The sequence below is a fragment of the Stenotrophomonas maltophilia genome (genome assembly GCF_004920835.1).
GTDB classification, from domain to species: domain Bacteria; phylum Pseudomonadota; class Gammaproteobacteria; order Xanthomonadales; family Xanthomonadaceae; genus Stenotrophomonas; species Stenotrophomonas maltophilia_AQ.
Map to the genome: position 1 here is coordinate 1 of NZ_QFHO01000016.1, position 54,112 is coordinate 54,112.

Consider the following 54,112-nt stretch of genomic DNA (forward strand, 5'->3'; position numbering starts at 1 on the left):
GCCCCGCCCTCCCACATAAGCCCGGCTTTTGACGTTGCCGTTGCCGTTGCGGGTGCCGGGTGCAACCCGACCGGAAGTCCCCCTTACCCCCGCAACAGCACGAACGGCAGCAGCACCAGCGCCGCCGCACCGGCCATCGCCAGCAGCACCAGCACCACATATGCCGGTCGGCGCCGGAACAGGCTGCCGAAGGTCTCCGCCGTGCCCTCGCGCAACGCCTGCTCGCGCTCGGCACGGATGCGCGGCCCGCGTTCGGCCTGGTATTCGGCCATCAACGCCTTGGCGCGCGGATGATCGGCATCCTCGCGCAGCCACAGGCCGCCATTGGAGATGCCCCACGGGCTGGGTTCGGTGCGATACCAGGCGATGCCGTGCTGGTCGAGCAGCGTGCAGACATCGGCATATTCGTCGTTGCCGACATTGCGCAGATTGAGCAGGAGTTTTGCCATGCGCCCATGATACCCGGCGCCGATGCGCTACCCTTGCCGCCCTCGCCCTGCGCCCTTCCGGAGACGCCCGATGCGCCGCCTGCTGCTTCCCCTGCTGCTGTCCCTCGCCGCCGTTGGCTGTTCGAGCGAACCCGCCGGCCCGCCGCCGGGCGGCACCCTGACCACCTTCGAGCGCATCGATACCGTGCCTGGCACCGGCACCGAAGCCGTTGCCGGCAACAAGGTCACCGTGCACTACACCGGCTGGATCTACGACAACCGCACCGAAACCAAGCACGGCAAGACCTTCGACAGCTCGGTCAGCCGTGGCGAACCGTTCACCTTCGCGCTCGGCGCCGGCCAGGTCATCCGCGGCTGGGATGAAGGCGTGGCCGGCATGAAGGTCGGTGGCAAGCGCACCCTGATGATTCCGCCGGACTACGGCTACGGCGACCGTCGCGTCGGCCCGATCCCGGCTGGCTCGTCGCTGGTGTTCGATGTCGAGCTGCTCGATGTCAAACCGTAATACCGCAACGCCACACCGGGTCGCCGTCGTCGGCGGTGGTCCGGCCGGCCTGTTCGCCGCGGAGCGCCTGCGCGCGGCCGGGCTGGAGGTCGACCTGTACGAGGCCAAGGGTTCGCCCGGCCGCAAGTTCCTGATCGCCGGCAAGGGTGGGCTCAACCTCACCCACTCCGAGCCGCGCCCGTTGTTCGACAGCCGCTACCGCGAGCAGGTCGCCACGGTCGGCCGATGGCTGGATGGCTTCGACGCGCAGGCGCTGCGCGATTGGGCCGCCGGTTTCGGCGTGGAAACCTACGTCGGCAGCTCCGGCCGCGTGTTCCCGGTCGACCGCAAGGCGGCACCGCTGCTGCGCGGCTGGGTGCGCCGATTGAGGGAACAGGGCGTGCGCCTGCATGCCAACCATCGCTGGATCGGATGGAGTGACGACGGCGCCCTGCGCTTCACCACGGAAGAGGGTGAGATCGCGGTCCACGCCGATGCCACCGTGCTGGCAGTAGGTGGTGGCAGCTGGCCGCAGCTCGGCAGTGACGGCGCCTGGGTCACACTATTGCAGGCACATGGCGTGGACATTGCCCCTCTGCAATCAGCCAACTGCGGCTTCGACGTCGACTGGACGCGGTTCTTTGCCCAGCGCAACGCCGGCGCGCCGCTGAAGCCGGTGGTTGCTCACTGGATCGACCTGGACGGCCAGCCGCGGTCGCTGCAGGGCGAATGCGTGGCCAGCGAGTACGGCATCGAAGGCAGCTTGGTCTATGCGCTGGCGGCCGATCTGCGCGAGACCATCAACCGCGATGGCCACGCCATGTTGTGGTTGGACCTGGTGCCGGGCCGCGACGAGGCACGCCTGCTGGCCGACCTGTCGCGCCCGCGCAAGGGCCGTAGTTTTGGCGAGCATCTGCGCCGCCAGGCCGGCCTGGATGCAGTGAAGGCCGCGCTGGTGTTCGAGCTCCTCGGCAAGGAAGCGGGCAACGATCTGAGCGCCGTGGTGGCCACGCTCAAGCGCCTGCCGCTTCGGCTGCTGCGCCCGCGGCCGATGGCCGAAGTGATCAGCACCGCCGGTGGCGTGCGCCTGGATGCGATGGATGAGGGCTTGATGCTACAGGCGCTGCCCGGCGTGTTCTGTGCCGGCGAGATGCTGGACTGGGAAGCCCCCACCGGGGGCTATCTGCTGACCGCGTGCTACGCCAGTGGCCTGCGTGCTGCGGAAGGCGTGATCGGGTGGTTGGCCGAGCGTTGAGGCCTACCACGTAGAGTCAAGCTTGCTCGGCTGCGTTGCGTTGTAGAGCCGAGCTTGGGCTCGGCTCTACACGCTGGTCACCACGGCCTGCGCATGCTCACCGAGGCCAGCGAAACACCACTGGGATGCGGGTAAGCCTCTTCGCGCACGCTGACGAAGCCCTGCCGCTGGTAGAACGGCACGGCATTGAGCGAGGCCGACAGCACGACCTCGCGCTCCTGGTCGGCCATCGCCAACAGGCGCTGCATCAGGGCCTGGCCGATGCCCCTGCCACCCTGATCCGGGTCGACAAACAACGCATCCACTTCGTTGGCCTCGAGATCAAACACGCCGAAACCCAGCAGGTCTCCCTGCGTGTCCTCGGCCACCACGCAACCGCCCTGCCCCAGCAACCGCGCGTACTGCACCGGCGGTGGTGAAGCCGACCAGGGGGCGATCACCTCCGGCGGGTAGTGGCTGCTGCAGGTTTCGCGCACGCAGCGCGTACGCAGCGCCCACAACGTGGCCACATCGGCCATGGTGCCGGTCCTGAACTGCATGACACCTCCTTGTAGAGCCGAGCCCATGCTCGGCTGTTCTTCGTTCCAACGTCGCCATGCCTGATTGAAAGGCAGTCGGGCATGGCTCGACTCTACAGAAGCGTCATCGCGATTTGCTGGCGCGCAACGCCTGGATCTTCGGCGGTGGCTGGAACGAGTCGCTGCGTGCATCGGCCCAGAACGCATGGAACACCGCGTGGTCCGGCACCTTGTGCAGCAGCTCGCCCGGTTCCAGATAACGGTACAGCGACGCCAGCGAACGGATCTCAACCGGCGAAACACGACGCAGGATGTGCTCCGGACCCAGCTCCGCCGGGTCATTCAAACCTGCAGCGCAGAGCAGCTCCTTCAAGGCGTGCAGCGTGTGCTCGTGGTAGCTGTACACACGCGTTGCCTTGTCCGGCGCATCGAGGTGCTTCCAGCGTGCCGGATCCTGGGTGGCGATGCCGGTCGGGCACTTGTCGGTGTGGCAGCTCAGCGACTGGATGCAGCCCAGCGCGAACATGAAGCCACGGCCGGCATTGCACCAGTCGGCCCCCAGCGCGACGGTCCGCGCGATGTCGAACGCACTGGTGATCTTGCCCGCCGCACCGATACGGATGCGGTCACGCAGGTCCAGGCCGACCAGTGTGTTGTGTACCAGCAGCAGCGCCTCGTGCATCGGCACGCCGACATGGTCGACGAACTCGGCCGGGGCTGCACCGGTGCCGCCCTCGGCACCATCGACCACGATGAAATCTGGCAACAGGCCAGTCTCCTGCATGGCCTTGGCGATACCGAACCACTCCCACGGGTGACCGATCGCCAGCTTGAATCCGACCGGCTTGCCGCCCGACAACTCGCGCAGGCGGGCAACGAACTGCAGCAGCTCGACCGGCGTGGAGAACGCCGAGTGACGCGACGGCGACACGCAGTCCACGCCCATCGGCACGCCACGGGTCACCGAAATCTCGGCGGTCACCTTCGGCGCTGGCAGCACGCCGCCGTGGCCGGGCTTGGCACCCTGCGACAGCTTGATCTCGATCATCTTGACCTGGTCATGGGTGGCATTGGCAACGAAGCGCTCCTCGCTGAAACCGCCCTTCTCGTCACGGCACCCGAAGTAGCCCGAGCCGATCTCCCACACCAGGTCACCCCCCATTTCGCGGTGATAGGGTGAAATCGAGCCTTCGCCGGTGTCGTGGTAGAAGCCGCCGCGCCGCGCGCCTTCGTTCAGCGCACGGATCGCATTGGCCGACAGCGAGCCAAAGCTCATCGCCGAGATATTGAACACGCTGGCCGAATAGGGCTTGGCGCAGTTGGCACCGATCAGCACGCGGAAGTCATGCTTGGCGATGGCCGTCGGCGCCAGCGAATGGTTGATCCACTCGTAGTCCACAGCGTACGTACTGCGCAGGGTGCCGAACGGCACCGTGTCCATTTCGTTCTTGGCGCGCTGGTAGATCAGCGCGCGCTGCTGGCGCGAGAACGGCACGTCCTCCAGGTCGCTCTGCACGAAGTACTGGCGGATCTCCGGGCCGATCGATTCCAGGCCGTAGCGGAAGTGCGCCATCACCGGATAATTGCGGCGCAGCGTGCTGCGCTTCTGCAGCAGGTCCCAGGTCCCCAGCGCCACCATCGCGGCAGTCAGGCCGACGCCCCAGTACCAGGCCGGCCATATCACGGCCAGCCACAGGCAGATCGGGAACATCAGGATGGCGAGCAGGTAGACGATATACCGGTGCATGGCTTTCCTTGGTTGCAACTGCCCCCGAGTCTACCGCGCCGACTGCCGCCGGGGTTTACAGTCGATCGTCAACCACGTTGCGCGGCCAGGCCGACTTCACGTCGTAGACCAGGCCACCGGGCGCCAGCAGGCTGCGGATCCGTGTTTCATCCATCGCCTTGAAGTGGGCGTGTGCCACGGCCAGCACCACCGCGTCGTAGCAGCCTGCCGCTGGCTCGGCAAGCCACTGCACACCTTCGTCGGCCAATGTGGCGGGGCCGACCCATGGATCGCTGACCTCGACCTGGGCACCGGCATCGCGCAGGCGTTGCGCCAGTTCCAGCGCGCGGCTGTTGCGCAGGTCCGGGCAGTCTTCCTTGAAGGTCACGCCCAGTACCAGGATGCGCGCCTGCGCCGGTGCGCGGCCGCGTTCGGCCAGCATTGCCAGCACCCGCGTCGCCACATGCTCACCCACGCGGTTGTTGACCTGCCGCGCGGTATGGATCAGGTCCGGGTGGAAACCCACGCTCTCTGACTTGTGCAGCAGGTAGTACGGATCCACGCCGATGCAGTGGCCGCCAACCAGGCCCGGCCGGAACGGTAGGAAGTTCCACTTGCTGCCCGCCGCGTCGAGCACGTCCTGGGTATCGATGCCGAGCCGGTCGAAGATCAGTGCCAGCTCGTTGACCAGCGCGATGTTGACATCACGCTGGATGTTCTCGACCACCTTGGCCGCTTCGGCCACGCGCATCGACGGCGCCGGGAACGTACCGGCAGCGATGATGCGCTGGTACAGGCCGTCGATCACCGCAGCAACTTCCGGTGTCGAGCCGGAGGTGATCTTGCGGATGTCGGCCAGGCGTCGCTGGCGATCACCGGGGCTGACCCGCTCCGGGCTGTAGCCGCAGTAGAAGTCTTCGTTGAAGCGCAGGCCGGAGCCCTGTTCCAGCAGCGGCACGCACACTTCTTCGGTGGTGCCGGGATACACCGTGGATTCGTAGATCACCAGGTCGCCAGCACGCAGGTGGCTGGCGATCAGCCGCGTGGCCGAGCGCAGCGGCTCCAGGTCGGGCTGCTCGTAGGCATCGATCGGCGTCGGCACGGTCACGATATAGACGTTGCACGCGTCAAGCAGATCCGGATCGCTGCCGTACTCCAGCAGCTGCGCACTGGCCAGCTCGTCGGCTTCCATTTCCAGCGTGTGATCCACGTCGTTGCGCAGCTCGGCGATGCGCCCGGCGTCAATGTCGAAACCCAGCGTCGGCCAGTGCCGGCCGAAGGCCACCGCCAGCGGCAGCCCGACATAGCCCAGGCCGATCACCGCAAAACGGGGTGCGTCGGCCGCTGCAACAGGCACATTCATCGGCACGCCCAGTGCAACAGGCAAGGCTTCACGTTCGCAGCCATCGCTTCGGCCAATACGCTCATTCGCTGTACCACTCGGAGGAACCCACGCCGGAAAGGCTACAGCGTAACGGCCTCGCCCCCCGCCGCCAAGGCAGTTCAGGACCCCAGTGCGACCGCTGCCGGTTCGAGTTCGCCATCGGCACCGGTCCAGGCCTGGCGCAGGCGTTCGAAGCCACCGCTGCCCTGCAGGAAGCCTGGCCAGGCGGCATCGACGATCTGCGCCAGCAGGTCCGCTTCGATCCGTCGCGTGCCCATCGACCAGCGCGGGAATGCACGCTGCGCTACCGGCGCACGGCACAACACCTTCAGCTGCCCATGGCTGCGCGCGTTGAGGATGCGCGGGAACACCGAATCGATGCCATCTTCCGGACCTTCCAGGTATTGCAGGAAGCGCGTGCCGTCGAACATCAGCACGCCGGTGACGCCGGCTACACGATTGAATGCCGAGGCATCGGCCAGCAGGCGGTCAAGATCGGTTGTCTGCAGATCGGCGCGGGCCTCACTGGCATAGGCAATCGCGTGCAGCGACATCAGGTGGCTCCCCCCCTGGGAACGATGGTTGGGACTATGACATGAACAGGCACAACAGTTAAGCACGTCCCCGCAGGTCACTGCTCCGGTGCAATCCAGCCGTCGTGCGGCAGGTGGGCTACAATCGGCGCCGCGCTGCAGGCCCGGATGGCGAAACTGGTAGACGCATCGGACTTAAAATCCGCCGGGGGCAACCCCATGCCGGTTCGATTCCGGCTCCGGGCACCACACGCGCACAGCGCAGCACGCCGTCAGATCGCCCGCGAATAACGCGGCTGCTCATGCGCCGCACGCAGGTACGGATCGAAGCACATCGCCAGCAGCCGCAGCAGCGGTCGTCCCGGTTCACTGGCGCGTACCACACCCTCACGGTATTCGGCCAGACCGTCGTCCTGCAGACGTCGCACCGAACGCAGGTCTTCGGCGAAGTACTGCTCGAAGTCGACACCATGGCGCTGGCCCAGCACGGCACCATCCACCTCGCCCTGGCACATCAGCTGCTGGATCAGTTCCGCGCGCAGCTGGTCGTCGGTACTCAGTGCCACGCCACGCCAGACTGGCAGTTGGCCGTGGTCCACCGCATCCTCCCAGGACGGCAGGTCACGCGGATTCTGGCTGTAGGTCGCGCCGATGTGGCTGATCGCACTCACGCCCAGGCCGAGCAGATCGGTATCGGCGTGGGTGGTGTAGCCCATGAAGTTGCGATGCAGCTGGCCGGCACGCTGCGCACGCGACAGGTCCTCTTCCGGCAACGCGAAGTGATCCATGCCGATGTACTGGTAACCGGCGGCCGACAGCCTCTCCACCGCCAGCCCCAGCAGCGCCAGCTTGTCTTCCGGCGACGGCAACCGGCTTTCGTCGATCTGCTTCTGCGCGCGGAAAAGATGCGGCAGGTGCGCATATCCGTAGACCGCCAAGCGGTCCGGGCGCAGCGCCAGCACCAGTTCCAGTGTGCGCCCGAAGCCCTCCAGACTCTGCCCCGGCAGGCCATAGATCAGGTCGACGTTGACCGAGCGCATGCCGCTGTCGCGGCAGGCGCGCAGGATGTCCAGCGTCTGCTGCACGCCCTGCACGCGGTTGATCGATTCCTGCACCTGCGGGTCGAAATCCTGCACGCCCAGGCTTGCGCGGTTGAACCCCAGCCGGGCCAGCATCGCTACGTCTCGGGTATCGATGAAGCGCGGATCGAGTTCGATGGAGAAATCGCGGTGTGATGAATCGCTGAAGTCGAAACGTCGGCGCAACCCTTCGATCAGTGTGGTCATCGCCTCGGCATCGAGGAAATTCGGCGTGCCGCCGCCCAGGTGCAGCTGGATGACTTCGCGACCATCCTCGAACTGCGGCGCCAGCAGGTCGGCCTCGGCCAGCACGCGCGAGACGTAGCTGTGGCCACGGCTGCGATCGCGGCTGATCACCCGGTTGCAGCCGCAGTAGAAGCAAGGGCTGGAACAGAACGGCACGTGCACGTACAGCGACAGCGCGCGGGCCAGTTGGTTGCTGTCGGCAATTGCCTGGCGCAACGCCGGCGCGTCGAAGCCATCATGGAAATGCGGCGCGGTCGGATACGAGGTGTAGCGCGGCCCCGGACGGTCGTGCCGACGCAGCAGGTCGGGGTCGAAGTTCCAGGCCAGGCCGCCAGCGGCGGGAGAGAACGTGTCCATGGCGCCAGCATCGCGCCGGGCGGCCTGCGCCGCCTTGACCCAGATCAATCCTTGGCGGGGATCCCCAGCACCGGCAGGCCGACCTGAGGCCAGCGCAGCATCTGGTAGCGCTTCCAGAAAGTGTCACCGATGCGTGCGGCCACATCGTTGGCCAGTTCCTGCATCGGCGGGTTGTTGCATTCGGCAGTGGTGATCCGGAACAGCACCAGCCAGCGGTCGAACAGATCCTTGTCCAGTTCAATGGCCATGTGCTTGGACATCGGCGAGCCTTTGAAGCGGCGCGTGCCGCGAAGCATCGCCGACCAGAAGTCGACCAGCTGCGCAAGATGCTCCGGCCAATCGTGGACGTGCGCGCCGAACACCGGCCCCAGCCGTTCTTCCTCGCGCACGCGGGCATAGAAGTCGTGGACCAGGCGGGTCACTTCCTGCTCGGTACACAGCTCCGGCGAGGCGACGGGAAGGACTGGCGGAGGTATTGCGGTCATCGGGGCACCCAAAGCTTGCCGGCAGTGTGCCGCAGCCGGCCATCACCACCGTTGATCCAGATCAATGTCGGCGCAGTCCGCTGCACCTAGGCTGGCACGCTTGCAGGAAGCATGCCCTGCGGATGCTGCGCCAGCCGGCGGAGTATACGCGCCGCCCACTTTTCGAACCGGGACAGCATGAACAGACCTTCTCCCAGCCGCCGCCAGCGGCTGATCCAGCATTGGGGCGCCATCCTCTGGCCCAGCTTCATTGCCGCCGGCGTGGCCAGCGTGGTGTTCTTCGCCTTCGTCGATCCATTGCGCCTGCAGGCGATCAGCTTTCCGGACACGGCGATCAGCCGCGAGCTGGGCTATAGCGCTGGCTTCTTCATGTTCTGGGCAGTGACAGCACTGTCCAGTGCAGTCACCTGGTACCTGCAACGACCGATGCCGAGCGACGACGACGACGAGCTGCCGCTGGGATGAGCACGACCTGCACCACAACCCCCAGACCGTGGCACTGGCGCGGCCCGCTCAGCGCCGCCCTGCTGGTGCTGTTCTATGCGCTGCCGTGGCTGCGCTGGGACGGCCGCCAAGCCCTGCTGCTGGACATCAACACTCGACGCTTCGACCTGTTCGGCTGGACGCTGTGGCCTGGCGACGCCGGCGTATTGATCGGACTATTGTCGGCGCTGGCGGTGGGCTTTGCGCTGCTCACCCATCTCGCCGGGCGCATCTGGTGCGGCCACGCCTGTCCGCAGACGCTGTGGCGCCGTGCCTTCGACTGGATCGCACGCGCCGTGGCCCGCGTGCTGCCAGCATCAATGGCGCGCCCCGCCACGCAGGTGGCCTGGGGACTGTTGTCGCTATGGACCGGGATCACCTTCGTCGGCCTGTTCAGCCCCGTGGCCGAACTGGTGGCCGCTGCGCCCCACGCCGACTGGAGCCGTTGGGAAACCTTTTGGGTGCTGTTCTATGCGGCCGCTACCTGGGGCAATGCCGGCTTCCTGCGCGAGCAGGTCTGCCGCTCGCTGTGCCCGTTCGCACGCATGCAGCCGCTGCTGACCGATCCACACACGCCGCGCATGCTGTACGACGCGCGTCGGGGTGAACCACGCGGGCCGCGTCCATCCGGCCTGGGCGGCGTTCTCGGCCGCGGTCGTGGCCTGCTCGATCCAACAACTGCGCAGGACTACGTGTTCCGTGCTGCGCATCCGTTGCTGGCCGGGCCCATGCCCGTCTTCAGTGCCGACCGCCTGGGCGACTGCACCAACTGCGCTGCCTGTGTCAGCGCCTGTCCGATGCAACTGGACATACGCCACGGGCCGCAGGCCGATTGCCTGGCCTGCGGCGCCTGCCTGGAAGCCTGCGCACAGCAACAGCACCAGGCCGGCTTCGGTCCGGGACTGGTGCGTTACTGCAGTCCACAGGCGATGGTCGGGCAACCGCGGCGCTGGTGGCGACCGCGGACCCTGGGCCTGATTTCAATGCTGCTGGCGCTGCTTGCCTGCGGCGCCTGGCGCCTGCTCTGAATCAACGCGGCCCGCTGGCGTTAGGCGGGACCAGCTGTGCACGTCGGACGATGCCCAGCTGCTCGATGATCAGCGCCATTTCATTGGTGACTTCGGTACGCTCGGTCCCCTGCGGGACCAGGCGGTCCAGCACCTGCTGGTAGGTATCCCAGAACGCCGGACCGCATCCGTGTTTGTGATAGCTGGCTTCCAGTTCGCGGCGTACCCGTTCAGCCAAGCCATGCATGCCGTATTCCATACGACCTCCGTTGGACTTGTTCTGCATTGTTGACGGTCTACCGACTCACTTGCGTGCTACTGAAAGACTCCCGGGCTTCACGCCCAGTTGATGCCAATTAGTCATAGATTTCACGACAGGTCAATTACATGCAGCGACATTCGTGATCGAAATTATTAATCGTTCACGAAACTGCATACGGGCCCACGGGGTCGCCGGATGGTCCGAAGCCGACACGCGACCTGTCTTGACCGCCCCGCCCGCCAGTAGACGTCACTGATCGGCAATCCCGAATTGATCGAATTTGCCTATGTTGCTAAGCATACTTAACAAAAAGTGCTTAGAGTGCTAGATGCGACAGAATGCGGCGCAGATCAGATGGATTTACCTTCCGCCGCCTCAGTTACGGGGAACAGATTCGGATAGCGCTTGTGCAGGATGTATTGCCTCAACGCCGGAATTGGAAAGTCCTTGGGCCATTGCGACACTGCGGATCGGCTTATGCCGAAGAAGCGCGCCAGTTCGGCATCGGTCCGGAAGCCCAACCGGTTACGCACCTGTCTCTTGCTCCAGAATTCGGTCATGGCCGGTCCTTCTGTTAACCAGCCTTATTCTTGCGGCAAGGATTCTTCGCATTCCACGCGTTAAGCTGGCTTGCATAGATGAATACTCTCGGCCAACGACTCGCCACCGCCATGAAGAAAGCCGGGCATCCACGCCCGGCCGACCTGGCCCGCGCCGCGCACTCGACGACGGCAACCATCAGTAACTGGCTCAACGACCATGTCAGCCCCTCGCATGTGAAGGCCGAACAGCTGTTCCGCATCGCCGATGCGGCCAAGCTGGACGCGCGTGAACTGCTGTACGGCATCAGCGGGCTCGGCGTCGGTGAGCCCGGCAATGCCTACATCCCCAGCCAGGCCCACCTGGACGTCTGGCAGGACGCCTACGAACTGGTCAGTCACCTGGTTGCCGAGAACGGGCTGGAGATCGATCACCGCCGTCACGCGGCGCTGGACCTGCTCGCGTTCGAGCTGTTGATGGACGGCTTCAGCCGCAGCAAGGTCGCCCGCGTGCTGATGACCTCGATGACGTGAGCGCACCGCCGCTGGTAGCATGGGCGGCGATGGGGATGGGGCTCCCCCGATAACCGCCCGAGAAGGCTGATGGCTCCTGCCAGGACGAACCCGGCGTTCGTCGACGGCAGTCGTGCCTGCCCTCGCCGTTCGCCGTCGAACCAGCGAATCCGCACGCGAGGCACGCCATGCAAGCTCTGAACAATTACTTCCTGGTCTTCATTGGCGGCGGTCTCGGCGCCTGCCTGCGCCATGCCTGCAACCTGATCGGCGCGCGGGTGGCGGTCGGCAGCCCCTGGCCGTGGTCGACCTTCCTCATCAACATCAGCGGCGCACTGCTGATGGGCGTGGTGGTCGAGGTCTTCGCGATGCGCAATGGCGCCTCGCCGCAGCTTCGCCTGCTGCTGGCCACCGGCATCCTCGGCGGCTACACCACGTTTTCCACCTACGCGCTGGAAATCGGCCTGCTGCTGCAGCGCGGCCAGCACGGACTGGCGGCGTTGTATGCCGGCGGCTCGGTGGCACTGGGCCTGGCCGGCCTGTTCGGCGGGATGAAGCTGGCCCGGCTGGTGCTGGGCTGAGGCTCAGGCCGCAGTGGCACGGGCACGGGCCTGCCCGCGCCACTGCCGTGGCGACTGCCCGGTGTGCGCCTTGAAGGCGCGCGACAACGCCGCTTCGCTGCCATAGCCCACGTCGTCGGCAATCCGCTTCAGCGGCCTACCCTGGCGTAGTGCCTGCTGCGCCAGGCCCACCCGCCAGCCCTGCAGGTACTGGCCCGGAGTGGTTCCCATGGCCTCGCGGAAGCTGGCCGCGAACACACTGCGCGACATGCCGGCGACATCGGCCAGATCTTCCAGCGTCCACGCCTGTGCCGGTGATTCGTGCATGGCCACCAGCGCCAGCCGCAGTCGCGGATGACCGAGCCCGGCAAACAGGCCACCGCGCATCTCGCCACCTTCCATCAGCTGGCGCAGCACCTGGATCATCACCACCTCGAACAAGCGGTTGACCATGGCCGCACGGCCACAACGCTGCTCGAAGGCCTCTTCGAACAGCAGTTCCAGCGCCGCGTGGCCGCCATACAGATCCGCCAGCGGCAGGCAGATGAAATCCGGCAGTGCCGCGCTGATCGGATTGAGCCGGCCCCCTTCGAAATACAGGTTGGCGCAGGCCATGTCGGCGCCGAGCTGCGGGTCGGTGCTGAAGCGGTGCGGCATCGGTCGCGGATACAACAACAGGCTGGGCACCTCGACCTGCACGGCCTGCTGGCCGTGCCTGACCTGCACCGGCCCGCGCCGCACCAGGTGCAGCTGGCCGGCCTCATCTTCACTCTCCAGGGTGTTGATACCGCACAGCGCACCCGCATGGAACACCGAGGCGGTGACCGAAAAGCGCTCAAGCAGAATGGCGAGACGGTCGACCATAACGAGACTCCGGATCAAGCGGAAATGGTTCAATACGTCAGATCGTATCGGAATCGCCACTGTGATGGACGATTGAACGCTGTCCGCCCCGGACTCTCACCGATCCTGCAAATGGCGGATCGCCACGAAGCCCTCCGCCGCCGCAGGCGCCACGAAGTGGCGGGTGATCTGCTCGAACGCTTCATCGCTGGCCTGGAACGGGTGCTCACCGCGTGCGTTGCGGGCACGCAGCCGCGCCTTGCAGATGGGGTCGGGAACATCAAGAAAATGGAGCTGATGGGCAACGCCGGCCGACGCGAACAGTTCGCGGCCCCGTGCACGGGTGCCTTGTCCACGGCTGCCAGGCAATCCCCTGCGGCAGTGCAGCGCGCGCAGGATCTCGCCGGGTTCTATGCTCGGCGCGATTCCCGGATGGAATGACCGTGATGCGTCCCTTGCTTCGATGCACCCTCGCCCTCGGCCTGCTGCTGTCTTCGACACCATTGCTGGCCGCACTACCCACTGCACCGCGCACCCTGAGCGGAGAGCTGCAGAGGGCACCGTGGCGGCTGGATGTGCCAGCGAACTGGAATGGCGACCTGGTGATGCTGGCCCACGGCTATGAGCCGGTAGGCATGCCACACACTACGCCGATGACCGCCAATGACAGCACCGCACCATTGCTGGCCGCTGGCTACGCCGTCGCACAGAGTGCCTATGCCAGCCAGGGCTGGGCAGTGTCCGATGCGATCAGCGATATGGAACGGCTGCGCCAGCACGTACTGGCTGAACTCGGGCACGTGCGCCAGACATGGATGCTGGGATTCTCGATGGGTGGCGCCGTGACGATCGGCAGCCTCGAGCGCTTCCCGCAGCATTACGCGGGTGGGGTCTCGTTGTGCGGCGCCAATCTCAGTGGTGAACGGATCGCGGCCGACCTGCTGACCACGCTGGTCGCGTTCGACTATTTCTTCCCAAAGGCCGAAGGCCTGCCAAGGACCGGCCTTGTATCGCGCGAAACCGCCACCCTGCCGCAGGGCGAGTTGTACCAGGGTATCGCCAACGCGCTGCAGCGCGCACCGTCACATGCGGCCTTGCTGGCGCGGCGGCTGCAGGTCTCCACTGAAGACCTGGCCGGCACGATCAGCCTGCACGCACTGGTCCTGCATGAGCTGGCCACCCGCAGCGGCGGAATGCCGACCGGCAATGTCGGCATTGTCTACAGCGGCTTCGGTGATGACGCCGCATTCAATGCCGGCGTGCAGCGCATCGATGCCGTGCCTTCCGCACAGGCCCATGCGCGCGGAAATCCTGCACTGACCGGTGCGTTGAAGCGACCGCTGGTGATCCAGTTCAACCACAACGACCCGACCATCGTGCCGCACATGCAGGCGGTGTATCCGCAACTGGCCGCACAGGCTGGTGCCCATCCGCTGCCGCAGGTGCTGCCGGCCGTGGGCGAAGGGCATTGTGGCTTCTCTGGAGCGCAGGTGGTCGAAGCATTGAAGGCGGTGCAGCGCTGAGGCCGGCGCATGCCGCAGCGCATCAGGACCGTGCCGGTCGGGCTGCTATGGTAGCCCGGCCCATTGAAGGGCAGACAAAGGACTGACGTGATGATCAAGACGACCTTGAAGACCGTGATGCTCCTTGGCATGGCCGTGACCGGCCTGGCCTTCGCCGCCGGAACCTGCGAGTTCTGCACGCTGAAGTACGAGCAGTGCCTGCGCACTTCGCACGGACCGTTGGGCAAGACCGCGGAGCAGTGCCTGGCCGAGTACAGGATGTGCCGTGAAATGGACTGCCCGTCTCCCTGATTGGCGTCCAGCCGGCTCCTGCGGGAGCCGGCTCAGCCCACAGCGATACCGATCACTTACGTTGCAGGAACTGGTGGCTTTCCCAATCTCGACTGACCGCGCACCTGTCCGGCATGCACGAAGGCGAGTGGCTGGGCTTCGACACCTCGATGTCGTTCGGCCACAAGGGCCTGGGCCTGACCCGCACGGCGCTGCATGATGCGCGCGACCCGATCGGGGCGTCGTCAACCGCCCAGCGTTCCCATGGTGAAGGTGTAACCGGAAGTCATCAGGAACTCGCGCATGCGCATCTCCGCGCGCCGCGGTGAGGCCAGGTTTGCCGGGGCGTACAGGGCATAGACCAGGCCCGATCCTTCGATATGCTCGCGGCGGACCTCGCAGCGGGCGGTTTCCGAGGCAATCACCCATCCGTCTTTCAGCCGATCCGGCCCGATGGATTGCCCGTTCTTCAAACGGAAGGTCAACCAGCGCACATCTGCCATGATTTTGCTCATTTCCGATTCGCTCTGTGCCCGAAGCGATCCGAGGTGTCCTTGCTCGCCATTGCAGCTCCCTAAGACGTGGAACTCGACCATAACGCCTTTCCATGTCGCAGGTGGCTGAGACTGACCCCGCGGCTCAGGTCGCCAGGGTGAACAGTCGCCACAATGCCTCGCGCCCCGGCGGAGTCAGGCGTAGTTCGCGCCGGCCCTCGACGCGTCGGAGCCAGTCGTTGCTCACGAAGCTGTCCAGCATCGCCTCGCCGACCAGCCCCGCCAGATGTGGACGCCGCTCGGTGCAGTCCAGGCACCCCCGGCAGTAGCGCGCGGGCTTGGCCGTGACCGGCTGCCGAAGTACATCGGCCAGTGGCTGGCCCAGTCCTCGCAGGAAGTCAGCGCCGTGCTCACTCACCCGCCAATGTCCCTCACCCGGCAGCACATGACCCGCCCTCAGCAGATGCTCGGTGATGGCCACCGCGTGCACGCCGGCCAGGTGTCGATAGCAGGAACGTGCCTGGCGCAGCGCCGGCAGGGTGCGCGATGCTGCAGCCGTGCACGAGGGCGTACGATCGGCCACGCGCAGGATGCCTTCGAGCATGTCGGCCACCTCGCTTGAGGCCAGCCGATGGTAGCGATGGCGCCCTTGCGCGACGGCAACGAGAAGGTCGCCCTCGACCAGCCTGCGCAGGTGTGAGCTTGCCGTCTGCGGCGTCACCCCTGCCACGCGCGCCAGTTCCATCGCGGTGTAGGCACGCCCATCCATCAATTGCAGCAGCATGGCGGCGCGCGCTTGGTCACCGACCAGGGCACCAACGCTGACAAGGGAACCGGAGGTGTGGACCATGACCGCATTGTGGCACGCCCCCGTATACCGATAGTTCGATGCAGGCCGAAGCGTCGGCGGCCACTGCCACGTCAAAGTTGCCGCCCCAACACCGTGAGACCTGTCGTGAAGAATGCTTCGATCCATCGTCGCTGCATCACCCCTTCGGTCCTGTATCCAGGCACACCGGTGCTGTTGATGACCACGCTGAACGACGACGGCAGCAGCAACATCAGCCCGCTTTCTTCGTTCTGGGCACTGGGCAATCGCGTGGTGCTGGGCCTCGGCGTGCAGGGCCAGGGCTACCGCAATCTGCAGCTGCGCAACGAGTGCGTGCTGAATTTTCCTTCGTCCGCGCAGGCCGCGCAGGTCGAGGCCATTGCAAGGGCGACCGGCTGTGACCCGGTGCCGGCCGCCAAGCAGGCGATGGGCTACGTGCACGTGCGCGACAAGTTCGCCTTGGGCAGGTTCAGTGAAGTCGCATCGACGCAGGTCGCGCCGATGGCGATTGCCGAGTGCCCATTGCAGGTAGAAGTCAGCGTAATGGCAATGCACCCGTCTGGCGGGGACGATGGCCAGGGCTTTGTGATCGTCGAAGGTCGTATCCGCTGCGTGCATGCCCACGAGGACATCACCGTGGCCGGCACCCAGCACATCGACGTGGCGCGCTGGAAGCCGTTGATCTATCTGTTCCGTCACTACCTGGGCGTGAGCGAAGTGATCGGGCGCAACTTCCGCGCGGAGACGCCGATGCGCGATCCCGCCTAGCGACCAGGACGGTTTCACCCTGTAGGTCGAGCACGCGCGTGATCCATGGCCTCGCCCCCAATGCGGCAACCATGCTGCCACGATTCGAGCCGGCACTTGAGCTGGGCGTTCGCGCTGGATGCCTTGCCGCAGCCGCTGACGCAGGCCACGATTCAGGCGTTGGCCCGGCGGTAGCTGTGATCAACCTTGAACATTCACGGGCAATCCGTCCGCCAAAGAAAAAGCCCTGACCAGAGTCAGGGCTTTTCAATATGGAGGCCTCAAGCGGAATCGAACCGCTGTAAACGGATTTGCAATCCGGTGCATAGCCACTCTGCCATGAGGCCAACGTACTGCGCGTCAGGAACTGAGCCCTGACATGACAAAACCCCGTGATGGGGCCTGTCCGAACATGGAGCGGGAAACGAGACTCGAACTCGCGACCTCAACCTTGGCAAGGTTGCGCTCTACCAACTGAGCTATTCCCGCGTAAGCCGCTATGGTACCGGAAACCCGGAACACACACCAGCGATTTCACATTTCTGACTGCGCGCAAAGCCTTGTGGCCCAACGGGCCCCGCCTTGCCGTGGCGGGAGAAAAACAAGGCCCCTGACGGGGCCCTGTAGAATCTGGAGCGGGAAACGAGACTCGAACTCGCGACCTCAACCTTGGCAAGGTTGCGCTCTACCAACTGAGCTATTCCCGCAGATTCTCCGACCTGCGTCGAAGGAGCGCTATTGTGTCCAAATTCCTTCACGCCGTCAACAGTATTCACACCCTGCGGTCACAGGCGTCCGCACTGGAGTACGCTGCCCCGCCCAGCCCCGTTCGCCCATGTTCCTTCGCGGCAAGCCCCTGTTGATCGCCCTGGCGCTGCATCTGCTGGTAGCGCTGCTGTACTGGGCACTGATTCCGCTGGGAATGAACTGGTATCGCGACCATTTCGGCTTCACCTCCCATCGCGACATCGGTCTTGGCATCGCCCAGTTCTATCTGTTCTATATGTTCCTCGGCGCCCAGCCGCTGACCGCGGTACTGCGGCCGCTCTTCGCCAAGCTGCTGGTGCTGGCGATTCCGTTGGCGTTCGCGACCTGGACGCTGATGCACCACCATCCGCTGCGCCTGGTGTACTTCACCGTTGGACCTGGCCTGCTGGCACTGGCCGCGATCTTCGCCACCCTGCACTTTGCAGCGCGCGGCACAGCACTTCCCGCACCGGACGCCCCCCATGCCTGAGCGCTACATCCGCCTGTTCTGGCTACTGGTCGCCATGACCTGGCTGGCGCTGATCGCCGCACTGGTCAATGCTGGCTTCACGCCGGACTACTGGCTGCTGCGCCACTTGGAAGGCGGCACACTGCCCTACCCGACCAGCACCGTGATCGTGTTCGCGCTGCTGAGCACCGTCGAGCTGGTGGTTGCCGCACTGATCGTGCAGCCCTGGAAACTGGGGCGGCTGTGGTTGCGCCTGCTGATCGCCTTCGTGCTGCTGCTGGCCTGGTCGGTACCATGGCTGCTGTCGGCGATGCACCAACCACCGGTGCAGGGCATGCACCTGCTGTGGTTGCTGCTGCTGGACGTTGGGCTCCTGCTGGCGCTGTGCGTGGTGTCGCTGGTCAGCGTCCTGGGACGCATTTCCGGCAGGAAGAAGACCCCGACTGCGGTTCCTTAAGGCGCTGGATCCGAGGCCTTCACCGCTTCATTTTCGGATCTCTTGCATGGATTGCGGCAGGCCGATGCAGGAAGGTTGAGGATCCGCCAGCGACGAGCGCCTGAATCGTGCCCCTGTCCATCGCATTCCGTGCCGCCCCTGCCATCTGGCCGTTCGTATCACTCATCTGGCTACTGCTGGTTGCTGCACTCATCCATGCCGGCTTCAAGCCAGACTACTGGAAACTGCGTCACATCGAGTCCGGGACGCTGCCCTATCCCATCGGCTCGGTCATCACGTTCGCGCTGATCATCCTCGTGGAAATGACAGTGCTGGGCCTGGCTGTGCAGCCATGGCGGTTCCGCCGCCTGTGGCTGCGGATCCTGATCAGCCTCATTCCATGGCTGGGGTGGAACGTCCTATGGGGCTTGGCTGCCATGCATCAATCCCCCGTGCGCGACGTCCATTCGAACTGGCTGCTCGGCATGAGCGCCATCCTGCTGCTGGCACTGCTCGTGGTTGTTCCGGCCTCACTCTGGCCTCGCCTGCGACGCTGGCTCGGGAACTAAGGCCCGCGCCTACTTCCGGAACTCCACCCGCACATGCTGGCCGAAGCGCGCCTTGGCGTTGCCATCAAACTCCAGCACGCACTCCACTACCTTGGCCACGCCACGCCCGGCGTCTTCCGGCAGACGCGCCTGCGCGAACACCGGACTGATGCGCACCACGCGTGCGGGTGGCAGTGAGCCGGTGTTCTCTGCGCCATCACTGTCCGGCACAACGATGGCATGCATCCCCACCTGCACGGCATCGGCGTAGGCCGCACTGAGTTCGGCACGCACCTGCAGCGGGCGTGCCGGCAGCAGCGAGATCGCCGGCTTGCCACCCTGTACGAATGCACCGAGTCCCGGCACCTGGCCGACCACGGTGCCAGCCTCCGGTGCGCTCAGCGACATCTGCTGCAGTTTCAGTTTCGCGTGCTCCAGCTTGTGCTGGGCCATGTCAACTTGCGCACCGGCCACGTCGACATCGGCGCGCACACCGACCAGTTGCTGCTTGGCTGCATCGGCCTGCTGGTTGGACGACACGCCTTCGCTGGCGCCGGTGGACAGGCGAGTCGCATTGCGCTCCAGTTCGCGCAGCTGCGCCTGGCTGCCCTTCAGACGGTCATTGGCCAAGGCGAGATCAGCTGTGGCCATCGCTACTTCCTGCTGCAGCAGCGCGCCATCCAGCGACAGCAGCAGCTGTCCCTTCTTCACCATGGCGCCCTCCTTCACCGGCGCGGCAGTGATCGAGCCATCCACCGGCGGTGCCAGCGCGATCAAACCGCCCTCGACGTCAATGATGCCGCGCGCAACCGCGACCTTGCCGGCGGCAGCAGTGCTGGCTTTGCCGGCGGATGCTGGGGCAGGCGCCTCCTTGGAACAGGCGCCGAGCAGCAATGCTGCGGACAGGGCCAGGCTGAGGGGGAGCAGGTACGGCGTCTTGATCATGGGGCGGACTCTACAGTTTCGTTCTGGCGGCGATCGTCACGGACCATGCCGTCTTCCATGGCGATCACCCGATCGGCATGCCGGATCAGGCGCGGATCGTGGCTCACGCACAGCACGGTGGCGCCATGCGCACGTGCGTAGCGATGCAGGATGTCGATCACGCGCTGGCCGTTCTCGGCGTCCAGCGCGCTGGTGGGTTCGTCGGCGAAGATCAGCGTCGGCGACTTGGCGAAGGCACGGGCAACGGCCACACGCTGCTTCTCGCCGCCGGACAGCTGCGCCGGACGCATGTGGCTGCGATGGCTGAGGCCCACTTCTTCCAGTGCCTTGCGCGCCAGCGGTTCGCTTTCGCGATTGCTCATGCCTCGATAGCCCAGCGGCAGCTGCACCTGTTCCAGTGCGGTCAGCGCCGGAAACAGATTGAAACCCTGGAACACGAAGCCGACATGGTGCAGGCGGAATCGCTCCACTTCACTGCGCGTCATGTGGCCCACGTCCTGGCCGAGTGCGTGCACGCGGCCGCCATCGGGCGCAGACAACCCAGACAGCAACGACAGCAGCGTGCTCTTGCCGCAACCAGACGGACCGGACACGAGGGTCAGCTCACCGGGGTAGATGTCCAGCGAGAGGCCGCGCAGCACCGGCACCTGCACATCCCCGGACATGAAACCCTTTTCCAATGCATCGGCCTGCAGGGTCGGGGCGACGGCGCGTGTAGAAGTCATCGGCCGGCCCTCAACGCAGCAGCAACGATGGATCGGAGCGGACGACACTGCGCACCGCCATGATGCTCGACAGCATGGCCATCACCGCCACCAGTGCCACGCATCCGATGATGACCATCGGCGTCAGCTGCACCGGTACGCGCTGGGTCTGCGCGATCAGCAACACCGCGGTACTGAAGGCCGCCGCCAACAACATGCCCACGCCGCCGATCAACAGTGCCTGCTCGAACACCACCCGCGCCAGCGCATAGCGACCGGCACCGAGGGCATTGAGCGTGGCGTACTCGCGTACCGAACCGGCCACCACCGAAGCAAACGACTGGTTGGTGATCACCGCACCGACAAAGCAGACGATGACCGCCATGAACAACACCGCGATGCCGGCACCGGTATCGAACAGCCAGTATTGCTGCGAGCGGCTGGCGAACTCCGGTGCGGTCCAGAACTCGACCGGCGTTGCCTGCCCCATCGACGCGGCCAGACGATCACGCACGCCGTTGGCCAGGTCCGGCGAGCGCAGGCCCGCAACGAAATAGGTGCTGCCCTCATGCGGATCGGTACCGGCGATGGCGCGCGCGGTATCCAGCGAAGCCAGTACGTTGACGCCACCAAGGCCACGCAGGCCCGCTTGTGCGGCAACCACGCGCACCGCCTTGCCGTTGATCCAGGCACGGTTGTTCTGCAGGTCCACGCCCAGCGTATCCAGATCGGCACTGTCGACGATCACCGCACCCGGCTCACGCAGCTGCGCGCGCAGGTCGGCGGGCAGGATGCGCGCGAACATCATCGCATCGTCCTGCGTGGAGATACCCGACAGGTACACCGACACGTTGCCGGTACCCTGCGCGCTGGAACGCCATTCGCCATCGACCCATTCGTAGGGCTCGACGCGGGTGACATCCGGGTCCATGCGCAGGTGACTTTCGACATCCGCGCTGATTGCATGGCCGTAGTTCACGCTCTGGGTGCCGGGAAAGCCGGCCCAGATATCAGCGGAGGATGCCTTCACGTAGATCGCGGCGGTACCGAAGATGCCCAGTACCAGCGCCGCCTGCACGATCAGCAACACCCCGGCGAAACACATTGCCAGCACTACCGGCAGGAACCGGCGCCACTCATAGGCCAGGGTCTTTCGGGCCAGCGCGATCATTGCTGTTCGCCCTCACCCTCAGTCGGCAGCGGTGCACCACCAAGCGCGCGGTACAGCGAAGCAAACGCGAGCACGCGCGCGCCCTGCGCACCGATCAGATCGGCCTGCGAGGCCAGTGCGGCACGCTGAGTGTCCAGCCCATCGAACTCGCTGGACAGGCCCAGCTGCACCTGCCGCGCCTGGCGCTTGACCTGCTGGCCGGCGGCATCATTGGCCGCACGCAGCGACTGGATGCTGCTGTCCTGGCGTGCAAGGCTGCCGAGCGCGCCTTCCACCTCACTCACGCCTTCCAGTACCGCTTTGCGGTAACCGAGCAGCGCGGCATCCAGCTGCTTTTCATCGGCATTGAAGCGCGCGCGACGCTGGCCCCAGTCCCACAGCGGGATATCGATGTACGGGCCGATCGAGGGACTGGAGTCGGAGTTGGAGCGGGCGTTCTGGGTGAGGTTGTAGGCGTACAGGATCGAGCCGCCGAGGCTGACCCGCGGATACATCGCAGCGCGTGCGGAGCCCTTGCTCGCCGCCGCCTGCATCACCTCCGATTCGGCCAGCAGAATTTGCGGGCGATGACGCAGCAGATCCACCGGCACCTGCTGCAGCGAGAACGTACCCAGCTTTGGCGGCGTGCGATAGGCCTGCCAGGTCGGATCCGGGCCGTCGCGGCCCAGCAGCAGGGCCAGCGCACGGGCAGCGTTGTGCGCATTCTCGCGGGCCTGCGCCGTAGCTGCCCGGGTCGCCGCCTGGCGTGCACGCAGACGATCAAGTTCGCCCGGCTCATCCAGGCGCAGGCGCTGGCGCACCAGGGCCAACTGTTCGCCGCGATCATCCACAGCCTGCTGCCGGGCCAGCAGGTCCTGCTGGGCGTGTGCCACGGTCAGGTCGAGATAGTTGCGCACCACGTCGGCGATCACCGCCACCTGCGCGGCGCTACACAGCGCCTCGGCATTGCCAGCCGAGGCCTGCGCGCTCAGCTGCGCACTTTCGGCGGCGCCGAACAGGCCCAGGTCCCATATCGCTTCGATGCCGGCATGGAAATAGGTGTCGACTGCGGCGGCATCCTGCACCTGCTTGGCGCTGGCTGAGATTTCCGGCAGGAAGCGCGAATCCGAAGTGCCGGCGACGATTCGAACGGCCTGCAGGCGCAGCGTGGCCTGCTGCAGATCGAGGTTGCCGGCGATGGCCTGATCGACCAGCCCGTCCAGCGCCGGGTCGGACAGCGCTTTCCACCACTGCTTGGCGTCGACGGCCACACCCTGGCTCTGTGGCACCTGGGTCCAGGTGCTGGGCGTGCGGTCAGGCAGGTCCGGAACCGGCACCGACATGCAGCCGGCCAGGGCCAGGCTGGCCAGAAGCGCGCCGGGGCGCAGCACCGCATGCAGGGAGAATCCGCGCCCGGTCCTGGGCACTGCCACTGGAGTGATACGCCTGACCACCAGCCCGCCAACGTGTAGAAGGAGCATGAAGGCTACCGTGCGATTGTGGAGCGAACATGGAGAATTGGTCCGAAAAAGGTCACAGCACGCGTGCGGTTCAGGCAGTGCTGCCCCAGCCTTTCACCACGCTTTCAGCGCGTTCTCGACACGGAACACTGGACGGCTTTCACGACGTATTGCACATTGCGGCACTGCCTTGCTTCGGTGCTGCCTGCCCGTGAAACGCCCCCGCCGCTGGCTACTGATCGGCTCGATCACGACAGTGACTGTCGGCGTGATCGCGCTCGTCCTGACCACCCCACTGATCTCGAACGCCATGCTGCTACTGATGGAGCGCAGCAACTTCATCCCCGGTGAATCTTCGATCTTCACGTTCGAGCCATATGCCATCAACCAGGGATCGTCGAACTACTGGTTGTACGGAAAGGATCGAACCTACTATTACCACTTCACCTACGAAGACGATGTTCCCTACGTCTACATCCCGCAGGACAACCGCTGCCCTGGTTTCGACCGGCAGGATGCCCTGACCTGGTGCAGCGCCCTGCCCGGCAAGGCACGCTAGCGCGGCAGTGGTGCAACCGGTGTGACAAACGAAAAACGCCCCCTTGCGGGAGCGTTCTTCTTGAATCTGGAGCGGGAAACGAGACTCGAACTCGCGACCTCAACCTTGGCAAGGTTGCGCTCTACCAACTGAGCTATTCCCGCAGATTCCGTTCGACCTGCGTCGAAGGAGCGCTATTGTGTCGATATTGCTGCACGGCGTCAACAGGAATTTTCACGTGACGTGAGGGGCAGCGTTCAGGCGTCCCCGCCTGCTCCCTTCACGTGCGCAGGCCGCGGCGATGGAAGTAGATCTGCTCGGCGATGCGCCGCGTGGCGGCCGTGTGCAGCAAGGCATTGAGCGGCCAATCGGCCTGCAGGTGGTCCATCCCCCAGCGCAGCAGGCGCTTGCCATGGAATGCCGGCGCCACCTGCTGGGCCACCCGTTCCGCTTCCGGCCCTTGGCCACGCAGATGGCGGGCAATCGCCTCGCCGACCGCCCAGCCATGCCGCCACGATGAGTGGATGCCCCCGGCGGACAACGGCGAGACGATGCCTGCGGCGTCGCCGGTCAGGATCAGGCGAGCGTCGGTGATCGGCCCATCCGGCCGACCACACGGCACCAGCCCGGCGCGGGTGGCCGATGGACGCGCAGAAGGCGGAATGCCGACCACATCGCGCACATGCTCAAGGAAGCCATCGATATCAGGCGGCCGCACCTGATTCGGGTCATGGCGCAGCGCCAGGCCGACCTGCAGCCCGGTCGGGTTCTGTGCGACCCAGCCGATGTACCCCGGTGCAAAGCGCTTGCTGACGAAGCAATGCAGTGCATCGCCCTGCGGTAGCTGCAGGCCGGCGAACTCACGTTCGACGCCATGGAGATTGTCGCGCACGTGGCCGAGGCCGGTGCGCTGGGCCACGCGCGAACGCGCACCATCGGCGCCGACCAGATAGGCGCATCGCCCTGCCCCTTCCACCTGCCAGCCATCACCGCTGCGATGGGCGTCGGTGAAGGAGTGCTGCAGGCGCAGGTCGACACCATTGGCCGTCAGTTCGCTGGCCAGCCAGCGCATCAGGCTCGGCGTATCGGTGGTGAGGAAGTAATAGCCCGGTGCGGCCAGCAACACGCTGCGCAGGTTCGGCGCATACAGGCGCACGTTTGCGACCCGCTGCACCAGATGCTCGGGCATGCGCCCCAGCCAGGTCTGCTCCATCGCTTCCTTCACCACGATGCCGGTGGTGTGCAGGCGCTCACCGGGGTCGGCCTTGCGTTCCAGCACGCAGACGCGCAAGCCGTACTGGGCGGCGGCCAACGCACAGGCGGCACCGGCGAAACTGGCGCCGACAATGATCACATCGTGGTCATAGGCGGAGGATTGATGAGGCATCGCGGCGTCACCCTGGGAAAGAAGGACGCAGCATCGAACCTTCGCGTGGTGCGGCGATGGGGTGGCGGTGAAGTGGGGATGAAGCGCGTTGGAGGCAAACGAAAAACGCTCCCTTTCGGGAGCGTTTTCCTGAATCTGGAGCGGGAAACGAGACTCGAACTCGCGACCTCAACCTTGGCAAGGTTGCGCTCTACCAACTGAGCTATTCCCGCTTGGGAGGCGAAATTCTACCTATTCCAAGGATGGCGTCAAGCGCTTTTTTCGGAGATCTGCGATGCGCCTGACATTGCGTATCCACGCCATGCGTGGATAGGCGCATCGATGGGGTCAGTGCCCTTTCCTGCGGAAAGGGATCCGACCCCGGGGCTCAGTTGCCCAGCTTCTTCTGCCGCGCCCGCTCGCGCGCAGCGCGCTCGTCATCGCGCAGGCTCGGCCAGGCGGCATGCAGGTACTGCAGGCCCGACCACAGGGTCAGCACCGCGGCAATCGCCAGGGTCCAGTCGCCGATGTGGAACACCGGCCAGCCCATCCAGATGTCCTGCACCGGCACGTTCGGCGCCACCGAATACAGCAGGCACAGCAGTGCAACCATCTGCGCCGTGGTCTTGACCTTGCCGATCATCGCCACGCGCACCTTGGCGCGCTGGCCCAGCTCGGCCATCCACTCGCGCAGCGCCGACACCGCAATCTCGCGGCCGACGATGACCGCCGCCCAGAACGCCATCCACGGCGTCGGGTGGCCCTGCACGATCAGGAACAGCGCTACTGCCACCATCAGCTTGTCCGCGACCGGGTCGAGGAAGGCGCCGAAGGCCGACTCCAGCTGGTAACGGCGTGCGATCCAGCCATCGAGCCAGTCGGTGATCGCGGCCAGGCCGAAGATCGCCGCCGAAGCGAAGTTGGTCCAGGTGTAGGGCAGGTAGAACACCAGCACCAGCACCGGGATCATCACGATCCGCAACAAGGTCAGCCAGGTGGGCAGGGTCAACTTCATGCTTGCGTGCTTCTCTCTCTACTCGGCCGGATCAGGCGTGGCCAACCCGTGCAGGTTAGCGTAGATACGTGCCGCGAGGGCGTCATTGATGCCTTCCACCTTGGCGATTTCCGCTTCACCAGCGGCTTTCAGGCCTACAAGACCACCGAAATGCTTGAGCAGGCTGGCACGGCGGCGCGGGCCGATACCGGGAATGTCCTCCAGCTTGCTGGTCATCCGTGCCTTCTGGCGGCGGCCGCGGTGCCCGGTGATGGCGAAGCGGTGGGCCTCGTCGCGCACCTGCTGGATGAACTGCAGCGCCGGGTTGGCCGCGCCAGGACGCAGCTCGCGGCCATCGGGCATCACCAGCGCTTCGTGGCCGGCACGGCGCTCCACGCCCTTGGCCACGCCCACCAGCAGCACGCCTTCCACGCCGAGGTCGGCCAGCGCGGCCTGCGCCTGCGCAAGCTGGCCGGCACCACCATCGATCAGCAGCACGTCCGGCAGCACGCCCTGCTCTTCCACTGCACGGCGGAAGCGGCGGTCGATGGCCTGGCGCATGGCGGCGTAATCGTCGCCCGGCTCGATGCCGCTGATGTTGAAGCGGCGGTACTGCGCACGCACCGGGCCGGCGGCGTCGAACACCACGCACGACGCCACGGTGGCCTCGCCCAGCGTATGACTGATGTCGAAGCATTCGACCCGCTTGACCGGCTCTGCCAGACCCAGCATGTCGCGCAAGGCATCGCTGCGCGCGTGCTGCGCATTGCGGCTGTTGAGTTCGGTGGCCAGGGTCAGCTGCGCGTTGCGGCTGGCCAGTTCCACGTAGCCGGCGCGCTCGCCGCGCACGTTCCACTTCAGCTGCACCTTGCGCTCGGCCGAGGCCGACAGCGCGGCGACCAGCAGGTCGGCGTCGGGAATCTCGCGGTCCAGCAGGATCTCGCGCGGCGGTTCGAATTCGATGTAGTACTGCGAGACAAAGGCGGCCAGCACTTCTTCCGGGCTTTCTTCGCCATTGGTGCGCGGGAAGAACGGGCGGGTGCCGAGATTACGACCATCACGGAAGGCCAGCAGCAGCACGCAGGCCTGCGAGCCCTGCATGGCCACGGCCAGCACGTCCAGGTCGGCGGCGCGGCCATCCACGTACTGGCGGGTCTGCATGCTGCGCAGTGAAGAAATCAGGTCGCGCAGGCGTGCGGCCTGCTCGAACTCCAGCGCCTCGCTGGCGGCCTGCATCTGTTCGCCCAGTTCGCGGGTCAGCTCGTCGCTCTTGCCTTCCAGGAACAGCGCGGCGCGGCGCACCGATTCGGCGTACTCCGGCGCCGGCACCAGCTCCACGCACGGCGCACTGCAGCGACCGATCTGGTACTGCAGGCACGGCCGCGAGCGGTTGCGGAACACGCTGTCCTCGCAGCTGCGCAGCTTGAACAGCTTGTGCATCAGGTTCAGCGTTTCGCGCACGGCGGTAACGCCGGGGTACGGCCCGAAGTAGCGACCGGGAATGGCACGCGGCCCACGATGCAGCGCGATGCGCGGCCAGTCCTCGCGGGTCAGCAGCACATGCGGGTAGGTCTTGTCGTCGCGCAGCGAGACGTTGTAGCGCGGCGACAGCGATTTGATCAGCTGGTTTTCCAGCAGCAACGCCTCGGCTTCCGAGCGCGTCACGGTCACGTCCATGCGCGTGATCTGCGAGATCATCGACATGATCCGCGCGTTCTTCGGGCTGCCGTTGAAGTAGCTGCCGACACGGTTGCGCAGCGCGCGCGCCTTGCCTACGTACAACAGGGTGTCGTCGGCAGCGTACATGCGGTACACGCCGGGGGCGGTGCTGAGCTGGGCCGCGAAGGCCTTGCCGTCGAAGACCGGAGCGGATACGTCGGTCATTCGCTGATCGGGACTTCGCTGAGCACGCCGCTGTCGGGGTCGAAACGCAGCACGGCGTGGGCATCGGTCTCGGCGATCCACACCGCGCCCGCACCGGCTGCCAGACCGGCCGGACCATGCAGGCGGCGCGGCAGCGGCTGGGTGGTCAGTTCACCACCGCCGAGGCGCAGGGTGCGCAGGCGGCCGTTGCCCGTATCCGCGATCCACAGCAGCGGCGCATCCGGGCTCAGTGCCATCGCCTGCGGAAACTGCAGGCTGGCCTGGGTGCGCGGGCCGTCCTCATTGCCGAAGCGCCAGGGCCCCTGCCCGACCAGCGTCTGCACCAGGTCGCCACGCAGCTGCAGCGCACGGATCGAGGAACCCAACGCGTCGGCCACGTACAGCACCTGCTGCACCACGGCCAGTGCGGTGGGCTGGGCAAAGGCAGCCAGGTGGCCGCTACCATCGCGTTCGTCGATGGAACCGCTGCCGGCGCGCCACTGCAGGCTGCGCTGGCCCAGGTGGTAGCTCCAGATGCGGTTGTCGCCGGCCATGGCGATGTGCAGCTGGTTGTCGGCGATGGCCAGGCCGACCGGATGATCCAGCGACACCTGCCTGGCCTGTGCGACCGGACCTTCCACCGGCGCACCGGGACGGCCGTTGCCGCACAGGGTATCGACGATCCCGGTCAACAGGTTGATGCGGCGCACGGCATGGTTGCCGGTGTCGGCGACGTACAGCGAATCGCGCTCCAGCACCAGCGCCTGCGGGCGGTGGAAGGCCGCCTCGGCGAGGTTGCCATCCATGAAATCGGCGGTACCCAGCCCGAACTGGCGCAGGATGCGGCCACCGTGGCTGCATTCGAGGATGCGGTGATGGCCGCTGTCGGCGATGTACAGGCGTTCGGTGCTGACCGCCAGGCCGAGCGGGAAGCGCAGCGCGTGGCGCGGCTCCGGATGCAGTTCGCTGCCACCGCGCGGCGGCGCCGATGGCGCGCCCTCGCACAGTGCATTCAAGGCACGCTCCAGTTCACCCGGCGCGCCCTGCCCGACCAGCCGTTGTTGTTCGCGCCCCTGCGCATCCAGCAGCACCATGGTCGGCCAGGCGGTGACACCAAAGCGGCGCCAGCCATCCCAGTCGGCATCAAGCAGCACCGGCATCGTCAGCCCCTGGCGGCGCAGCAGCTTCAGTGCGGCACCGGCCTCGCGTTCGAAATCGAAGCGAGGCACCTGCAGCACCAGCGGTTGCAGCTTGCCGGGGTGGCGCGACAGCCATTGGCCGAACTCGGCCAGGCGTTGCGCGCTCCAGGCGGAAGCCGCGTTGACGAACAACAGCGCCACCGGCCGACCGCGCAGTTCGGTCAGGGTGCAGGGGGTGGCATTGAGCCAGGTGGCGAACTCGGGCAGGTCCGGGACGGGCTGGACGTTCATGGCCCGATTATGCCGGAGTCGGCGTCATGCAACAGTCGTGCCACGGCACGTTTTGCAGCATCGTCGACCAGTGTCCAGACCTGTTCGAAGTGATCGTTGCCGCCGGTGTAGGGGTCCGGGATCGCGACCCGGCCCTCTCCGCCGGACCACGGCAGGTACAGCGCCAGGCGTTCGCGCTGGGCGGGTGTGGCCAGGCGACCTGCATCGCGCAGGTTGGCTTCGTCGGCGCACAGAATCCAGTCGAAGCGGTCGAAATCCACGGCCTGCAGCTGGCGCGCACGCAGGCTGCCAATGCCCACGCCGTGCCCGGCCGCGCAGGCGATCGCGCGCCGGTCGGGCGGCTCACCCACGTGCCAGTCGCCGGTGCCCGCCGAATCAACCTGCACCCGCCCCGCCAGCGGCGAGGCCTCCAGGCGTGCGCGCAGCGCACCTTCGGCCATCGGCGAACGGCAGATGTTGCCGAGGCAGACGACCAGCAGCTTCATCGTGCGGCCATTGCCTGCAGCAGCACTTCGGCGCGCTCCAGGTCTTCCGGGGTGTCGATGCCGGGCGGGAACGGTTCCGGCGAGATCGCCACGCTGATCGGATAGCCAGCTTCCAGCACGCGCAGCTGCTCCAGTGACTCGACCTGCTCCAGCCGGCCCGGCGGCATCGCGGCGAACTGCTGCAGGAAACCGGCACGGTAGCCGTAGATGCCGATGTGGCGCAGCCAGGCATGGCCCTCCGGCAACGTGTCCCGGCTGCGCGCGAAACCATCGCGGTGCCAGGCGATCGGTGCGCGGCTGAAGTACATCGCCTCGTTGCGCACGTTGCGTACCAGCTTGACCACATTGGGGTCGAACAGGGTGTGCGCGTCTTCAACAGTGGTCGCCAGGGTCGACATCGGCGCATTGCCACCGACCAGTGCCTCGGCCACCGCACGGATGCCGGCCGCGGGTGCGAACGGCTCATCGCCCTGCAGATTGACCACAACGGTGTCGTCGGCCCAGCCGGCAATGCGCGCGCATTCGGCCAGGCGGTCGGTGCCGGACGCATGCGAAGCGGCGGTCATCGCCACCTTCACTTCGGCCAGGCCGGACAGTGCGTCGGCGATGCGTTGATCGTCGGTGGCGACCCAGACCTCGCCGGCACCGGCCTGCAGCGCGCGGCGCGCCACATGCAGCACCAGCGGCTCACCGCCCAGCAGGCGCAGCGGCTTGCCCGGCAGCCGCGAGGCGGCATAGCGGGCCGGAATGGCGACGACGAATTCGGTCATGCGGGCGGTACTCGGCAGGCTCGTTACAACGGGAATGCGGCCGGCGGCGCGTGAATGCAAGCGCCGCTGCGCCACTCAGTTCGGTCGCAGCTTGTCCAGGCGGTCGGTCAGCGCCACCCAGAACGCGGCAGGCAGCTCGGCACGCAGCGGAACCGCGTAGTGCCAATCATTGCCAAACGCACGGCATTTCACCGCGTCCTTCTCGGTCATCAGCACCGGCAGCTGGCTGCCGAAGGACAGGTCCTGCGGCTGGTAGGCCTGATGATCGGCGAAGGCATGCGGCACCACGCCGATGCCACGCGCGCGCAGCATGTCGAAGAAGCGCTGCGGATGCGCGATACCGGCCACGGCGTGCACGCGCTGGCCCTTGAAGTACGCCAGTGGGCGCGCACGGCCACCGGCCAGTGGCTGCGCGCTGTCGATGTGCAGCGCCATCGGCCATTGGCCGAAGCCACAGGCCTGCGTCGCGGTCTCTTCGTCGGCCTGGCCCAGATTCACTACACGGAAGTCGCATTCGCTGGCACGGCTGACCGGTTCGCGCAGCGGCCCGGCCGGGATCATCCGGCCATTGCCGTAGCGGCGCTGGGCATCGACTACTTCAATCTCGATGTCGCGCGCCAGCCGATAGTGCTGCAGGCCGTCGTCGCAGACGATCACGTCGCAACCGGCTTCGATCAGGGCCTTGCCTGCAGCCACTCGGTCGCGGTCCACCCGCACCGGCACGCCGGTCTTCCAGGCGATCAGCACCGGCTCGTCACCGCCCTTGGCGGTCGGCGTGTCGGCCTGCACCCACAGCGGTTTGTCGGCGTCTTCGCGGCCGTAGCCACGGCTGGCCACGCCCGGCTTCCAGCCAGCGGCTCGCAGGCGCTCCACCAGCGCGATGGTCAGCGGCGTCTTGCCGGTGCCACCGGCGGTGATGTTGCCTACCACGATGACCGGCACCGGCAGCGTGTAGTGCTTGCGCCAGCCGCGCCGGTAGGCACGCCGGCGCAACGCGGTGACACCGGCGTACAGCGGCGCCAGCAGGCGCATCGCCCACGGAACCGGGCTGCCGTCGTACCAGTACGGCGGGGTCTGGGTACCCTTGCCGGCCATCAGTCCTGCCTTTCGCGGAACTGCATGCTGTGCAGATGCTGGTACAGGCCGCCCATGGTCAGAAGCTCCTTGTGGGTGCCACGCTCGACGATGCGGCCGTGGTCCATCACCAGCACCTGGTCGGCATGCTCGATGGTCGACAGGCGGTGCGCGATGACCAGCGTGGTGCGCTCGGGCATCAGGCGCTGCAGCGCGTCCTGCACCAGGCGCTCGGATTCGTTGTCGAGCGCGGCGGTGGCTTCGTCGAGGATCAGGATCGGCGCATCGCGCAGGATCGCGCGGGCGATCGCCAGGCGCTGGCGCTGACCGCCGGACAACAGCGCGCCGTTCTCGCCGACCGGGGTCTGCAGCTGCTGCGGCATGCGCGCGATGAACTCCCACGCATTGGCCGCTTCGGCCGCCGCACGGATCTGTTCGTCGGTCGCGTCCATGCCATAGGCGATGTTGGCGCCGATGGTGTCGTCGAACAGCATGACCTTCTGCCCGACCATTGCCACCTGGCGGCGCAGGTCGGCCAACGGATAGTCGTCCAGCGCCACACCATCCAGCGTGATGCGCCCGCCGCTGGGCTCGTAGAAGCGCGGCACCAGCCGGATCAGGCTGGTCTTGCCACTGCCGGAACGGCCGACGATGGCGGTGACCGTGCCCGGCTTGGCGACGAAGCTGATGTCATCCAGGGCAATGCCACTGTCTTCGCGGTAGCGCAGCATGACGTGCTCGAAGGCCAGTTCGCCGCGTACGCGCTGCGCTGCATTGCGGCCTTCGTCGCGCTCGACCGGCATGTCGAGGATGTCGAACAGGCGCTCGGCAGCGGACACGCCACGGGAAATCGAGGACTGCACGCTGGTCAACCGGCGCAGCGACGGAATGATCGCGGTCATCGAGATCATCAGGCCCATGAACTGGCCGGCGTTCAGGCGCCCCGCCAAGGCTTCACGGGTCGACACCCAGACGATCACCGCCAGGGCCAGCGCAGCCAGGAACTGGACCACGCTGGAGGCACCGGCACGGGTGATTTCCACCTTCATGTTCAGTGCCAGCATGCGGTTGGCCAGGCGCGAGTAACGCGACATCTCATGCTGCTGGGTGCCGTGCACCTTCACTTCCTGCTGCGCGGCCAGCGACTGCTCGGCGGTCTGCGCCATCGTACCCATGCCGTCCTGGATGCCGCGGCTGATACGGCGGTAGCGCTTGCCGACGTAGGACACGATCACGCCGATCATCGGCACCACCACCAGCATCGCCACGGTGACCTTGACGCTCATCTGCAGCATCACTGCCAGCATGGCGATGATGGTCAGGGTATCTGCCACCACGGTCTTGAGCGCATCGGCGCTGGCCTGGGTGACCTGCTCGGTGTCGAAATTCAGGCGACTGACCATCACCGGCGTCGATTCCGTATCGAAATGCGAGGACGGCAGGTGCAGGTACTTGGCCAGCACCTGCTCACGCAGGTCGCGCACCACGCTGCGGCCGGTCTTGGCCAGCGCGTAGTCGCTGACCCAGGTGGCGGCACTGCGCATCAGGAACAGGCCGAGGATGGTCAGCGGCAGGATCACCGCCATTCTGGGCTCGGGATTGACGAAGCCGCGATTGACCAGCGGCTCCATCAGCTTGGTGAAGTGGTAGCCGGCCACCGACTCCACCACCATGGCGATGACGGCGGCAACCATCAGGCCCCAGTAGGCGCGGGTATACCCCAACAGACGTTTGTAGATCGGCCACACCGGCGCGTGTTTGGAACTCATGGACGCACCTCGGGTGCTGTTGCAATGGCAATACGGCGGAAACCGAGCTGACCCAGCGCATCCTGCGCGGTCACCACGGCCTGGTAGGGAGTGCGTGCGTCGGCGCGTAACAGCACCGGCTGCGTGCGGTCGCTGCCGGCCACGGCGGCGATGGTCTGCTTGACCGACTCGACGTCGCTGCGCAGCACTTCCTGGTCATTGATGAAATAGCGGCCTTCGGCGTTGATCAACACGCTGAGCGAGCGCGGCGGTTCGTTGCTGGGCTGATCGCTGGCGGTCGGCAGCTGCACCTGCAGCGTCGAGCGCGCATCGAAGGTGGTGGTGACCACGAAGAAGATGATCAGCACCAGGATGACGTCGATCAGCGGCACCAGGTCGATATGCGGCTCATCCTGGGATCGGTCGTTGCCGATACGCATCGATCAGGCCTTTGCCGTGGCAGCATTGGCTGGACGTGCGGCCGGGGCCGGGTTCAACACCCCGGGACGGCCGTCGAGCGTATCCAGCAGCGCGCTGGCTTCCTGCTCCATCTCCACCACATAGCCGTGGATGCGGCCCTTGAAGTAGCGGTGGAACATCAGTGCCGGAATGGCCACGATCATGCCGGTGGCGGTGCACACCAGCGCCTTGCCGATGCCACCGGCCAGCTGGTTCACATCACCCACGCCGTGGTCGAGGATGCCCAGGAACATCTGGATCATGCCGATCACCGTGCCCAGCAGGCCCAGCAACGGGCCGGCCGAAGCAATGGTGCCCAGCGCGTTGAGGAAGCGTTCCATGCGGTGCACCAGGTGGCGGCCGGTGTCTTCGATGCGTTCACGGATCTGGTCACGCGGCCGGTTGCGCGCTTCCAGCGCAGCGGCCAGCAGCGCGCCCAGCGGCGAGTTGCTGCGCAGGGTCTGCAGGTGGGCCGGGTCGAGCTTGCCGCGTGCCGCCCAGTTGCGCACTTCCTGGCCGAGGCCGGGCGGCAGCACTTCAGTACGCCGCAGGGACCAGAAACGCTCCAGGATGATCGCCAAAGCCAGTACGCCCAACAGCAGCAGCGGCACCATCGGCCAGCCACCGGCCTTGACCAGTTCCCACACGTTTCAACCCTCCGGCCCAGCGGCCGCTTGTTCAATCGGCGATAGGATAGCAGCCGACCGCGCCCGCCCAGCGGCATCCCACCACCGGGATGCGTGGATACGCTGTTCACGCAGCTGCAGCCCTTGTGCGCCAAGCCATACGCGGATTGCACCGGAATCGGCCGTGGCCAGCACTTCGGCCCCCTGCGCCTGCCAGCGCCGGACCACGTCCGGGCGGGGATGGCCGAAGCGGTTCTGGTGGCCGGCCGAAACCAGCGCCAGCCGTGGTGCTACCGCGGCCACCCACGGCGCGCTGGAGCTGCCGCCGCTGCCATGGTGCGGCACCAGCACCACGTCCGCCTTCAGTGCCGTTGGGGACGCCAGCAGCAGCGCCTGCTCGGCCGGCTGACCGATATCGCCGGCCAGCAGCACCACGCCATGGCGGCTGGAGATGCGCAGCACGCAGCTGTCCTCGTTCTCGGCGTGGCGGCTGCCGGGCGCCGGGTGCAGCACCTGGAAATCGACCCCGTCCCACTGCCAGCGCAGCCCCTGCTGGCACGGCCGGGTACCGGCGATAGCGCTGCCCGGTGGCGCCAGCAGCTGCAGCCCCGGCAGCTGGCGACGCAGGCTGGGCAGGCTGCCGGTGTGGTCGAGGTGATCGTGGCTGAGCATCACCTGCTGCGGCGGCGCCTGCCCCAGCGCGCGCAGGGCCGGGACCAGGATCCGCTCGTTGCCATCGCCGCCGGTCGGCGGCCCGACGTCGTACCAGAGCGCGTGCCGCGCGGTGCGCAGCAGCACCGCCGTGCCCTGGCCAACATCGTGCACCAGCAGTTCCAGCTCCCCTTCCGCCGGTGTCTCACGTGCCGGCCACAGCAGCGGCAGGCATAACAGCAGGCCGGCCAGGCCGCCGCCGTTCCCGCGCGGCAGCAGCCACCAGAACACCCCCAGCAACGCTGCGGGTACCGCCCAGCGCGGCGCCTCGGCCAGCCACCACATCGCCTGCGGATGCAGGGCCAGCTGCTGCAGGGCCTGCCAGCTGAGCTCGAACAGCCCAGCAGCGGCGCGCCATGCCCAGCGCCCCGCCCCGTCGTGCAGCGCATGCAACCCGGTCCCCAGCAGCGACAGCGGCACTACCAGCAGCGTCCACCAGGGGATGATCGGCAGGTTGACCAGCGGGCCCAAGCGGGCAGTGCCGCCAAACAGCGCCACGCACAACGGCAGCAGGCCGAGGCTGGCCACCCCCTGGGCGGCCAGGAATCCGCGCAGGCCAGCACCGACGCCCTCCGGCCCGCTGCGGGGCAGGCACCACAGCAGCCACAGCACGCCACCGAAGCTGAGCCAGAAACCGGCGGCCAGCACCGACAGCGGTGCCGGCAGCAGCATCACCACGGCAGCCAGTGCCAACCCCTGCCCCGCACCGACCGGACGACGCCCGGCGCGGGCCAACGCAACCACGCCGATCATCAGCGCGGCGCGCACCGTGGGCAACGCGCCGCCGGCGACCACCGCGTAGATTACCGCCGCCAATGCGGCGCCCCACGCGGCCGCCTGCGGCCTTGGCCAGCGGCGGGCCAACCATGGGCACAGCCACCACAGGCCCCGGCACAACATCACGCCAAAGCCGGCAACCACACCGACATGGAATCCGGAGATGGCGACCAGATGGGTCAGGCCCAGAGCGCGCAGGTGTTCCCAGTCGGTATCGGACAAGCCGCGGGTATCGCCCAGTGCCAGCGCCTGTACGAAGCGAGCGGCAGGATGGGCAACCTGGGTGGCGATGGCAGCACTGCTGCGCTCGCGCCAGGCCGGCAGGCCGTGCGCGGGTCGCCGCTCACGCGCACTCGCCGGATCGCGCACCGTACCGGTGCCGGATATACCCCGCAGCAATGCATGGCGCTCGCCGTCAAAGCCTCCAGGATTGATCCGCGAACGCGGTGCCCGCACCCGCAGCGACAGCTCCCAGTGCGCGCCAGCTTGAACCGCATGGCGCCCACCATCGGTGCCGCTCGCAGGCGGTCCACGCCATGGATCGTTCCAGGTGATCTGCAGGCGCTTGCCACGCAAGGAGGGCAGCGCATCGGCCTCGTCGACCTTCAACACGAAACGGGTATAGCCGGGGCCACTGTGTGGAAGATCAACCACTCGGCCAAGGACCTGCACGCCCTGCGCCGGCCCTCCGGGTGGAAGCTGGTCCTGCAGGACCCAGTGTCCGTGCAATGCCGCCCACGACAGGCCGAACAGTGCAGCCGCCCAGGCGCGGCCGCGCCAAGGCACGATCCAGCCTGTGGCGCTGGCAATGGCCAACGGCATGCACAGCCACAACGGCGGCAGCACCGGCAGCTGCACGCAGGCCAGCGCACCCAGCACCAGACCGGCGGCACAACCACTGCCAAACAGCGGTGGGGCGGATCGTTCGACGACCATCACCCCAGCCTGGCGCCGGGGCAGCAGCTTGCCTATCGGGTTTTAGCCCGTATTGGCGTCAGCGGCGGACGCTACCGCGATGGAAATTGACACGGAAACTGGCGCCACCACCGGCCGCCTCGCCGACGCTGACCGATCCGCCATGGTGCTGCACGATCTCCTTGACCAGATGCAGGCCCAGGCCACTACCACTGCCGGCCGCACGCAGCCGATGGAACGGCTCGAAGATCGCTTCGCGGTCACCGACCGGAATGCCGGCACCCTGGTCACTGACTTCCAGCAGGCCGCGCGCGTCCAGCCGTACGCAGATGGTTCCGCGCCCGCCACCATGGACGATGGCGTTGTGGACCAGGTTGGCGATCACCCGCCCCAGCGCCAGGCTGTCGCCGTGGATCCACACCGGCACTTCCGGCGCATCCACTTCAAAGCCATAGCCGGCGCCGACCACCAACGGCGCAAGATCCGCGGCCGCTTCGCGTACCAGCAGCGCCAGGTCCAGCTGCTGCAGTGCGCCGACATTGCGATCGAGCCGCTGCAGGTCGAGCAGATGCTCGGCGACGTTGCCGAGGCGGGCGACATCGGTCAACAGCTGCGACTTCAACTCGCCCTGCGGCAGCTGCGACAGCCGCGCCTGCACCACTGCGATCGGCACGCGCAGTTCGTGCGCGGCATCGGCGAGGAACTTGTCACGCGCGGCATACCCCTGCTGCACCTTGTCGATTGCGTCGTTGAAGGCTTCCACCAGCGGTGCGACCTCGGTCGACACCAGCTGCGCATCCAGACGCGCACCCGGCTGGCCGATATCCAGCTCCTTGGCCTGCTGCGCGGAGCGGCGCACCCCGCGCATCGCGCGGTGGATCACCGTCGGCATCACCAGCAGCGTGACCACGATCAACGGCAGGAAGAACCACAGGCCGATCAGGCGCAGCACCATCAGCGCGCCATCCAGCAGGCCGCCCTTCGGCGCGCCACCGACCATCACCGTGATGCGGCGACCATCTTCCTTGCGGATCATCACCCGCGCCACGTCCAGGTACGGCGGCACCAGCGAGCCGAGCTCGGTGGCACCCAGCGTCGGCAGACGCGCAAGCAGCGGTGCGTGGATCGCAGGGATCGTGCCGCGCTCCAGCCAAACGCCCTTGTCATCGACGGCCGCGAACCACAGGTTACCGCCTGCCTCCGCGTCCAGCCTGCGCCAGCGCGCTTCGTCCAGGACCAAATGGCCGCCGTCGCTGTGCACCGCCTTGGCGACTGCCTCGGCCATGAACATGTCCATGCCCCAGGTGTCCTTGTCGCCCCAGGTCAGGATCAGCGCGACCACCGCGAACAGCACGGTGAAGGCCTGCGCGAGGAACAGGCGCCAGGCCAGACCCAGCGTGATGGAACGGATCGGACGCGCCATCTCAGCCCTCCGCCAGCAGATAGCCGACACCGCGGATCACATGAATTTCCACGCCCGCCCCGGCCTGCTGCAGCGCCTTGCGCAGCTTGGATATATGCGCGTCGAGCGCATTGGACTGAATCTCATCATCGAACCCGTACACCGCCGCCTCCAGCGCGCTGCGGGTGACGGTCCGCCCCTGCCGCATCGCCAATGCCTGCAGCACCAGCACCTGGCGCCGTGGCAACGCCAGCGGCTGGCCCTCCACCTGCGCCTGCAGCGACTCGAAGTCAAATTCCAGCCGGCCCAGGTGCAGGCTCGGCGTCACCATCGCCGACGGCCGCCGCGACACCGCGCGGATGCGCGCCATCAGCTCCTCGATCGCCACCGGCTTGACCAGGTAGTCATCGGCGCCGACATCCAGTCCTTCAACCTTGTCCGACAACGTGCCCTTGGCGGTCAGCATGATCACCGCCAGGTTCGGCCGCAGCGAACGCGCGGTGGCGACGAAACCTGCGCCATCGCCATCGGGCAGCTGCCGGTCGAGCAGCATCAGCTGGTGCACCGGCTCGCGCAATGCGATCGCCGCCTCGGCCAGGCTGCCGACCACGTCGGCGACCACGCCCTGCCGCTCCAGGCCCGATTGCAGGGCACGGGACAGATCGGGATCGTCTTCGACCAGGAGGATGCGCATCAGCGGCTCGGTTACGGAAACGGTGCCGATCATAGTGCCTGCCGCCAGCTTTTTCCCCCAGGCGTGCCGATTGCACCGGCGCAATGTTCTGACAATGTTGAGCCCTCACCATGCGCAGCCATCCCCCGCAAAGTGGTTGATCGATGCCGTCGCTGCCCCCGAAACTGCTGCGCCCGTTGCTGTTCTCCGCCGCCATTGGCCTGCCACTGGCAGCGTACGCCGGCGAGCAGAACCCGGGCGTGCAGGCCGGTATAAGCGCAGGGGCGACCTCTGGGGCCTACGCCCACTATGACGTCAAGCCGCTGGTCGTACCGTCCATTGCCTGGCAGGGCCAGCGCTTCTTCGCCAGCCCCGGCTCGCTGGGCATGTACCTGTACAAGGGCCAGGGCCTGCGCCTGTCGGCTGCGGTCACCCCGTACACGCTGCGCTTCAAGACCGACGACGTGAACGATCCGCAGCTGCGCCGCCTGCACAGCCGGCAGATGTCGGCCATGGCCGGCCTCAACGGCGAATACAGCGCTGACTGGGGCATCGTCGAAGCCAGCGTGATGCGCGAGGTCACCGGCCATGGCGGCGGCATTGAATCGCGCCTGCATTACAGCTATCCGATCCAGGCCGGACGCTTCACCTGGGTGCCCCGGGTGGGTGTGGTGCATTCCAGTGCACGCCTGCTCGACTACTACTACGGCATCAGCGACGCGGAAGCAGTGCGCTCGGGGCTTGCCGCCTACAACCCGGGCAGCGCGACGTCGCCGAGCCTGCAGATCGCGGTGAGCACGCCCTTGGGCACGAAGTGGCGCGCGACCGGCGTGGTCGCCAACCAATGGTTCGGTGATGCAGTGAAGGACAGCCCGATGGCGCGACGCGGTACACAGACGTCAGCCTTCGTTTCCCTGATGCGCTCGTTCTGATCGAGCGCCCGTTACGGACAAGGACACCCCACATGGCCTCCGTCTCCCCCACCACCGAAGCGCACGCGATCCTGCGTGCGCCCGACCTGGACAGCGCCGAGCGCGCCTACCTCGTCCTCATGCCCGACCTTGAGCACGTGAACGCACTGGCACGACGGGCGCTGGGCCTGTCCCGCGTGGCCGATGCGGCACGCGGCTACGCGCTGTCGATGACCCTGGTCGGGCTGCGCCTGCAGGAACTGGAAATGGGCGAAGCGACGGCCAAGGAACATCGCCAGGCGACGCTGCGCAGCCTGCGGCAGGCCTTCAGCGCCTGATCTCCAGCGTTCAGTGCCGGCGCATGCCCCCGTGCCGCGCCGTGCGGTTTCCACTCAGCGGAAGGTGGTCCAGGCCAGTACCGCCGCCAGCAGGGCCACCCAGATCACCGCCTTGAACGTGCCTTCCAGCATGTTGCCGCCGAACAGCAGTTCGAAAAACGGATTGGGCCTGGAAACCGGGACGTGATCGCTCATGCGGCAGCTCCTTGCAGTGACGGCGCGATTGCGCGGTAGACCGGAGTCTACGCCTGCACGGCCCGGATTCATCGCTCCCCGGCCGTCTTTGGCGGTTCAATTCCGGCCTTCGTCGCAGGCCGGCTGCAGCACCCCACATGTCATGCCAGCCTGCGTGCACTTTCCCGCTGGAGCACCGTGCCATGCCGATGCTTGCCTTGATGCTGCTGCTCTCCAGCCTGTTCAGCGCTGGCAACGAGCCCACTGAAGAGGCCCTTCGCAGCCAGATCCTGCTTGCCGAAACCCAGCAGCCGGAAGCCGCACGACAGGATTGCGGCTCGCCCTCCCTGCTGCTGTACCGGCTGCGCCAGGACCGGGTCCTGCGGCTGGCCAACCAGCCCCTGCAACACGCCCCCGCCGATGCCCAGCCCACGCGTGGCGCGACGGTTCGCGTTGCCCAGCTCTGGGAGCGCGTGGACGGTCACTGGAAGCTGCAGCGGATGATCAGCGTCGAAGACCTGGTCGTGCAGCACTGACCATGTGCAACTGTGGCCGATGCCAAAAACGAGAAAAGCCGGCCCAGGGCCGGCTTTCATCGTAATCCACCGCTGCACCGGCAGTGCCGGGAGCCAGGTGGTGGGCGGTACAGGGTTCGAACCTGTGACCCCTACCATGTCAAGGTAGTGCTCTACCGCTGAGCTAACCGCCCATCTTGTTCTTGCCGCCCGAAAGCTGGCCTTGCTACGTAAAAACCCGGCGCCAGGGCCGGGCTTTGCAGTTCACGACAACCCTCCTGCGAGGACTTCGTGGTGGGCGGTACAGGGTTCGAACCTGTGACCCCTACCATGTCAAGGTAGTGCTCTACCGCTGAGCTAACCGCCCGTATTGCTTCTGCATTTCCGCGAATGCGTCGGTGCAGGCCGCGTATATTACGGATGCCGGCGGTTGAGCGCAATACTTTTGTGAAGATGATGCTGCACTGCCGCGTTCAGCCGAGGCTGGCCTCCTTCAGCTGCCGGATCTGGTCGCGCACGCGCGCGGCGTCCTCGAATTCCAGGTCCTTGGCGTGCTGGTACATCTTCTGCTCCAGCGCCTTGAGCCGGGCCGCCAGCTGGGCCGGGCTGAGCGAACGATAATCGGCCGCTTCCTCGGCCACGCCGGCCTTGCCCTTGCCTTTACCCTTCTTCGCCTCTTTCTCGGCTGCATCCGAACGTGCACCTTCCAGCACGTCGACGATCGGGCGCGCCACCGAGCGCGGCACGATGCCGTGCTCCTCGTTGTACTCGACCTGCTTGGCACGACGGCGGTCGGTCTCGTCGATCGCCGCCTGCATCGAGCGGGTGATCTTGTCGGCGTACAGGATCGCCTTGCCGCGAACGTTGCGCGCGGCGCGGCCGATGGTCTGGATCAGCGAGCCGGTGGAGCGCAGGAAGCCCTCCTTGTCCGCGTCCAGGATCGCCACCAGTGACACCTCGGGCATGTCCAGGCCTTCGCGCAGCAGGTTGATGCCCACCAGCACGTCAAACTTGCCCAGGCGCAGATCGCGGATGATTTCCACACGCTCGACGGTATCCACGTCCGAGTGCAGGTAGCGCACGCGGATGCCATGTTCGGTGAGATATTCGGTGAGGTTCTCGGCCATGCGCTTGGTCAAGGTGGTGACCAGCACGCGGTCGCCAGCCTTGATGCGCTCGTTGGCTTCGCTCATCAGATCATCGACCTGGGTGCCGACCGGGCGGATCTCCACCACCGGGTCGATCAGGCCGGTCGGCCGCACCACCAGCTCAGTGATTTCTTCGCCGGCCTCCCGATACTCGTACGGTCCCGGCGTCGCCGACACATAGATGCTACGCGGGCAGCGCTCTTCCCATTCCTCGAAGCGCAGTGGACGGTTGTCCAGCGCCGACGGCAGGCGGAAACCGAACTCCACCAACGTCTCCTTGCGCGAACGATCGCCCTTGAACATGGCGCCGATCTGCGGGATGGTCACGTGCGATTCGTCGATCACCAGCAGCGCATCGGGCGGCAGGTAATCGAACAGGGTCGGTGGCGGTTCGCCGGCATTCTTGCCGGTGAGGTGCCGGGAGTAGTTCTCGATGCCGTTGCAGAAGCCGACCTCGGCCATCATCTCGATGTCGAACTGGGTGCGCTGGGCCAGGCGTTGCGCTTCGACCAGCTTGTTCTGCGCATACAGCTGCTCAAGCCGCTCCTTCAGCTCGACCTTGATGGTTTCCACTGCTGCCAGCACGCGTTCGCGCGTGGTTGCATAGTGGGTCTTCGGGTAGACCGTGAAGCGCATCAGGTTGCGCATCGTCTCACCGGTCAGCGGATCGAACAGGGTGATCTTCTCGACCTCGCCATCGAACAGTTCGATGCGCAGCGCCTCGCTGTCCGACTCGGCCGGGAACACGTCGATCACCTCGCCGCGTACGCGGAACGTACCGCGCTGCAGCTCGTACTCGTTGCGCGTGTACTGCAGCTGGGTCAGGTGATTGATCAGGTCGCGCTGGTCGATGCGCTCGCCCTTGGACAGGATCAGGCGCAGCGACAGGTAGTCTTCCGGCGCGCCCAGGCCATAGATGGCCGACACCGTCGCCACTACGATCGCATCCGGGCGCGACAGCAGGGTCTTGGTCGCGGCCAGCCGCATCTGCTCGATGTGCTCGTTGATCGAACTGTCCTTCTCGATGAAGGTATCCGACGACGGCACGTAGGCTTCGGGCTGGTAGTAATCGTAATAGCTGACGAAATACTCCACCGCGTTGTGCGGGAAGAACGCCTTGAACTCGCCATACAGCTGCGCCGCCAGCGTCTTGTTCGGCGCCATGATCAGCGTCGGCTTCTGCACGTTCTGGATGACATTGGCGATGGTGTAGGTCTTGCCCGAGCCGGTGACGCCCAGCAGGGTCTGCTTGGCGATGCCTGCCTCGAAATTGCTGGTCAGCTTGGCGATGGCATCGGGCTGGTCGCCTGCCGGCGAATACGGCGAGACGAGTTCAAAACGGTCGCTCATGGTGTTGCCAGTTCCCGGGAAAGGTAAGTATACGAGGCAAGCAGTGACGGCCGGCTGAGGGGTTTCCGGGCAGGCGGGCGCGGCGGTGCCTGATGGCGGCACCGGCGCCGGCCGGGGAGTCTGGACACATGCGCCGCCCCCTCTTCCTCCGCCCTCCCCTGCCGCGAGGCATGCATCTGGTCGAACTGCTGGTGGTCGTGGCCATACTCGCCGTGCTCCTGGCAGCAGGCTGGCCCGCCCTGCATCCGATGTTGTTGCGGCATCGCGCGGATGCCCTGCAACTGACCCTGCACGCCAGCCTTTCCAGTGCCCGCAGCGAAGCCCTGATGCGGCGGGAACTGATCGGGCTGTGCGCCAGCGATGACGGTGAGCACTGCACCCTCGACTGGAGCGCCGGATGGATCATCTATCGCAGCGGCGGAAAGCGGGGCACACCGGAATCCAGGGAGGACATCCTGGCCCATCATCAAGGCCGCTCAGATGTCTCGATCGTTGCACAGACCAGCAGTGGACGGCCGTTGCTCTTCTTCCAGCCTGACGGACGCAGCCCCGGCGCCAATCTGACCCTGCGCATCTGCGCGGGAAGTCGACTGCATGGCAGGCTGGTGGTCAACAACGGCGGCCGCACCCGCAGCGAACGCGTCGACCGCGCGCTGCCCTGCTGACAGGCCTGAAAAAGCAAAAGCCGCGATTTCTCGCGGCTTCTGCAGTATCTGGCGCCCGAAGTTGGACTCGAACCAACGACCCCCTGATTAACAGTCAAGTGCTCTAACCGGCTGAGCTATTCGGGCGGGGAGGCGCATTGTACTGACCGTTTACGGGAAGATCAACACCTGATTTACCAGCAGTCGGAAACGGTACCGCTGGCGGTTTTGCGGTTGGCCTGGTCCACGCCCAGCGTCCCGCAGCTGTCCTTGGTCTGGTTGCCCTGGGGCGTCGCAGTCAGCGTGAACGAGGACGCCTTGCCATCAAACGTGATCGCGTAGCGCGTGGTCCCACCCTCCCGCGGCGACACTTTGCTGGGCAGAGCGAAGCCGGAATACGTGTTGTTCACCGAGTAGTAGCGCTCGGCGCGCTGTGCGTACTCCACCAGATCCGCTTTGGCCACGCCACGGTGGGACTGTCGGATGTACTGCTGGTACGAGGGAACGACGATGGCCGCCAGGATGCCGAGCACTATCACCACGATCATCAGTTCGATGAGGGAGAAACCGCGCTGCTGGTGAGGGCGTCGCACTGTACTGGAAACACTGTTCAGGTTCATTGGGGTCGTCTTGGTTGATCGTTACTGGATCTGACGCCAGGACTGGCGGCCGCAGGGGTAAGGCACGTACATCGTCGGAGCACCTGCCACATTGATCGCCATCCAGCAGGCACGTCCACCGCCCTTGTCCAGGCGCGGCATCACAGAAGCGTTTACGTCCTTCACCGGCGCGGTGCCGCCGGTATCCAGGCTGACCGCTGCCGTGCCGGATCCGTACGCCTTTCCGTCAGTGGATCCCACACGCGCAAGTTCCAGCGATGCACCACCCGAGACCGGGTCGAGGCCGAACAACCAGTTGCTGCCCTCGGTCGAACAACCACGACCACCCGAGGTAGGCATGTAGGTGGGCATGAACACCGTGCCCGACGCCACGGCAGGATTGCCGACGAAGCGTTCGCCGGAACCCGGCAGCGCGATGCTCCACCCACGCGCGGCCCCGCTGAACGGCTTGGCGGCGATCGAGCGCTGCTTTCCATTGGTGGCCACCGAATAGGCCACCAGATCGGACGGTACGATCGTCGTCTCGGGCTGCCCCTTGCTGGTGTCGTTGACACCGTACAGGGACTGCGCGGTGACGTCCTGCGGATCATTGTCGAACGAGAAACTGCCGGTCCCCAGCACCAGCATCACACCGCCGCCGGATCCGGTCACTGCGGTCATCCCGCCGGTGATCGGCTGGCGGTATACCTGGTTGTTGTTGTTGGTCTGGCGCGCGGTGGTGAATACCGGCGCGGTGACGGACGTCGCCGCATCTTCCAGGTCGAATTTCCAGAGCGCACCACGTTGGTCGGCCGCGTAGACCGTATCGGCCAGGCCATCGCGGCCGCGCACACGTCCCGTTCCACCACTGCTGTCGGCACGCCAACGGTCAACCGCCACGATGTTGCCCAGGCCATTGTCACCGGCCGGCGCGGTTGCCGCGGCCTCATTGGCGCTGATCATCCGTACCGCACCAGAGCCGAGGTCAACCACGAACAGCACCGCCTTGCGGTTGAGGCTGTTGTAGCCGTTGCCGAAGATCGCCTTCCACGCCACACCGTTCCCGTCCTTCACCGGCACGATCACCGGCTTGCCGAGAACATGGCCGATGTTGGCCTTCACGGTGGCATCCAGACCCGGAGCCACGTCACTGATTTCCCACAGGCGGTTGCCGGTGCCGAAACTGGACGGGGTGGTCACATCCAGCGCGAACACCGAGCGCCCACCGGCGCCCGCCGTACCCACCAGCGCCGTGGCCCATTTGCCATCGATCTGCGCGTCTGCCACTGCAATCGGTCCATCCACGTAATAGCGATGGCGGAAGCGCTGGTCGGACTTGTTGGCCGCCACGTAGGGATACAGCAGGTTGGCCATGTGCCCCAGCGCCGTGCCGGGGATGTAGGCAAAGGTCTCGCTGCCACCGGCACTGTCACTCACGCCGCTGCCGTTCATGCCACCATCGAAGGCATGCAGCATGCCGTCGTTGGCGCCGACGTAGACCATGTATCGGCCGTTGCTGCGCTTGCGGGCCAGATACGTGGCATACGAAGTGGCCATGTCAGTGCTGATGCGCTGATAGCCATAGTCATCGCGCGGCGAGCTGATCACCGGACTGGAGTTCACGATGTCACCCAGCACGGTGGTACGGGTCCGGTAGATACCGCCCGAGTTGCGTACTTCACGTGATGCATCGCCGCCCAGGTAGGCAATCGCCGTGCTGATATCCCCGCCCAGCTTTTCGGCCTCAGTGGGGGCACAGCGTGCGATGCCTGGATACTGCTTCTCGTCCTTGCTGCAGAGATCGGTGAAGGAGATGTTGGTGCTGTTGAATACGACAGCCGCATTGCCCTTGGCCGCGACGATGTTGCGCGAACGCTGCGCGCCCAGCTTCTCGGCCGCATCCCACACCTGCGTGTACTCGGTCTGGCGGGTCGTGTTGTTCACCGTGAGCTTGGAGGCCTTCAGGCGGCTGAACCAATCGGTTTCCTCGTTGGCCACTTCGAACTGGGGCGTGACCGCCAGCGAGCCGGTGCCGATGCGCGCACCGGTCAGGCCCTGGCTGCCCGAAGGTGCCGGCCCGGACGTAACCGACGACAGCACCCGGCGCATGGCCGTGGTGATGTCTGCCGGCGTGCGCGCGTTGATGTACTCGCCGCGGGTATTGGTCGCCGCGTGCCAGATGTCATCCACGGTGCTGGGGTTGTCGTTCTGGCGATCCGGCCAGTTGCTGTAGACCGTCGAATCGGTATAGGGATTCTGCTGCCTGTCCGGATCGAACAGATTGCCGCGTGCTCCCAGGGTGATGCCGTAGAAGTTGATATGCAGGTCTTTCTTGCAGTCCAGCGACTTGTCAGTGCTGGTCGCACACTGCTCCGGTACCGGCACCTGCCCCAGCGGCATCCTGTCGTCGGTGCGCAGTGGATTGACGTAGTAGTACGTCGCGATGTCGGCCATCGTATGTGAGTAGCCATCCGAGAACGGGGCCCCGAGACCACCGTCGATATTGCCCGGCGTGGGAATCGAGCTCGCCGGGAATCCATTGCCGTTGTTGCTGTAGCCATCGGTGAAGAGCATCACCGCGTTCTTCTGGCAGGACAGCTTGATCGGTGCAGCATCGTCGGTGCGCATGAACTGCAGACCGGCCGCGTTGACCGCGTTGCGGTTTGGCGTACCACCACTGGCCGTCAGCGAAATCATGTCACTGTACAGCTGCGTCTTCTGCGGCATCTGGCTCATGTCCTGGACCGCCAGACGCTTCGCTGGATCCGTTGAGCTGTTGTACTTCTGGAAATCGTTGATCTTGAAGTAGCCGACATACATGTCATTGACATTCAATGCATGCGTCATGCCCGCGATCATCGCGCGGTTACGATTGCCGTAGTAGGTGAACCAGTTGGCGAAGTTCTGCATCGCCGCCGCATCACTGGTCGTGAGCACGTACTTCCACATGTGGCAGCCCTTGCCACAGGCATCCAGAACCTTGGTCCGGTTGTTGCCTGCGTTGGCGTAGGCATCGGGCGCCCCCGCCAACTGCGGATAAGGATCGCCATTGCTCTTGAAGGGCATATAGAACGTCGCAGGCGTGTACTCCAACGACGCATTGCCGGCCGACGTCCAAGAAGCTCCGAATTTATTGGCCTGCACGGCACTGAAGCGTCCGGAATCGCTTACGGTGCTGTACCTCTGCCCCGGCGGCGCATACATGCCGTCCTGCATACGCTGCACGTCCCAGGACAGAGCACCCAGGTAGGTGCCCGTCAAATTCACGACATAGTCGCTCTCACCCGCCCTGCGAGGATCAATGAGCGCGGCACTGGCGGTGGACGGCGGGTAGGATTCAACGGCCTCATTGACGATCCGGAGCCACGGTTGATACTGGATCGAAGGATCGTAATAGGCCGGATTGTAGGCAGCCGACCGGGCGAACCCGAACACGTCCAACGCAGGAATTCCGAGATAACTGGTGTTGATCCGTGGCCCCGGCAACAGGTAGAAATAGTTGCACTGGCCATCGTTGTATGCCCTGCCCCACGCATCGTAGGCAACGATGTCTTCTGGCTTGTTCAGGACACCGGCCGATCTGAAGAAGCTCTTGCGCGCATTGCTCCAGCACGCCGTGCCATCCTGCCCCGGGAACTGGGTCTGGAAGGTCATCGAGCCCGAGTCGTCCACCGCCATGATGAACGACGGCGGCGCGGACACCTTCAGGTTCATCGGACGCTGCGACAGCGTGCCCTGCGCCTGCGCGGCGAACAGGCTCATCGCAAGCCAGGTACCGCCGGCCACCGCCAGCAACAGCCCGGAGCCGGCCAGGATCTTGATCTTTCGGGTCGCCATGACCGGGTTCCTCAAAGCTTGAAAACAGTGTCGACAGCCGCCGAGGAGGTCCCCTCGTTGCTGGTGGCGGCATCGCGGTCGGAGCCGAACGCGGTGATCTGGTAAACGCGTGTGGGCTCTTCGCTTTCCGGCGTGCCCATGCCGAGCGGCGTCTCGCCCAGGATGCAGGAATCGATACGGCGCACGCTGACCACCGGTGCCGCCGAAAGTTTCTGCTGGCCCACCCAACGGGTGGGGTCGAAGCCGTCATCGCAGATGCGTTTGATGGCGTCGGCCTTCAACGAGCCGCCATCGCCGGTATTGTTGTCAATCTGTTCTATCGACCGCTCGGCGTCGCGGACGGCGCGCTCAGTCGCCTGGAACGCGACGTTGGCCGCCCGGTAATTGGACGACATGCGCTCCTGCATGCTGGCCACCTGCATGCCGACCACGCCGATCAGCGACAGCAGGATCAACAGCATCAGGGCCACATACAGCACCGCGCCACGCTGCTGCGCGCGCCCCTGGAAACGACGGGAGACGGAGGGCTTCATGGGTCAGTTTCCGAACAGTCGGTTGCGCAGCGCCACGGACACCTCATACGAGGCGCGATAGCGATCGTCGTAGCTCGTGGGCGGATTGAAACCAACGCCCAGCACGCCCAGCTGGGCCACCGCGGTGTTGGCCTGCTCGGCGGCGGCCCGCTGCGGGCTGCGTACCAGCAGACCGAACTGCACCAGGCCAACCCGGCGCCACGCGGCGACGGCGGCGTCATCGGTGCCGGTGCTGACGCCGCTGGCAGTCTTCTGGAAGGTGATCGCACCGGTCGGCGGCGCGGTGCTGCTGATCGCAGTCTCGGTGTCCTGGCCGTACAGGAACTGCAGGTTCTCGATGCCTTCCACCAGCTCTTCGCCGTTGGCAAAGGTGTTGTTGCCGGTACCGCGCGCACGATACAGCGCAGGTTCGCCGGCCGTGTTCGTGGCCACGTAGTACGCCATCGATTCCACACGGTAGACCATGGTCACTGCATTGTTGGCCGAGTAGGCCGAGAGATCGGCGTTGCTGGCCGTGATCGTGCTGCCGGCGATTTTCCCGGCGAACACGTTCACCCTGCTGCAATCAGCTACGGCAAATGCCGAAGGCGTCGTGACAGCACCAGCCGACAAGCGTGCGGCCGCATCCGCGGCAATGGTGATGTCCGGCGAAGCGCCGGAGCCAATGGCAAGCACCGGCGAGCCTTCCGGCGCCAGATAGCGCATCACGATGATGTCACTGCCAGCACGGGGTGCGGGCTTGAGGTTGGTGACCGCCGACGGTGTGCTGCCGGCCGCTCCCCAGGTTGCGCCGAGGGTCAGCTTGTTGCCCGGCGCCGTACCATCCGCCTCGTATCCCTGGATCGGCACGGAGAAGTCCATTGGACTGCCGTCTCCCTGCTTCACGCCGGCGATGTTGACCTTGATGCTGTTCTGCCCGCGCACGATGTGTGCCTGATCATTCACGCAGCCCATGTGCCCGGCCATGCGGATGTCGCGCTCGAGGAACTCAAGTGCGAATCGAGCATTCTCCTGGGTGCGCGCGACGCCTTCGGACAGCTGCGAGGCCGCGCGTGAGGCCATGAATATCTGGGTCACGCCAAGCATCAGCACCAGGCCGATGACCAGCGAGATCAGCAGTTCAACCAGCGAAAGGCCGGCCGCATGGGTGGCAGCGAAGGGGGCGCGCTTCATAGGCGGGTAACCAGAGTGAACGTGGTGATGCTGTCGGGATTGGCGGCATTCCAGCGCTCGTCCCCCCAGCCGATGCCGACGGTGACCAGACCGTCGTTGACGCTCACGTTGGCACTGGCCTTGCCCCCCAGCACCTTGACGACCTGGCACTGCCAGCGCGCCACGTTCGCCTTGGATGTTGTCTGGTCGGTACTGTTGGGCCAGGTGCATGGGCCAGCCGGCGCAGTGACCGAGCCTGCAGTGAAGGAAGCCTTGGTGTACTCGCCACCCTTGAGGGTTTCACTGCGCTGCACACGCATCAGTTCGATAAGGTCGTAGGCCAGGCTGGTGGCCTGGGTACGCTGGCTGGCGCTCTGCACGAAGCGGACATTCATGGTCTGCAGCAGCGCGAAGCCCAGCAGGCCGAACGCCAGCACCAGCAGCGCGATCAGCACCTCGATCAGGCTGAAGCCACGACTGCGGGCATGCCCCCCCAGGCCGGAAAGACGACGTTTCATTTGCAGGTTCCTGCAGTGGAGCGGACCTGCCCGGAGAACAGCACGGTCAAGGTCCGCATGGGGTCACCCGCCTTGCAGCCTTGCGGCACCAGGCTCACGGTCTGGTCGGCGGAAGCGCGGCGGCGCCCCTGGGAATCGAAGGCGATGACGGCCTGGCTGGGAACCTCGACGGCCAGGCTGTTGTTGCCCTTGGAAAAACGAAGCACGCTTTCGCTTCCGCTGAGCGAACCATCGCCATCGGCGTCGCCCCAGGCCAGCATGCCCTTGCTCCAGTCACCGTCGCAGGACGTGCCGTTGCTGCTGCCGCAGACCGCGCCTCCGTGCCGGTTGCGGATGGCCTCGCTGCGAGCGAGCGACAGCAGACCGATCACCTCGTTGTTGGTGGTGGTCAAACGGTTGGAACGCATCGCGGTGCGGAAGCTGGGATAGGAGATGCTGGCCAGAATGACCAGGATGACCAGCGTGATCATCAACTCAACCAGCGTGAAGCCGTTTGGCCGGCGCAAAGACATTGGACGCTCCCCAGCGTGTTGATGGCCACGATGGGCCATCGCCCTGCCACCGGCAAGCGGCGGCAGGACGAACGGTCAATCCGGGGCGACGGGCGTCAAAGCCTTGACGACCGCTGCCCTGTCGGCCGCCCGTGGCGGGGGTCGGAGCCCGATGGGATCCGACCCCGGGCCGATCAGGCCAGCACCTGGTAGCAGGGCTGGTACTCGCCGGAGATCTTCATCCGGCGCTGCTCGACGAAGGCACGCAGCAGCCCATCCAGCGCCTGCATCATGTCCGTATCGCCGTGGATCTGGAACGGCCCGAACTGCTCGATGCGGCGCATGCCATCTTCCTTCACGTTGCCAGCCACGATGCCCGAGAACGCCCGGCGCAGGTCGGCCGCCAGCGCGTGCGGGGCACGCCCGTGGTGCAGATCCAGCGCAGCCATCGCCTCGTGGGTCGGCACGAACGGCTGCTGGTACTCCCACGGAATCTCGATCGACCAGTTGAAGAAGAACGAGTCCTTCTGCGCCAGGCGGTGCTCACGCACGCGCTTGATGCCGTTGGCCATCTTCTTGGCCACCGCCACCGGGTCGCCGATGACGATCTCGTAGCGCTCGGCGGCCGCATCGCCCAGGGTCAGGCGGATGAAGCGGTCGATCTGCTCGAAGTACGGCGCGGCCACGGTCGGGCCGGTCAGGATCAGCGGGAACGGCAGGTCCTTGTTTTCCTCGCGCAGCAGGATGCCGAGCAGGTACAGGATTTCCTCGGCGGTGCCGACGCCACCGGCGAACACGATGATGCCGTGGCCAATGCGGACGAAGGCCTCCAGGCGCTTCTCGATGTCCGGCATGATCACCAGGTGGTTGACGATCGGGTTCGGCGACTCGGCCGCGATGATGCCCGGCTCGGTCAGGCCGATGTAACGCGTCACGGTGCGGCGCTGCTTGGCATGGGCGATGGTGGCGCCCTTCATCGGGCCCTTCATCGCGCCCGGACCGCAGCCGGTGCAGATGTCCAGGCCGCGCAGGCCCAGCTCGTAGCCCACCTGTTTGGTGTACAGGTATTCATCACGCGAAATCGAGTGGCCACCCCAGCACACGACCAGATTCGGGTCGCCCGGGTTGAGGATGCGTGCGTTGCGCAGCAGTCCGAACACCGCGTTGGTGATGCCCTCGGACGACTCCAGCTCGGCCGCGTAGGCCGGGCCCATCTCGATGGCCATGTAGGCCAGGTCACGCACCACTGCGAACAGCAGTTCGGCGACGCCGCGGATGATCTCGCCATCGACAAAGGCCATCGCCGGTGCATTGACCAGGTCGATGCGCACGCCGCGATCCTGCTGCGCCACCTGGATGTCGAAATCGGGATACAGATCGCGCGCCGCGCGCGGATCGTCAGAGGCGCTGCCGCTGGTCAGCACGGCCAGCGCGCAGCGGCGCAGCAGCTCGTGCATACCGCCGGCAGACGCATCGCGCAGGCGGGCCACTTCGGCCCGCGACAGCACATCCAGCCCACCGCGCGGGTAGATCCGCGCGTCCTGCACCGGCAGTGCACGGGCTGATTTTTCGTTCGTGGTCATGTCCAATTTTTCGCTTCCTTCAAGGTTTCCGACTGTACTGCCGCCCCCTTAAAAAGCAAAACGGCCGGGAAGCCCGACCGTTGGATGTGTGCTTCCCGCGTTCGCCTTTCCGGGACCGCATCGGCAGCGTTGGCACCGCGCACATTTCTGAATGCTACGCCGATGCCAGGTGACCTGCAAGGACTTTCGCATGAACGGAAAACGGCCGGGTTTCCCCGGCCGTTCTCACTCACTGCTTCAGGCTCTGACGGATCAGAACTTGTACTTCACGGTCAGCTGCATCGACCAGCGCGACACGGCGGTGTTGCCCTTGTCGTTGTTGTTTTCCTGGATCGACGAGTTGTCGGTACGGCCGGTGAAGTTGTACAGGTACTTGCCGGTAGCCGGGTCGATACCCGAGTAGTTGGCAACGCGACGGGTGGCGTAGAAGCCGTAATCGTCGATCAAACCCCACTTCTTGTTGAGCAGATTGCCGACATTCATGATGTCCAGTGCGATCTCGCCCTTGTGGGTCTTCGCGAAGCCAGGGAATTCCTGGCTGATGCGGACATCGAAGCTGTTGACCCACTTGGCGCGGTGCGCGTTAGCCGGGACCACGCTGCCACGGTAGGCATCGAGCTCCGGATTCTGCGCCAGCCATTCGAAGAACTTCTTCTCCATGTCGGCACCGCCAGTGAAGATCACGTCACCCGGACCCTTCGGCACGTAGAACAGATCGTTGGTACCTGCGCCGTCGCCGTTCACGTCGTTATAGAACACGTAGCTGTACGGACGACCCGAACGGCCTTCATAGAACAGGCCGACGCGGGTGGCATTGTCACCGAAGAAGTTGTGCTTCCACTCCAGGGTGCCGGTGATGCGGTCCTTGATCGCATAGCGCGAGTTGTACGCAACATTGTCGTTGGCGTTCAGGCTGAGCGTGTTGTTCCAGTTCGAGGTGTTCTGCGAGCTGGACAGCGGGCTCACTTCCTTCGCCTGGGTGTAGGTATAACCCAGCGACCAGCCCCAGTTCTCGGTCAGCGGCTTGGCCAGCGAGAACGTAGCCTGGGAACCACGCCCCTTGTCGGTGTTGCGCAGCAGGATCACGTCGCCGATATCGCTCGGACGGTTGACACGGTCACTCGGGCAGGTCTGATCGGTGGCGGTACAAGCACGGCCATTCTTCTGGCCAGCCTGCATGCCGTTCGAGCCAGCATTGGCACCGTTCATGCCGTAGTCGTTCCAGTACAGCGCACGACCGTCCTGACCAACCGAGCGGTTGGCGTTCGGGGTCATGACGTCCAGACGATCGAAGTACAGACCATCCTTGACCTTGGTGACCAGCAGCTCGGCCGACGCCACGATGCCGTACCACGGCAGTTCGTGATCAAAGGCCAGGTTGGCCTTCCACACCGACGGCAGGCGGGTACCGGGAGCGATCAGGTCGACGTTCTGACGTGCCGA

56 protein-coding genes, 9 tRNA genes, 1 pseudogene and 1 riboswitch (1 of these 67 cut by a window edge) are annotated in these 54,112 nt (G+C 65.9%); of the genes and pseudogenes, 18 read left to right on the forward strand and 48 right to left on the reverse strand.

Annotated features, from left to right (window positions below; translation table 11 throughout):
- Positions 1-83: 83 nt before the first annotated feature.
- Complete coding sequence (locus DI041_RS12470; protein ID WP_046988229.1) at positions 84-449, reverse strand: DUF6164 family protein; 366 nt, start codon at positions 447-449, stop codon at positions 84-86.
- Positions 450-519: 70 nt separating this feature from the next.
- Between DI041_RS12470 and DI041_RS12475 the strand changes: the two genes are divergently transcribed.
- Positions 520-954 carry an FKBP-type peptidyl-prolyl cis-trans isomerase gene (locus tag DI041_RS12475; protein ID WP_046988230.1) on the forward strand — a complete coding sequence of 145 codons (435 nt, stop codon included), beginning with the start codon at positions 520-522 and terminating at the stop codon, positions 952-954.
- Positions 941-2,188: a TIGR03862 family flavoprotein gene (locus DI041_RS12480; protein WP_136638750.1), complete on the forward strand. Its 1,248-nt coding sequence runs from the start codon at positions 941-943 to the stop codon at positions 2,186-2,188. Before DI041_RS12475 ends, DI041_RS12480 begins: the two co-directional genes overlap by 14 nt.
- A gap of 77 nt (positions 2,189-2,265) precedes the next feature.
- On the opposite strand, the gene DI041_RS12485 is transcribed toward DI041_RS12480, so the two are convergent.
- The 4 genes from DI041_RS12485 to DI041_RS12500 form a co-directional block, all read right to left on the reverse strand.
- Positions 2,266-2,727 (reverse strand): GNAT family N-acetyltransferase, encoded by a 462-nt coding sequence (locus DI041_RS12485; protein ID WP_046984927.1) that lies wholly within the window; start codon positions 2,725-2,727, stop codon positions 2,266-2,268.
- Positions 2,728-2,830: 103 nt separating this feature from the next.
- A complete protein-coding gene (locus tag DI041_RS12490) occupies positions 2,831-4,453 on the reverse strand; it encodes an FMN-binding glutamate synthase family protein (protein WP_136638751.1) in 1,623 nt (540 codons plus the stop codon).
- A 55-nt stretch (positions 4,454-4,508) separates the two neighbouring features.
- Positions 4,509-5,795 carry a nucleotide sugar dehydrogenase gene (locus tag DI041_RS12495; protein WP_046984925.1) on the reverse strand — a complete coding sequence of 429 codons (1,287 nt, stop codon included), beginning with the start codon at positions 5,793-5,795 and terminating at the stop codon, positions 4,509-4,511.
- Between the two features lie 140 nt (positions 5,796-5,935).
- On the reverse strand, positions 5,936-6,370 hold the full coding sequence (locus tag DI041_RS12500) for a BLUF domain-containing protein (protein ID WP_046984924.1): 435 nt from the start codon (positions 6,368-6,370) through the stop codon (positions 5,936-5,938).
- Between the two features lie 141 nt (positions 6,371-6,511).
- On the opposite strand from DI041_RS12500, the gene DI041_RS12505 reads away from it, so the two are divergent.
- Positions 6,512-6,598, forward strand: a tRNA-Leu gene (locus DI041_RS12505).
- A 23-nt stretch (positions 6,599-6,621) separates the two neighbouring features.
- Here the strand turns inward: DI041_RS12505 and hemN are convergent.
- Together hemN and DI041_RS12515 are read right to left on the reverse strand one after the other, a co-directional pair.
- On the reverse strand, positions 6,622-8,031 hold the full coding sequence (gene hemN / locus DI041_RS12510; protein ID WP_136638752.1) for an oxygen-independent coproporphyrinogen III oxidase: 1,410 nt from the start codon (positions 8,029-8,031) through the stop codon (positions 6,622-6,624).
- 44 nt (positions 8,032-8,075) lie between these two features.
- Positions 8,076-8,516 carry a group III truncated hemoglobin gene (locus DI041_RS12515; RefSeq protein WP_046984923.1) on the reverse strand — a complete coding sequence of 147 codons (441 nt, stop codon included), beginning with the start codon at positions 8,514-8,516 and terminating at the stop codon, positions 8,076-8,078.
- 177 nt (positions 8,517-8,693) lie between these two features.
- Between DI041_RS12515 and DI041_RS12520 the strand changes: the two genes are divergently transcribed.
- Together DI041_RS12520 and DI041_RS12525 are read left to right on the forward strand one after the other, a co-directional pair.
- Positions 8,694-8,981, forward strand: coding sequence for a hypothetical protein (locus DI041_RS12520; RefSeq protein WP_046984922.1), 288 nt, complete (start codon positions 8,694-8,696; stop codon positions 8,979-8,981).
- Positions 8,978-10,027, forward strand: a complete 1,050-nt coding sequence (locus DI041_RS12525) for a 4Fe-4S dicluster domain-containing protein (protein ID WP_136638753.1) — start codon at positions 8,978-8,980, stop codon at positions 10,025-10,027. The genes DI041_RS12520 and DI041_RS12525 overlap by 4 nt, the downstream gene beginning before the upstream one ends.
- 1 nt (position 10,028) lies before the next feature.
- Here DI041_RS12525 and DI041_RS12530 read toward each other — a convergent pair whose 3' ends face one another.
- Both DI041_RS12530 and DI041_RS12535 read right to left on the reverse strand, forming a co-directional pair.
- A complete protein-coding gene (locus tag DI041_RS12530) occupies positions 10,029-10,265 on the reverse strand; it encodes a hypothetical protein (RefSeq protein ID WP_012510634.1) in 237 nt (78 codons plus the stop codon).
- Positions 10,266-10,618: 353 nt separating this feature from the next.
- Positions 10,619-10,828, reverse strand: coding sequence for a helix-turn-helix domain-containing protein (locus DI041_RS12535; RefSeq protein ID WP_136638754.1), 210 nt, complete (start codon positions 10,826-10,828; stop codon positions 10,619-10,621).
- A gap of 111 nt (positions 10,829-10,939) precedes the next feature.
- On the opposite strand from DI041_RS12535, the gene DI041_RS12540 reads away from it, so the two are divergent.
- Complete coding sequence (locus tag DI041_RS12540) at positions 10,940-11,341, forward strand: helix-turn-helix domain-containing protein (protein ID WP_012510633.1); 402 nt, start codon at positions 10,940-10,942, stop codon at positions 11,339-11,341.
- A 22-nt stretch (positions 11,342-11,363) separates the two neighbouring features.
- A riboswitch (Fluoride riboswitch) is annotated at positions 11,364-11,427 on the forward strand.
- Between the two features lie 81 nt (positions 11,428-11,508).
- On the forward strand, positions 11,509-11,901 hold the full coding sequence (gene crcB / locus DI041_RS12545) for a fluoride efflux transporter CrcB (protein WP_012510632.1): 393 nt from the start codon (positions 11,509-11,511) through the stop codon (positions 11,899-11,901).
- Positions 11,902-11,904: 3 nt separating this feature from the next.
- On the opposite strand, the gene DI041_RS12550 is transcribed toward crcB, so the two are convergent.
- Positions 11,905-12,744 (reverse strand): AraC family transcriptional regulator, encoded by an 840-nt coding sequence (locus tag DI041_RS12550; RefSeq protein ID WP_136638755.1) that lies wholly within the window; start codon positions 12,742-12,744, stop codon positions 11,905-11,907.
- Positions 12,745-12,840: 96 nt separating this feature from the next.
- Positions 12,841-13,068, reverse strand: a pseudogene (locus tag DI041_RS21550) (AAA family ATPase); the annotation flags it as partial.
- 101 nt (positions 13,069-13,169) lie between these two features.
- Between DI041_RS21550 and DI041_RS12565 the strand changes: the two are divergent.
- Positions 13,170-14,246 (forward strand): alpha/beta hydrolase family protein, encoded by a 1,077-nt coding sequence (locus tag DI041_RS12565; RefSeq protein WP_136638756.1) that lies wholly within the window; start codon positions 13,170-13,172, stop codon positions 14,244-14,246.
- A gap of 90 nt (positions 14,247-14,336) precedes the next feature.
- Positions 14,337-14,537: a hypothetical protein gene (locus DI041_RS12570; RefSeq protein WP_046984916.1), complete on the forward strand. Its 201-nt coding sequence runs from the start codon at positions 14,337-14,339 to the stop codon at positions 14,535-14,537.
- Positions 14,538-14,761: 224 nt separating this feature from the next.
- Here the strand turns inward: DI041_RS12570 and DI041_RS12580 are convergent, their stop codons facing one another.
- The gene (locus tag DI041_RS12580; protein WP_046984915.1) at positions 14,762-15,031 is read right to left on the reverse strand and encodes a hypothetical protein; all 270 of its coding nucleotides are present in this window, start codon (positions 15,029-15,031) and stop codon (positions 14,762-14,764) included.
- A 124-nt stretch (positions 15,032-15,155) separates the two neighbouring features.
- Entirely contained in the window at positions 15,156-15,860 is a 705-nt protein-coding gene (locus tag DI041_RS12585) for an ArsR/SmtB family transcription factor (protein ID WP_136638757.1), read from the reverse strand.
- Between the two features lie 105 nt (positions 15,861-15,965).
- On the opposite strand from DI041_RS12585, the gene DI041_RS12590 reads away from it, so the two are divergent.
- The gene (locus DI041_RS12590) at positions 15,966-16,607 is read left to right on the forward strand and encodes a flavin reductase family protein (RefSeq protein WP_136638758.1); all 642 of its coding nucleotides are present in this window, start codon (positions 15,966-15,968) and stop codon (positions 16,605-16,607) included.
- 252 nt (positions 16,608-16,859) lie between these two features.
- Here DI041_RS12590 and DI041_RS12595 read toward each other — a convergent pair.
- The 3 genes from DI041_RS12595 to DI041_RS12605 form a co-directional block, all read right to left on the reverse strand.
- Positions 16,860-16,933 (reverse strand) — tRNA-Cys (locus tag DI041_RS12595).
- A 66-nt stretch (positions 16,934-16,999) separates the two neighbouring features.
- A tRNA-Gly gene (locus DI041_RS12600) sits at positions 17,000-17,075 on the reverse strand.
- Between the two features lie 142 nt (positions 17,076-17,217).
- Positions 17,218-17,293 (reverse strand) — tRNA-Gly (locus DI041_RS12605).
- A gap of 128 nt (positions 17,294-17,421) precedes the next feature.
- Between DI041_RS12605 and DI041_RS12610 the strand changes: the two genes are divergently transcribed.
- The 3 genes from DI041_RS12610 (at position 17,422) to DI041_RS12620 (ending at position 18,807) form a co-directional block, all read left to right on the forward strand.
- Complete coding sequence (locus DI041_RS12610) at positions 17,422-17,823, forward strand: hypothetical protein (RefSeq protein WP_046984912.1); 402 nt, start codon at positions 17,422-17,424, stop codon at positions 17,821-17,823.
- Positions 17,816-18,259, forward strand: coding sequence for a hypothetical protein (locus DI041_RS12615; protein ID WP_046984911.1), 444 nt, complete (start codon positions 17,816-17,818; stop codon positions 18,257-18,259). The genes DI041_RS12610 and DI041_RS12615 overlap by 8 nt, the downstream gene beginning before the upstream one ends.
- Positions 18,260-18,366: 107 nt before the next feature.
- Positions 18,367-18,807, forward strand: coding sequence for a hypothetical protein (locus tag DI041_RS12620; RefSeq protein WP_248298461.1), 441 nt, complete (start codon positions 18,367-18,369; stop codon positions 18,805-18,807).
- A gap of 9 nt (positions 18,808-18,816) precedes the next feature.
- On the opposite strand, the gene DI041_RS12625 is transcribed toward DI041_RS12620, so the two are convergent.
- Genes DI041_RS12625 through DI041_RS12640 form a run of 4 tightly spaced genes read right to left on the reverse strand, consistent with a single transcriptional unit; the run spans position 18,817 to position 23,066 of the window.
- Positions 18,817-19,731, reverse strand: coding sequence for an HlyD family secretion protein (locus DI041_RS12625; protein WP_136638759.1), 915 nt, complete (start codon positions 19,729-19,731; stop codon positions 18,817-18,819).
- Complete coding sequence (locus tag DI041_RS12630; RefSeq protein WP_046984909.1) at positions 19,728-20,456, reverse strand: ABC transporter ATP-binding protein; 729 nt, start codon at positions 20,454-20,456, stop codon at positions 19,728-19,730. The genes DI041_RS12625 and DI041_RS12630 overlap by 4 nt, the downstream gene beginning before the upstream one ends.
- Before the next feature lie 10 nt (positions 20,457-20,466).
- On the reverse strand, positions 20,467-21,606 hold the full coding sequence (locus DI041_RS12635; protein ID WP_136638760.1) for an ABC transporter permease: 1,140 nt from the start codon (positions 21,604-21,606) through the stop codon (positions 20,467-20,469).
- Positions 21,603-23,066, reverse strand: coding sequence for an efflux transporter outer membrane subunit (locus DI041_RS12640; RefSeq protein ID WP_136638761.1), 1,464 nt, complete (start codon positions 23,064-23,066; stop codon positions 21,603-21,605). Before DI041_RS12640 ends, DI041_RS12635 begins: the two co-directional genes overlap by 4 nt.
- Before the next feature lie 190 nt (positions 23,067-23,256).
- Here DI041_RS12640 and DI041_RS12645 point away from each other — a divergent pair, with 190 nt between their 5' ends.
- On the forward strand, positions 23,257-23,604 hold the full coding sequence (locus DI041_RS12645; protein ID WP_248298462.1) for a hypothetical protein: 348 nt from the start codon (positions 23,257-23,259) through the stop codon (positions 23,602-23,604).
- A 67-nt stretch (positions 23,605-23,671) separates the two neighbouring features.
- Here the strand turns inward: DI041_RS12645 and DI041_RS12650 are convergent.
- From DI041_RS12650 to DI041_RS12720, 15 genes are all read right to left on the reverse strand, one after another.
- Positions 23,672-23,747 (reverse strand) — tRNA-Gly (locus DI041_RS12650).
- A 116-nt stretch (positions 23,748-23,863) separates the two neighbouring features.
- On the reverse strand, positions 23,864-24,970 hold the full coding sequence (locus DI041_RS12655) for an NAD(P)/FAD-dependent oxidoreductase (RefSeq protein WP_136638762.1): 1,107 nt from the start codon (positions 24,968-24,970) through the stop codon (positions 23,864-23,866).
- Between the two features lie 136 nt (positions 24,971-25,106).
- A tRNA-Gly gene (locus tag DI041_RS12660) sits at positions 25,107-25,182 on the reverse strand.
- Between the two features lie 155 nt (positions 25,183-25,337).
- Complete coding sequence (gene pgsA, locus DI041_RS12665) at positions 25,338-25,964, reverse strand: CDP-diacylglycerol--glycerol-3-phosphate 3-phosphatidyltransferase (RefSeq protein ID WP_004152330.1); 627 nt, start codon at positions 25,962-25,964, stop codon at positions 25,338-25,340.
- A gap of 18 nt (positions 25,965-25,982) precedes the next feature.
- The gene (gene uvrC / locus DI041_RS12670) at positions 25,983-27,827 is read right to left on the reverse strand and encodes an excinuclease ABC subunit UvrC (RefSeq protein ID WP_046984501.1); all 1,845 of its coding nucleotides are present in this window, start codon (positions 27,825-27,827) and stop codon (positions 25,983-25,985) included.
- On the reverse strand, positions 27,824-29,236 hold the full coding sequence (locus DI041_RS12675; RefSeq protein WP_046984502.1) for a nhl repeat protein: 1,413 nt from the start codon (positions 29,234-29,236) through the stop codon (positions 27,824-27,826). The genes uvrC and DI041_RS12675 overlap by 4 nt, the downstream gene beginning before the upstream one ends.
- On the reverse strand, positions 29,233-29,721 hold the full coding sequence (locus tag DI041_RS12680) for a low molecular weight protein-tyrosine-phosphatase (protein WP_136638763.1): 489 nt from the start codon (positions 29,719-29,721) through the stop codon (positions 29,233-29,235). The genes DI041_RS12675 and DI041_RS12680 overlap by 4 nt, the downstream gene beginning before the upstream one ends.
- On the reverse strand, positions 29,718-30,491 hold the full coding sequence (gene kdsB / locus DI041_RS12685) for a 3-deoxy-manno-octulosonate cytidylyltransferase (RefSeq protein WP_136638764.1): 774 nt from the start codon (positions 30,489-30,491) through the stop codon (positions 29,718-29,720). Before kdsB ends, DI041_RS12680 begins: the two co-directional genes overlap by 4 nt.
- Positions 30,492-30,566: 75 nt before the next feature.
- Complete coding sequence (gene lpxK / locus DI041_RS12690) at positions 30,567-31,586, reverse strand: tetraacyldisaccharide 4'-kinase (RefSeq protein ID WP_046984505.1); 1,020 nt, start codon at positions 31,584-31,586, stop codon at positions 30,567-30,569.
- Complete coding sequence (gene msbA / locus DI041_RS12695) at positions 31,586-33,334, reverse strand: lipid A export permease/ATP-binding protein MsbA (protein WP_136638765.1); 1,749 nt, start codon at positions 33,332-33,334, stop codon at positions 31,586-31,588. The genes lpxK and msbA overlap by 1 nt, the downstream gene beginning before the upstream one ends.
- On the reverse strand, positions 33,331-33,753 hold the full coding sequence (locus DI041_RS12700) for an ExbD/TolR family protein (protein WP_046984507.1): 423 nt from the start codon (positions 33,751-33,753) through the stop codon (positions 33,331-33,333). Before DI041_RS12700 ends, msbA begins: the two co-directional genes overlap by 4 nt.
- A gap of 3 nt (positions 33,754-33,756) precedes the next feature.
- A complete protein-coding gene (locus DI041_RS12705) occupies positions 33,757-34,419 on the reverse strand; it encodes a MotA/TolQ/ExbB proton channel family protein (protein ID WP_046984508.1) in 663 nt (220 codons plus the stop codon).
- 3 nt (positions 34,420-34,422) lie between these two features.
- The gene (locus DI041_RS12710; protein WP_136638766.1) at positions 34,423-36,822 is read right to left on the reverse strand and encodes a DNA internalization-related competence protein ComEC/Rec2; all 2,400 of its coding nucleotides are present in this window, start codon (positions 36,820-36,822) and stop codon (positions 34,423-34,425) included.
- Positions 36,823-36,880: 58 nt separating this feature from the next.
- Positions 36,881-38,224: a sensor histidine kinase gene (locus DI041_RS12715; RefSeq protein ID WP_136638767.1), complete on the reverse strand. Its 1,344-nt coding sequence runs from the start codon at positions 38,222-38,224 to the stop codon at positions 36,881-36,883.
- A 1-nt stretch (position 38,225) separates the two neighbouring features.
- The gene (locus tag DI041_RS12720) at positions 38,226-38,897 is read right to left on the reverse strand and encodes a response regulator transcription factor (RefSeq protein WP_046984515.1); all 672 of its coding nucleotides are present in this window, start codon (positions 38,895-38,897) and stop codon (positions 38,226-38,228) included.
- A 143-nt stretch (positions 38,898-39,040) separates the two neighbouring features.
- Here DI041_RS12720 and DI041_RS12725 point away from each other — a divergent pair, with 143 nt between their 5' ends.
- Both DI041_RS12725 and DI041_RS12730 read left to right on the forward strand, forming a co-directional pair.
- Positions 39,041-39,808 (forward strand): MipA/OmpV family protein, encoded by a 768-nt coding sequence (locus tag DI041_RS12725; RefSeq protein ID WP_046984511.1) that lies wholly within the window; start codon positions 39,041-39,043, stop codon positions 39,806-39,808.
- Positions 39,809-39,840: 32 nt separating this feature from the next.
- Positions 39,841-40,125 (forward strand): hypothetical protein, encoded by a 285-nt coding sequence (locus tag DI041_RS12730; protein ID WP_004152241.1) that lies wholly within the window; start codon positions 39,841-39,843, stop codon positions 40,123-40,125.
- Between the two features lie 54 nt (positions 40,126-40,179).
- On the opposite strand, the gene DI041_RS21265 is transcribed toward DI041_RS12730, so the two are convergent.
- Positions 40,180-40,320, reverse strand: coding sequence for a hypothetical protein (locus tag DI041_RS21265; protein ID WP_162838403.1), 141 nt, complete (start codon positions 40,318-40,320; stop codon positions 40,180-40,182).
- Positions 40,321-40,502: 182 nt separating this feature from the next.
- Here DI041_RS21265 and DI041_RS12735 point away from each other — a divergent pair, with 182 nt between their 5' ends.
- The gene (locus DI041_RS12735) at positions 40,503-40,835 is read left to right on the forward strand and encodes a hypothetical protein (RefSeq protein ID WP_046984512.1); all 333 of its coding nucleotides are present in this window, start codon (positions 40,503-40,505) and stop codon (positions 40,833-40,835) included.
- A 98-nt stretch (positions 40,836-40,933) separates the two neighbouring features.
- On the opposite strand, the gene DI041_RS12740 is transcribed toward DI041_RS12735, so the two are convergent.
- From DI041_RS12740 to uvrB, 3 genes are all read right to left on the reverse strand, one after another.
- Positions 40,934-41,008: transfer RNA gene (locus tag DI041_RS12740), tRNA-Val, on the reverse strand.
- A gap of 98 nt (positions 41,009-41,106) precedes the next feature.
- Positions 41,107-41,181, reverse strand: a tRNA-Val gene (locus DI041_RS12745).
- Between the two features lie 106 nt (positions 41,182-41,287).
- Entirely contained in the window at positions 41,288-43,312 is a 2,025-nt protein-coding gene (gene uvrB, locus DI041_RS12750) for an excinuclease ABC subunit UvrB (RefSeq protein WP_046984513.1), read from the reverse strand.
- Positions 43,313-43,440: 128 nt separating this feature from the next.
- Here uvrB and DI041_RS12755 point away from each other — a divergent pair, with 128 nt between their 5' ends.
- Positions 43,441-43,977 (forward strand): GspH/FimT family pseudopilin, encoded by a 537-nt coding sequence (locus DI041_RS12755; RefSeq protein WP_282567850.1) that lies wholly within the window; start codon positions 43,441-43,443, stop codon positions 43,975-43,977.
- A 49-nt stretch (positions 43,978-44,026) separates the two neighbouring features.
- Here the strand turns inward: DI041_RS12755 and DI041_RS12760 are convergent.
- From DI041_RS12760 to DI041_RS12800, 9 genes are all read right to left on the reverse strand, one after another.
- Positions 44,027-44,103 (reverse strand) — tRNA-Asn (locus DI041_RS12760).
- Between the two features lie 47 nt (positions 44,104-44,150).
- Positions 44,151-44,576, reverse strand: a complete 426-nt coding sequence (locus DI041_RS12765) for a type IV pilin protein (RefSeq protein ID WP_136638768.1) — start codon at positions 44,574-44,576, stop codon at positions 44,151-44,153.
- 21 nt (positions 44,577-44,597) lie between these two features.
- A complete protein-coding gene (locus DI041_RS12770; RefSeq protein ID WP_136638769.1) occupies positions 44,598-48,392 on the reverse strand; it encodes a pilus assembly protein in 3,795 nt (1,264 codons plus the stop codon).
- A gap of 11 nt (positions 48,393-48,403) precedes the next feature.
- Positions 48,404-48,925, reverse strand: coding sequence for a pilus assembly PilX family protein (locus DI041_RS12775; protein WP_046983312.1), 522 nt, complete (start codon positions 48,923-48,925; stop codon positions 48,404-48,406).
- A gap of 3 nt (positions 48,926-48,928) precedes the next feature.
- Positions 48,929-50,098 carry a PilW family protein gene (locus DI041_RS12780; RefSeq protein ID WP_136638770.1) on the reverse strand — a complete coding sequence of 390 codons (1,170 nt, stop codon included), beginning with the start codon at positions 50,096-50,098 and terminating at the stop codon, positions 48,929-48,931.
- Positions 50,095-50,595, reverse strand: coding sequence for a type IV pilus modification protein PilV (pilV, locus tag DI041_RS12785; protein WP_046983314.1), 501 nt, complete (start codon positions 50,593-50,595; stop codon positions 50,095-50,097). The genes DI041_RS12780 and pilV overlap by 4 nt, the downstream gene beginning before the upstream one ends.
- Positions 50,592-51,107, reverse strand: a complete 516-nt coding sequence (locus DI041_RS12790; RefSeq protein WP_046983315.1) for a GspH/FimT family pseudopilin — start codon at positions 51,105-51,107, stop codon at positions 50,592-50,594. Before DI041_RS12790 ends, pilV begins: the two co-directional genes overlap by 4 nt.
- 173 nt (positions 51,108-51,280) lie before the next feature.
- Positions 51,281-52,669 carry a nucleotide 5'-monophosphate nucleosidase PpnN gene (ppnN, locus tag DI041_RS12795; RefSeq protein WP_004152180.1) on the reverse strand — a complete coding sequence of 463 codons (1,389 nt, stop codon included), beginning with the start codon at positions 52,667-52,669 and terminating at the stop codon, positions 51,281-51,283.
- Between the two features lie 252 nt (positions 52,670-52,921).
- Positions 52,922-54,112: the end of a TonB-dependent receptor gene (locus DI041_RS12800; RefSeq protein WP_136638771.1), read on the reverse strand. 2,058 nt of this gene lie beyond the right edge of the window; 1,191 of the gene's 3,249 nt are visible here — the last part of the coding sequence; its start codon lies off the right edge, out of view; the stop codon is at positions 52,922-52,924.

What these genes read in the sequence shown, in the direction of transcription:
- DI041_RS12625 (WP_136638759.1), bottom strand. Translation starts at nt 19,731, where the DNA reads ATGATCAAGACGCCGTACCTGCTCCCCCTCAGCCTGGCCCTGTCCGCA.
- DI041_RS12570 (WP_046984916.1), top strand. Translation starts at nt 14,337, where the DNA reads ATGATCAAGACGACCTTGAAGACCGTGATGCTCCTTGGCATGGCCGTG.
- DI041_RS12610 (WP_046984912.1), top strand. Translation starts at nt 17,422, where the DNA reads ATGTTCCTTCGCGGCAAGCCCCTGTTGATCGCCCTGGCGCTGCATCTG.
- DI041_RS12715 (WP_136638767.1), bottom strand. Translation starts at nt 38,224, where the DNA reads ATGGCGCGTCCGATCCGTTCCATCACGCTGGGTCTGGCCTGGCGCCTG.
- DI041_RS12520 (WP_046984922.1), top strand. Translation starts at nt 8,694, where the DNA reads ATGAACAGACCTTCTCCCAGCCGCCGCCAGCGGCTGATCCAGCATTGG.
- msbA (WP_136638765.1), bottom strand. Translation starts at nt 33,334, where the DNA reads ATGAGTTCCAAACACGCGCCGGTGTGGCCGATCTACAAACGTCTGTTG.
- hemN (WP_136638752.1), bottom strand. Translation starts at nt 8,031, where the DNA reads ATGGACACGTTCTCTCCCGCCGCTGGCGGCCTGGCCTGGAACTTCGAC.
- DI041_RS12585 (WP_136638757.1), bottom strand. Translation starts at nt 15,860, where the DNA reads ATGGTCCACACCTCCGGTTCCCTTGTCAGCGTTGGTGCCCTGGTCGGT.
- DI041_RS12540 (WP_012510633.1), top strand. Translation starts at nt 10,940, where the DNA reads ATGAAGAAAGCCGGGCATCCACGCCCGGCCGACCTGGCCCGCGCCGCG.
- pgsA (WP_004152330.1), bottom strand. Translation starts at nt 25,964, where the DNA reads ATGAAGTTGACCCTGCCCACCTGGCTGACCTTGTTGCGGATCGTGATG.
- DI041_RS12765 (WP_136638768.1), bottom strand. Translation starts at nt 44,576, where the DNA reads ATGAACCTGAACAGTGTTTCCAGTACAGTGCGACGCCCTCACCAGCAG.
- DI041_RS12475 (WP_046988230.1), top strand. Translation starts at nt 520, where the DNA reads ATGCGCCGCCTGCTGCTTCCCCTGCTGCTGTCCCTCGCCGCCGTTGGC.
- DI041_RS12735 (WP_046984512.1), top strand. Translation starts at nt 40,503, where the DNA reads ATGCCGATGCTTGCCTTGATGCTGCTGCTCTCCAGCCTGTTCAGCGCT.
- DI041_RS12730 (WP_004152241.1), top strand. Translation starts at nt 39,841, where the DNA reads ATGGCCTCCGTCTCCCCCACCACCGAAGCGCACGCGATCCTGCGTGCG.
- pilV (WP_046983314.1), bottom strand. Translation starts at nt 50,595, where the DNA reads ATGAAACGTCGTCTTTCCGGCCTGGGGGGGCATGCCCGCAGTCGTGGC.
- DI041_RS12675 (WP_046984502.1), bottom strand. Translation starts at nt 29,236, where the DNA reads ATGAACGTCCAGCCCGTCCCGGACCTGCCCGAGTTCGCCACCTGGCTC.
- DI041_RS12725 (WP_046984511.1), top strand. Translation starts at nt 39,041, where the DNA reads ATGCCGTCGCTGCCCCCGAAACTGCTGCGCCCGTTGCTGTTCTCCGCC.
- DI041_RS12490 (WP_136638751.1), bottom strand. Translation starts at nt 4,453, where the DNA reads ATGCACCGGTATATCGTCTACCTGCTCGCCATCCTGATGTTCCCGATC.
- uvrC (WP_046984501.1), bottom strand. Translation starts at nt 27,827, where the DNA reads ATGACCGACGTATCCGCTCCGGTCTTCGACGGCAAGGCCTTCGCGGCC.
- DI041_RS12525 (WP_136638753.1), top strand. Translation starts at nt 8,978, where the DNA reads ATGAGCACGACCTGCACCACAACCCCCAGACCGTGGCACTGGCGCGGC.
- DI041_RS12640 (WP_136638761.1), bottom strand. Translation starts at nt 23,066, where the DNA reads ATGCTCCTTCTACACGTTGGCGGGCTGGTGGTCAGGCGTATCACTCCA.
- DI041_RS12780 (WP_136638770.1), bottom strand. Translation starts at nt 50,098, where the DNA reads ATGAAGCGCGCCCCCTTCGCTGCCACCCATGCGGCCGGCCTTTCGCTG.
- DI041_RS12680 (WP_136638763.1), bottom strand. Translation starts at nt 29,721, where the DNA reads ATGAAGCTGCTGGTCGTCTGCCTCGGCAACATCTGCCGTTCGCCGATG.
- DI041_RS12565 (WP_136638756.1), top strand. Translation starts at nt 13,170, where the DNA reads ATGCGTCCCTTGCTTCGATGCACCCTCGCCCTCGGCCTGCTGCTGTCT.
- ppnN (WP_004152180.1), bottom strand. Translation starts at nt 52,669, where the DNA reads ATGACCACGAACGAAAAATCAGCCCGTGCACTGCCGGTGCAGGACGCG.
- DI041_RS12635 (WP_136638760.1), bottom strand. Translation starts at nt 21,606, where the DNA reads ATGATCGCGCTGGCCCGAAAGACCCTGGCCTATGAGTGGCGCCGGTTC.
- DI041_RS21265 (WP_162838403.1), bottom strand. Translation starts at nt 40,320, where the DNA reads ATGAGCGATCACGTCCCGGTTTCCAGGCCCAATCCGTTTTTCGAACTG.
- DI041_RS12535 (WP_136638754.1), bottom strand. Translation starts at nt 10,828, where the DNA reads ATGACCGAATTCTGGAGCAAGAGACAGGTGCGTAACCGGTTGGGCTTC.
- DI041_RS12775 (WP_046983312.1), bottom strand. Translation starts at nt 48,925, where the DNA reads ATGAAGCCCTCCGTCTCCCGTCGTTTCCAGGGGCGCGCGCAGCAGCGT.
- DI041_RS12770 (WP_136638769.1), bottom strand. Translation starts at nt 48,392, where the DNA reads ATGGCGACCCGAAAGATCAAGATCCTGGCCGGCTCCGGGCTGTTGCTG.
- DI041_RS12550 (WP_136638755.1), bottom strand. Translation starts at nt 12,744, where the DNA reads ATGGTCGACCGTCTCGCCATTCTGCTTGAGCGCTTTTCGGTCACCGCC.
- DI041_RS12495 (WP_046984925.1), bottom strand. Translation starts at nt 5,795, where the DNA reads ATGAATGTGCCTGTTGCAGCGGCCGACGCACCCCGTTTTGCGGTGATC.
- DI041_RS12615 (WP_046984911.1), top strand. Translation starts at nt 17,816, where the DNA reads ATGCCTGAGCGCTACATCCGCCTGTTCTGGCTACTGGTCGCCATGACC.
- lpxK (WP_046984505.1), bottom strand. Translation starts at nt 31,586, where the DNA reads ATGGCCGGCAAGGGTACCCAGACCCCGCCGTACTGGTACGACGGCAGC.
- DI041_RS12700 (WP_046984507.1), bottom strand. Translation starts at nt 33,753, where the DNA reads ATGCGTATCGGCAACGACCGATCCCAGGATGAGCCGCATATCGACCTG.
- kdsB (WP_136638764.1), bottom strand. Translation starts at nt 30,491, where the DNA reads ATGACCGAATTCGTCGTCGCCATTCCGGCCCGCTATGCCGCCTCGCGG.
- DI041_RS12755 (WP_282567850.1), top strand. Translation starts at nt 43,441, where the DNA reads ATGCGCCGCCCCCTCTTCCTCCGCCCTCCCCTGCCGCGAGGCATGCAT.
- uvrB (WP_046984513.1), bottom strand. Translation starts at nt 43,312, where the DNA reads ATGAGCGACCGTTTTGAACTCGTCTCGCCGTATTCGCCGGCAGGCGAC.
- DI041_RS12710 (WP_136638766.1), bottom strand. Translation starts at nt 36,822, where the DNA reads ATGGTCGTCGAACGATCCGCCCCACCGCTGTTTGGCAGTGGTTGTGCC.
- DI041_RS12530 (WP_012510634.1), bottom strand. Translation starts at nt 10,265, where the DNA reads ATGGAATACGGCATGCATGGCTTGGCTGAACGGGTACGCCGCGAACTG.
- DI041_RS12630 (WP_046984909.1), bottom strand. Translation starts at nt 20,456, where the DNA reads ATGACTTCTACACGCGCCGTCGCCCCGACCCTGCAGGCCGATGCATTG.
- DI041_RS12515 (WP_046984923.1), bottom strand. Translation starts at nt 8,516, where the DNA reads ATGACCGCAATACCTCCGCCAGTCCTTCCCGTCGCCTCGCCGGAGCTG.
- DI041_RS12470 (WP_046988229.1), bottom strand. Translation starts at nt 449, where the DNA reads ATGGCAAAACTCCTGCTCAATCTGCGCAATGTCGGCAACGACGAATAT.
- crcB (WP_012510632.1), top strand. Translation starts at nt 11,509, where the DNA reads ATGCAAGCTCTGAACAATTACTTCCTGGTCTTCATTGGCGGCGGTCTC.
- DI041_RS12790 (WP_046983315.1), bottom strand. Translation starts at nt 51,107, where the DNA reads ATGTCTTTGCGCCGGCCAAACGGCTTCACGCTGGTTGAGTTGATGATC.
- DI041_RS12720 (WP_046984515.1), bottom strand. Translation starts at nt 38,897, where the DNA reads ATGCGCATCCTCCTGGTCGAAGACGATCCCGATCTGTCCCGTGCCCTG.
- DI041_RS12580 (WP_046984915.1), bottom strand. Translation starts at nt 15,031, where the DNA reads ATGAGCAAAATCATGGCAGATGTGCGCTGGTTGACCTTCCGTTTGAAG.
- DI041_RS12480 (WP_136638750.1), top strand. Translation starts at nt 941, where the DNA reads ATGTCAAACCGTAATACCGCAACGCCACACCGGGTCGCCGTCGTCGGC.
- DI041_RS12500 (WP_046984924.1), bottom strand. Translation starts at nt 6,370, where the DNA reads ATGTCGCTGCACGCGATTGCCTATGCCAGTGAGGCCCGCGCCGATCTG.
- DI041_RS12655 (WP_136638762.1), bottom strand. Translation starts at nt 24,970, where the DNA reads ATGCCTCATCAATCCTCCGCCTATGACCACGATGTGATCATTGTCGGC.
- DI041_RS12485 (WP_046984927.1), bottom strand. Translation starts at nt 2,727, where the DNA reads ATGCAGTTCAGGACCGGCACCATGGCCGATGTGGCCACGTTGTGGGCG.